At 64.1% G+C, this 42,408-nt stretch carries 45 protein-coding genes, 3 tRNA genes and 1 pseudogene; 24 read left to right on the forward strand and 25 right to left on the reverse strand.

Annotated elements, in window-relative coordinates; all coding sequences use genetic code 11:
- Positions 1-134: 134 nt before the first annotated feature.
- From V7Z98_RS17085 to gltX, 3 genes are all read right to left on the reverse strand, one after another.
- A tRNA-Glu gene (locus tag V7Z98_RS17085) sits at positions 135-210 on the reverse strand.
- Between the two features lie 14 nt (positions 211-224).
- Positions 225-300: transfer RNA gene (locus V7Z98_RS17090), tRNA-Ala, on the reverse strand.
- Between the two features lie 86 nt (positions 301-386).
- Positions 387-1,781, reverse strand: coding sequence for a glutamate--tRNA ligase (gene gltX / locus V7Z98_RS17095; RefSeq protein WP_334159277.1), 1,395 nt, complete (start codon positions 1,779-1,781; stop codon positions 387-389).
- 137 nt (positions 1,782-1,918) lie between these two features.
- Between gltX and V7Z98_RS17100 the strand changes: the two genes are divergently transcribed.
- The 6 genes from V7Z98_RS17100 to V7Z98_RS17920 all read left to right on the forward strand — a co-directional run bounded on the left by V7Z98_RS17100 (position 1,919) and on the right by V7Z98_RS17920 (position 7,166).
- Positions 1,919-1,995, forward strand: a tRNA-Val gene (locus V7Z98_RS17100).
- A 365-nt stretch (positions 1,996-2,360) separates the two neighbouring features.
- On the forward strand, positions 2,361-2,711 hold the full coding sequence (locus tag V7Z98_RS17105; RefSeq protein ID WP_334159278.1) for a hypothetical protein: 351 nt from the start codon (positions 2,361-2,363) through the stop codon (positions 2,709-2,711).
- Positions 2,712-2,812: 101 nt separating this feature from the next.
- Complete coding sequence (locus V7Z98_RS17915) at positions 2,813-3,166, forward strand: helix-turn-helix domain-containing protein (RefSeq protein ID WP_442951856.1); 354 nt, start codon at positions 2,813-2,815, stop codon at positions 3,164-3,166.
- 67 nt (positions 3,167-3,233) lie between these two features.
- Positions 3,234-4,034, forward strand: coding sequence for a hypothetical protein (locus V7Z98_RS17110; protein ID WP_334159279.1), 801 nt, complete (start codon positions 3,234-3,236; stop codon positions 4,032-4,034).
- A 296-nt stretch (positions 4,035-4,330) separates the two neighbouring features.
- Positions 4,331-6,805: a DotA/TraY family protein gene (locus V7Z98_RS17115; protein ID WP_334159280.1), complete on the forward strand. Its 2,475-nt coding sequence runs from the start codon at positions 4,331-4,333 to the stop codon at positions 6,803-6,805.
- A gap of 202 nt (positions 6,806-7,007) precedes the next feature.
- On the forward strand, positions 7,008-7,166 hold the full coding sequence (locus V7Z98_RS17920; RefSeq protein WP_442951857.1) for a hypothetical protein: 159 nt from the start codon (positions 7,008-7,010) through the stop codon (positions 7,164-7,166).
- A 443-nt stretch (positions 7,167-7,609) separates the two neighbouring features.
- Here V7Z98_RS17920 and V7Z98_RS17120 read toward each other — a convergent pair whose 3' ends face one another.
- Together V7Z98_RS17120 and V7Z98_RS17125 are read right to left on the reverse strand one after the other, a co-directional pair.
- Positions 7,610-8,125 (reverse strand): ImmA/IrrE family metallo-endopeptidase, encoded by a 516-nt coding sequence (locus V7Z98_RS17120; protein WP_334159281.1) that lies wholly within the window; start codon positions 8,123-8,125, stop codon positions 7,610-7,612.
- Positions 8,122-8,484, reverse strand: a complete 363-nt coding sequence (locus tag V7Z98_RS17125; RefSeq protein WP_334159282.1) for a helix-turn-helix domain-containing protein — start codon at positions 8,482-8,484, stop codon at positions 8,122-8,124. The genes V7Z98_RS17120 and V7Z98_RS17125 overlap by 4 nt, the downstream gene beginning before the upstream one ends.
- Positions 8,485-8,761: 277 nt before the next feature.
- On the opposite strand from V7Z98_RS17125, the gene V7Z98_RS17130 reads away from it, so the two are divergent.
- From V7Z98_RS17130 to V7Z98_RS17145, 4 genes are read left to right on the forward strand one after another with little or no spacing between them, the layout of a single operon-like run.
- Positions 8,762-9,235 carry a transposase gene (locus V7Z98_RS17130; RefSeq protein WP_334159284.1) on the forward strand — a complete coding sequence of 158 codons (474 nt, stop codon included), beginning with the start codon at positions 8,762-8,764 and terminating at the stop codon, positions 9,233-9,235.
- Entirely contained in the window at positions 9,232-9,471 is a 240-nt protein-coding gene (locus V7Z98_RS17135; protein WP_334159285.1) for a hypothetical protein, read from the forward strand. Before V7Z98_RS17130 ends, V7Z98_RS17135 begins: the two co-directional genes overlap by 4 nt.
- Positions 9,443-9,649 carry a hypothetical protein gene (locus V7Z98_RS17140; RefSeq protein WP_334159287.1) on the forward strand — a complete coding sequence of 69 codons (207 nt, stop codon included), beginning with the start codon at positions 9,443-9,445 and terminating at the stop codon, positions 9,647-9,649. Before V7Z98_RS17135 ends, V7Z98_RS17140 begins: the two co-directional genes overlap by 29 nt.
- Before the next feature lie 60 nt (positions 9,650-9,709).
- Positions 9,710-9,847: an integrase core domain-containing protein gene (locus V7Z98_RS17145; RefSeq protein WP_334159288.1), complete on the forward strand. Its 138-nt coding sequence runs from the start codon at positions 9,710-9,712 to the stop codon at positions 9,845-9,847.
- Positions 9,848-9,944: 97 nt separating this feature from the next.
- Here V7Z98_RS17145 and V7Z98_RS17150 read toward each other — a convergent pair whose 3' ends face one another.
- The 3 genes from V7Z98_RS17150 to traD all read right to left on the reverse strand — a co-directional run bounded on the left by V7Z98_RS17150 (position 9,945) and on the right by traD (position 11,407).
- Positions 9,945-10,418 (reverse strand): RES family NAD+ phosphorylase, encoded by a 474-nt coding sequence (locus V7Z98_RS17150; protein ID WP_334159289.1) that lies wholly within the window; start codon positions 10,416-10,418, stop codon positions 9,945-9,947.
- A complete protein-coding gene (parS, locus tag V7Z98_RS17155; RefSeq protein WP_334159290.1) occupies positions 10,415-10,993 on the reverse strand; it encodes a type II RES/Xre toxin-antitoxin system antitoxin in 579 nt (192 codons plus the stop codon). Before parS ends, V7Z98_RS17150 begins: the two co-directional genes overlap by 4 nt.
- Positions 10,994-11,059: 66 nt before the next feature.
- Positions 11,060-11,407 (reverse strand): conjugal transfer protein TraD, encoded by a 348-nt coding sequence (traD, locus tag V7Z98_RS17160; RefSeq protein ID WP_334159292.1) that lies wholly within the window; start codon positions 11,405-11,407, stop codon positions 11,060-11,062.
- 132 nt (positions 11,408-11,539) lie between these two features.
- Here traD and mobQ point away from each other — a divergent pair, with 132 nt between their 5' ends.
- From mobQ to V7Z98_RS17175, 3 genes are all read left to right on the forward strand, one after another.
- On the forward strand, positions 11,540-13,438 hold the full coding sequence (gene mobQ / locus V7Z98_RS17165) for a MobQ family relaxase (RefSeq protein ID WP_334159294.1): 1,899 nt from the start codon (positions 11,540-11,542) through the stop codon (positions 13,436-13,438).
- A gap of 638 nt (positions 13,439-14,076) precedes the next feature.
- Positions 14,077-14,313 (forward strand): hypothetical protein, encoded by a 237-nt coding sequence (locus tag V7Z98_RS17170; protein WP_334159295.1) that lies wholly within the window; start codon positions 14,077-14,079, stop codon positions 14,311-14,313.
- Between the two features lie 11 nt (positions 14,314-14,324).
- Positions 14,325-14,633: a hypothetical protein gene (locus tag V7Z98_RS17175; protein ID WP_334159297.1), complete on the forward strand. Its 309-nt coding sequence runs from the start codon at positions 14,325-14,327 to the stop codon at positions 14,631-14,633.
- Positions 14,634-14,735: 102 nt separating this feature from the next.
- Here V7Z98_RS17175 and V7Z98_RS17180 read toward each other — a convergent pair whose 3' ends face one another.
- The 6 genes from V7Z98_RS17180 to V7Z98_RS17205 form a co-directional block, all read right to left on the reverse strand.
- Positions 14,736-15,089, reverse strand: coding sequence for a hypothetical protein (locus tag V7Z98_RS17180; protein WP_334159299.1), 354 nt, complete (start codon positions 15,087-15,089; stop codon positions 14,736-14,738).
- Between the two features lie 51 nt (positions 15,090-15,140).
- Positions 15,141-15,731 (reverse strand): hypothetical protein, encoded by a 591-nt coding sequence (locus V7Z98_RS17185; RefSeq protein WP_334159301.1) that lies wholly within the window; start codon positions 15,729-15,731, stop codon positions 15,141-15,143.
- 227 nt (positions 15,732-15,958) lie between these two features.
- A complete protein-coding gene (locus V7Z98_RS17190) occupies positions 15,959-17,029 on the reverse strand; it encodes a site-specific integrase (RefSeq protein WP_334159303.1) in 1,071 nt (356 codons plus the stop codon).
- Positions 17,030-17,175: 146 nt separating this feature from the next.
- Positions 17,176-17,901: a DNA polymerase III subunit epsilon gene (gene dnaQ, locus V7Z98_RS17195; RefSeq protein WP_334159304.1), complete on the reverse strand. Its 726-nt coding sequence runs from the start codon at positions 17,899-17,901 to the stop codon at positions 17,176-17,178.
- A gap of 3 nt (positions 17,902-17,904) precedes the next feature.
- Positions 17,905-18,366, reverse strand: a complete 462-nt coding sequence (gene rnhA / locus V7Z98_RS17200) for a ribonuclease HI (protein ID WP_334159305.1) — start codon at positions 18,364-18,366, stop codon at positions 17,905-17,907.
- On the reverse strand, positions 18,356-19,093 hold the full coding sequence (locus V7Z98_RS17205) for a class I SAM-dependent methyltransferase (protein ID WP_293264784.1): 738 nt from the start codon (positions 19,091-19,093) through the stop codon (positions 18,356-18,358). Before V7Z98_RS17205 ends, rnhA begins: the two co-directional genes overlap by 11 nt.
- 118 nt (positions 19,094-19,211) lie before the next feature.
- Between V7Z98_RS17205 and gloB the strand changes: the two genes are divergently transcribed.
- The gene (gloB, locus tag V7Z98_RS17210) at positions 19,212-20,045 is read left to right on the forward strand and encodes a hydroxyacylglutathione hydrolase (RefSeq protein ID WP_334159306.1); all 834 of its coding nucleotides are present in this window, start codon (positions 19,212-19,214) and stop codon (positions 20,043-20,045) included.
- 10 nt (positions 20,046-20,055) lie between these two features.
- Here the strand turns inward: gloB and V7Z98_RS17215 are convergent, their stop codons facing one another.
- The 3 genes from V7Z98_RS17215 to V7Z98_RS17225 form a co-directional block, all read right to left on the reverse strand.
- Complete coding sequence (locus V7Z98_RS17215; protein WP_293264780.1) at positions 20,056-20,472, reverse strand: response regulator; 417 nt, start codon at positions 20,470-20,472, stop codon at positions 20,056-20,058.
- A 190-nt stretch (positions 20,473-20,662) separates the two neighbouring features.
- On the reverse strand, positions 20,663-21,082 hold the full coding sequence (locus V7Z98_RS17220; protein ID WP_334159307.1) for a response regulator transcription factor: 420 nt from the start codon (positions 21,080-21,082) through the stop codon (positions 20,663-20,665).
- Between the two features lie 56 nt (positions 21,083-21,138).
- Positions 21,139-22,098 carry a diguanylate cyclase gene (locus V7Z98_RS17225; RefSeq protein WP_293264776.1) on the reverse strand — a complete coding sequence of 320 codons (960 nt, stop codon included), beginning with the start codon at positions 22,096-22,098 and terminating at the stop codon, positions 21,139-21,141.
- A 242-nt stretch (positions 22,099-22,340) separates the two neighbouring features.
- Here V7Z98_RS17225 and V7Z98_RS17230 point away from each other — a divergent pair, with 242 nt between their 5' ends.
- Positions 22,341-26,153 carry a DUF748 domain-containing protein gene (locus V7Z98_RS17230; protein WP_334159309.1) on the forward strand — a complete coding sequence of 1,271 codons (3,813 nt, stop codon included), beginning with the start codon at positions 22,341-22,343 and terminating at the stop codon, positions 26,151-26,153.
- A gap of 193 nt (positions 26,154-26,346) precedes the next feature.
- On the opposite strand, the gene V7Z98_RS17235 is transcribed toward V7Z98_RS17230, so the two are convergent.
- Complete coding sequence (locus V7Z98_RS17235) at positions 26,347-26,778, reverse strand: hypothetical protein (RefSeq protein WP_293264772.1); 432 nt, start codon at positions 26,776-26,778, stop codon at positions 26,347-26,349.
- 127 nt (positions 26,779-26,905) lie between these two features.
- Here V7Z98_RS17235 and rmuC point away from each other — a divergent pair, with 127 nt between their 5' ends.
- On the forward strand, positions 26,906-28,420 hold the full coding sequence (gene rmuC / locus V7Z98_RS17240) for a DNA recombination protein RmuC (RefSeq protein ID WP_334159311.1): 1,515 nt from the start codon (positions 26,906-26,908) through the stop codon (positions 28,418-28,420).
- Positions 28,421-28,619: 199 nt separating this feature from the next.
- The gene (locus tag V7Z98_RS17245) at positions 28,620-29,009 is read left to right on the forward strand and encodes a DUF3293 domain-containing protein (protein ID WP_334159312.1); all 390 of its coding nucleotides are present in this window, start codon (positions 28,620-28,622) and stop codon (positions 29,007-29,009) included.
- A gap of 114 nt (positions 29,010-29,123) precedes the next feature.
- Here V7Z98_RS17245 and V7Z98_RS17250 read toward each other — a convergent pair whose 3' ends face one another.
- Entirely contained in the window at positions 29,124-29,549 is a 426-nt protein-coding gene (locus V7Z98_RS17250) for a cupin domain-containing protein (RefSeq protein ID WP_334159314.1), read from the reverse strand.
- Positions 29,550-29,560: 11 nt separating this feature from the next.
- Positions 29,561-30,808, reverse strand: a complete 1,248-nt coding sequence (locus tag V7Z98_RS17255; RefSeq protein ID WP_293264764.1) for a polyhydroxyalkanoate depolymerase — start codon at positions 30,806-30,808, stop codon at positions 29,561-29,563.
- A gap of 298 nt (positions 30,809-31,106) precedes the next feature.
- On the opposite strand from V7Z98_RS17255, the gene V7Z98_RS17260 reads away from it, so the two are divergent.
- The 3 genes and pseudogenes from V7Z98_RS17260 (at position 31,107) to V7Z98_RS17930 (ending at position 34,808) form a co-directional block, all read left to right on the forward strand.
- Entirely contained in the window at positions 31,107-33,506 is a 2,400-nt protein-coding gene (locus V7Z98_RS17260) for a protein kinase domain-containing protein (protein ID WP_334159316.1), read from the forward strand.
- 615 nt (positions 33,507-34,121) lie between these two features.
- Positions 34,122-34,388: pseudogene (locus V7Z98_RS17925) on the forward strand (methyl-accepting chemotaxis protein); the annotation flags it as partial.
- Between the two features lie 93 nt (positions 34,389-34,481).
- A complete protein-coding gene (locus tag V7Z98_RS17930; protein ID WP_442951858.1) occupies positions 34,482-34,808 on the forward strand; it encodes a CZB domain-containing protein in 327 nt (108 codons plus the stop codon).
- Positions 34,809-34,843: 35 nt separating this feature from the next.
- Here the strand turns inward: V7Z98_RS17930 and V7Z98_RS17270 are convergent, their stop codons facing one another.
- Entirely contained in the window at positions 34,844-35,740 is an 897-nt protein-coding gene (locus tag V7Z98_RS17270) for a LysR family transcriptional regulator (protein ID WP_293264756.1), read from the reverse strand.
- Between the two features lie 184 nt (positions 35,741-35,924).
- Between V7Z98_RS17270 and V7Z98_RS17275 the strand changes: the two genes are divergently transcribed.
- Positions 35,925-36,896 (forward strand): DMT family transporter, encoded by a 972-nt coding sequence (locus tag V7Z98_RS17275; protein ID WP_334159320.1) that lies wholly within the window; start codon positions 35,925-35,927, stop codon positions 36,894-36,896.
- Between the two features lie 52 nt (positions 36,897-36,948).
- On the forward strand, positions 36,949-37,152 hold the full coding sequence (locus V7Z98_RS17280; RefSeq protein WP_293264752.1) for a tautomerase family protein: 204 nt from the start codon (positions 36,949-36,951) through the stop codon (positions 37,150-37,152).
- Positions 37,153-37,385: 233 nt separating this feature from the next.
- On the opposite strand, the gene mdtD is transcribed toward V7Z98_RS17280, so the two are convergent.
- Positions 37,386-38,828 (reverse strand): multidrug transporter subunit MdtD, encoded by a 1,443-nt coding sequence (gene mdtD / locus V7Z98_RS17285; protein ID WP_334159322.1) that lies wholly within the window; start codon positions 38,826-38,828, stop codon positions 37,386-37,388.
- A gap of 222 nt (positions 38,829-39,050) precedes the next feature.
- On the opposite strand from mdtD, the gene V7Z98_RS17290 reads away from it, so the two are divergent.
- Positions 39,051-39,560: a winged helix-turn-helix transcriptional regulator gene (locus V7Z98_RS17290; RefSeq protein ID WP_334159324.1), complete on the forward strand. Its 510-nt coding sequence runs from the start codon at positions 39,051-39,053 to the stop codon at positions 39,558-39,560.
- A gap of 127 nt (positions 39,561-39,687) precedes the next feature.
- Positions 39,688-41,001 (forward strand): beta-ketoacyl-ACP synthase II, encoded by a 1,314-nt coding sequence (fabF, locus tag V7Z98_RS17295; RefSeq protein ID WP_334159326.1) that lies wholly within the window; start codon positions 39,688-39,690, stop codon positions 40,999-41,001.
- Between the two features lie 196 nt (positions 41,002-41,197).
- On the opposite strand, the gene V7Z98_RS17300 is transcribed toward fabF, so the two are convergent.
- The 3 genes from V7Z98_RS17300 to V7Z98_RS17310 form a co-directional block, all read right to left on the reverse strand.
- Positions 41,198-41,521, reverse strand: a complete 324-nt coding sequence (locus V7Z98_RS17300; RefSeq protein ID WP_334159329.1) for a DUF1353 domain-containing protein — start codon at positions 41,519-41,521, stop codon at positions 41,198-41,200.
- A gap of 34 nt (positions 41,522-41,555) precedes the next feature.
- Positions 41,556-42,212 (reverse strand): hypothetical protein, encoded by a 657-nt coding sequence (locus V7Z98_RS17305; RefSeq protein WP_334159327.1) that lies wholly within the window; start codon positions 42,210-42,212, stop codon positions 41,556-41,558.
- An 8-nt stretch (positions 42,213-42,220) separates the two neighbouring features.
- Positions 42,221-42,408, reverse strand: a 188-nt coding sequence (locus V7Z98_RS17310; protein ID WP_334159328.1) for a hypothetical protein, incomplete at its 5' end; no start/stop codon positions are given.

Here is a 42,408-nt window from a genome sequence, read left to right on the forward strand (position 1 = left end):
ACCCCCGGCGTGACAGGCCGGTATTCTAACCAACTGAACTACCGCTCCGCGCGGTGACTGCTTTTTACCGAGAGCGGTGTTGCGTGTGCTCCAGGCAAAATTTAGGGGTTGTCATCGACAACCCCTGGTGTAGGTGGCGTCCCCACGGGGATTCGAACCCCGGTTATCGCCGTGAAAGGGCGGTGTCCTAGGCCTCTAGACGATGGGGACCCGTTCTTCAGTTTTGGTGGAGGTACGCGGGATCGAACCGCGGACCTCTTGCATGCCATGCAAGCGCTCTCCCAGCTGAGCTATACCCCCGACCGAAGAAGCGCGCATTCTAGGGACCGTTCGGGGGGCTGTCAACACCCCGTCACGATTTTCTTGCAGCGCGCTTCGTTACGGGCTCAGGCGCCCAGCAGGCGATCGATGCGGGCCACCACCATGTCCCGGTCGAACAGGGCCACCAAGGCGTCCACCGACGGGGTCTGGGTCTGGCCGACCAGGGCCAGGCGCAGGGGCATGGCCAGCTTGGGCATTTTGGCGCCGTGGGTGGCGACCACTTCCTTGATTAGGGCGCCGATGGCGGCGGCCGTCCATTCCACGTCGGCGCAGCGACCGCGGAAGTCGGTCATGATCGGCCGGGTCTCGTCGGTGAGGTGCTGGGCCTTCAGCTCTTCGCTGGGCAGTGGGGCCAGGTAGAGGGATTCGCAGGCGTCGGTGAGCTCCACCACGGTCTGCACCCGCTCCTTATAGAGGGCGATGATGGCCTCCAAGGCCGGCGTGGCCGCCGGTGCCACGCCCCGGGCGGTCAGGCGCGGGGCGACCAGGGCGGCCAGGCGGGCGTTGTCGGCCTGCTTGAGGTAGTGGGCATTCAGCCACAGCAGCTTCTGGGTGTTGAACTGGGCGGCGGAGGGGGTGATGTGGTCCAGGTCGAACCATTCCACCAGCTGTTCCCGGCTGAATACCTCGTCGTCACCGTGGGACCAGCCCAGGCGTGCCAGGTAGTTGATCACCGCCTCGGGCAGGAAGCCGTCCTCGGCGTACTGCATCACCGACACCGCGCCGTGGCGCTTGGACAGCTTCTGGCCGTCGTCGCCAAGGATCATCGACAGGTGGGCGTATTCCGGCACCGGGGCGCCTAGGGCCTGGAGGATGTTGATCTGGCGCGGGGTGTTGTTGACGTGGTCGTCGCCGCGGATGACGTGGGTGATGCGCATGTCCCAGTCGTCCACCACCACGCAGAAGTTATAGGTGGGGGTGCCGTCGCCCCGGGCGATGATCAGGTCGTCCAGCTCGTCGTTGGCGAACTCGATGCGGCCCTTGACCAGATCGTTCCAGGCCACGGCGCCGTCCTTCGGGTTCTTGAAGCGCACCACCGGAGTCACGCCGGCGGGCGGCGCGGGCAGCTCCTTGCCCGCCTCGGGGCGCCAGCGGCCGTCGTAGCGCGGCTTCTCGCCCCGGGCGCGTTGCTCGTCGCGCAGGCGGTCCAGTTCCTCGGGCGTGGTGTAGCAATAGTAGGCGGTGCCGGCGGCCAGCATCTGCTGGATCACTTCCTTGTACCGGTCCATGCGCTGCATCTGATAGAAGGGGCCTTCATCGTGACCCAGGTCCAGCCAGGCCATACCGTCGAGGATCGCCTGCACCGCCTCCGGGGTGGAGCGGGCCACATCGGTGTCCTCGATGCGCAGCACGAACTGGCCGCCGTGGCGGCGGGCGAAGGCCCAGGAGAACAAGGCCGTGCGGGCGCCGCCAATATGCAGGAAACCGGTGGGCGAAGGGGCAAAGCGGGTGCGGATCATGGAATTCGGAGAAGTGGGGGAAAAGCCCAACATTGTACTGGATGCAGAAAGTGTTTGACCGCCACAGAACCTTGTGGTCAAATGCGCGCCTCACAACGACGCAGCAAGCAACAACGCAGCGCCGAAGTGGAACGGTTGGGTGGTTAGCTCAGTTGGTATGAGCGTTGCCTTCACACGGCAAAGGTCACAGGTTCGAGCCCTGTACCACCCACCAGAGAAATTCTTCAGAAAGCCCCGTGAAACCTAGGTTTCACGGGGCTTTTTGTTTTTCTCGAATCTATCTCTGACACACGCCAACACACTGTGTTTTGTTCTGTCGGTGTGCCAAATTTGTGCCAAGGCGTTACTGCAACAGAAATCACGAGCACTGCATGTGCGCTACACGGCGTTACACCAGCGCTACACCTGCGTAACAGTATTGACGCGGGTGTATGGGGTGGTTACTGTTTGGGTGCGGACTCACTTTGACCAATTCTGTCTTTCTATATGACGGCTTTGTCTCACCCACTACGCCAGCTCTCCTTGAGCACTGCACAGCGTTACCAGCGTATGGGCAGGCTTTGGCTTGTAGTGAGGGAGATGGCTAATCGTCTGAAGACTAGCAAACTACCAAATGTCATTAAATGTGATTGGGAGTCGGGCGAAATCACTGAAAAAATGGCTAGTCTGGGGAAGGTGATGGACCGGCTGTATGAAGTGAGAGAGTCTTTACCACTTTTCCTGGTTGAGAAAAAAGTATTGGGTGAGTTGCAGCGTGGCGCGTTGTTGGTTGGGTCTGACGACACGCAACTCCCAGCTTCTGCCGAAGCTGATATCAGTGGCGGTGCTGTTGTCGATTTCTTGATCGATACTCCTCTCCTGCCACCTTGTGCTAGCAGCATCCGCCAGAGCCCTCGTCGGCCTGGCGCTCCGACCCCCCTGGCCGCTTAGGCCAGGTCCTCCCTCTCCCGCGCAGGGCCTTTCTGCCCCCTGGCCAGCGGTTTCTGCAGATCTATCTATTTAGCGCGGCAACTCCATCTTTGGAGTGGCCAATGTCTGCTTTTCCCCTTGGTGGGCAGGTTCACCTGCCGTCCTCCCTCAAAACCATCAGTTCTGATGATCTGGCAGGGATTTTGGGGGTGTCGGTCGACACCCTTTATAACCGCGCGACGCGGACGCCCCACCTCCTTCCACCCAGCTTGAAAATTGGTGGGAAGCGGAGGTACAGGGTTGTTGATGTTGAAGCTTGGCTGCTGAAGCAGCTGCAGGTGCCACAGGTGCCTGGTGCGCCTGCACCATCAAGTTCCACCTCCCCAGCTACCACAACCATAAAGCGCCGTGGCCGGCCTCCCAAGCCTGCGGTGGTAAAGCGGCCGGCGATGGGGCAGGGGGTGGGAAATGGTTGAGTCACGCCTTGTCCCTTCCAACTTGATGGCCTGGCCAAGGATCCGTGACCTTCTCCCAGACCAAAAGTTGATTGTCTACCACCTGTGGGCGACCTGCCCGTCCGCCGCTGGGTGTTTCTTGGTGGACCTTGGTGGATTTGAGGGGCAGCTTTCTATCACTACTGCTGCACTTCAGGGAACGCTGGGTGAGTTTCAGCGGCGGGGCTTGGTGCTGCTTGATGAGGAGACTGGGGAGGCCTTCATCCTCGACTGGTTCCGTTTCCACAAATTCGATACCGCGCCGCGCCGGCGCTTGCTGGAGGACGCCGTTTCGCGCATCCAGTCCCCAAAACTGCGGAAATTGGTTCTTGAAAAAATAGAGATTTGCTTAAAAACAAAGGGTTGCGATCTAAGGGAAGGGAAGGTAAGGGAAGGTAATAACCACCACTCACAAAGTGGAGTTGGTGGTGGTGTTTTCCAAACCTTCCTCAATGCTGCTGGTGCCCCTGATGTGCTGGCAGACCCAGGGCTGGGGAAGCGACTTGGAAAACTCATAGAGGGGGCCAGCCAGGAACAGTCAAAGTGGGCCGGCTTGGCCTGGGCTGACCAAGTGGCCAAGGGAAAAATTGCCGACCCGGTTGCCCTGGCCATCACCTTGACTAAGACAGCTGCAAGGGGAGAAGTGACACGCCCTGCACCAGTCCTACAACAAGAGGCGGCCTCGGCGACCAATGAGGCAATTAAGAGACAAGAGCGAGATCGCAAAGAGTGGGCGGCGCGTCAAGAAGAAGCGATTCAGAAGCAAGTGGCCGCTGCTGGCTTTTCCACTAGCACTAAGCTCCGAGATCGTCCTTATTTTCGCAAATCCTCCCACCTCACTAACACTTAAAGACCGCCGCCGGCCACGGCGGTGGCCGGCTCCCCATTGAAAGGGAGCGTCATGAAAAAACGAAATGTCCCCGTTTCTGTGCAAGTCATTTTTCAGCTTTTTCTCTTCCTACTTTTCTATTCAACTGCATCCATTTTATTTTTTTGTGTCCCGCTAGCTTGGATCGCGTGGGCCGCCTTAGTGGGGAAAATTGAGGGAGGTCAGGTTAATACCTATGTCCTAATAACTTTCGCGCTGGGCTCCTTTTTGTTGATGGCCTGCTTCTACCTGATGCTTCACAAGCTGGAGAAGCGGAAATGAGCCGGCGCATCCATCAAATTCTGGTCACCCTGCTGATCATAGGGTCCGTGCTACAGCCCCTGGTGGCCCTCGCACAGGCCGGTGTCATCACTCCTTCCGGTAACCAGCAGCAGGCAGTCAGCATCGAGAGTTACCAAGCAAAGTCCGGTGATGCCAGCCTGGGAATGCTCCACGACATCTTTGGGGACGCGAATGGCATTTTTTCGGGGGGAAAGGACGCCTCGACGCGGGACGCGATCAACGCGGCCTTCCTGGCATTCAACACTGCCGTAATTTCTGCCGCGGCGGCATTCTTCACCTTTAACATGCTGGCGGCAGTCGCCCAGGGCAGCTTCGATGGCGAGTTTCTTGGGAAGCGCTACCACTCCATGTGGATGCCCCTGCGCACCACGACCGGCGTGATCTACTTGCTGCCGGTTTGGAAAGGGTGGTCCACCGGCCAGCTGCTGATGGCCTTCGCGGCATCAGTAGGAATCGGGATCGGCAACAGCGTCACCAGCGCCATTGGCACCGGTGCCTTCCCGTCCATGGTCGCCGCGCCGGAAATCCCCAGCATCCAGACCATTACCAGCCAGATGGTGGACCGGGAGTTGTGCCTGGTGGATCAGAAGCAGGAACAGATCCGCTGGAAGAAGGCGCGAGTCGACACTTCGGAACCCAGCCTGGCGATCAACTGGGACATGAAGGTGTTCAACCTGGCCGACCCGGACAAGATCGTGGTGAGCTATGGCGCCTTCCCCGACAGCGACGGGAAACACGGAGCCTCCTGCGGCCAGGTCCTGATTGATCTGCCACGGCTGCCGGAATACGCCTCGGCCGAGGCCAAGCAAATCCGCGACACCTCGACCTCAGTGCTGCGCGCTGAAATTGCACGTCTGGCAGAGGACGTGCACCAGTTGTACACCCAGTCCTATTTCAGCGGGACACCCATCGTGGTTCCCGGCGATACGCCGCTGACGGTGGGCATGGGCGCTGATCCCGAGGACCCGGCCGCTCAGGACAAGGCCTCCACCGACGTGCGCAAGCAGTTGCCCACCCTGGTGGCCAAGGCGATCGAGAAAATCAACACCCGGGTGAACGCCGCGCTGCAGGTGGCCAATGCCGGCGCGGAGCAACGCATCAAGGATCTGATCAATCAGTGGGGCTGGGTCGCCTACGGCGCAGCCCCCGCGGCCAATGCGGCGAACGCGTTGGCCATGGTCACCGGGGCCGCCAAGATTGGCTCAGGGAGCACGCCGGAGCACAACTCTCCGGCCAGTGCCAACGCCCAGAAAGCCGGGTTCTCACCGGGCAACCGCCTGACAGCTGCCCAGGAGAAGCAACTCTCGGCGATGGAAAGCTCAATGAAGAACAACGGCGCCAACTCCCAGATCGTTGCCAACCAGCTGGCCACCCAGCGGGCGGCCATGCTGGCGGAAAATGCCCGGGGGCAGGCCATGCAGCAGCAAAACAAGGTGCTGGATCAAGCCTCGGGAAAGCCCCGAGCAGGCGGGTGTGATTTGTCCATGGACATGTTCAACCGCTGCATCATGGACCCCATCACCCAGTCCGTCCAAACCAACGGGATTGGCAGTGTCGTGGTTGCAGGCTCCAATCCCCTGGTGTCCATGCCGCTCCTGGGCGCCAAGATCCTGAACCTGGTTGGGGATGTGGTGGGTTTGTTCCTGGCCGCCACGGCCAGCCTGGCGGTGGGCCTTGGAATTGCAAGCCTCGCTGGACTGGCGACCCTGGCTGGGTGGCTGATAGTTGCTCAGATCATTGGATGGGTTGGCCTTGTTTTGCTGGGTTTCTTGTTGCCCCTGGCGGTCTTGGGCCTGCAGTTGGTCGTTTTCCTCCCCATGGCGATCCCCCTGGCTTGGCTATTCGCCGTCGGCGCCTGGCTCGTCATTGTCGCGGAGTCCCTGATGGGCGCCCAACTCTGGGGCTTGGCCCACTTGGACCCGGAAGGGGAGGGGATGGGCCAACGCACCGCGCACGGCTACATCTTCCTGCTGAACCTGCTGTTCCGGCCGGCCATCCTGGTCATCGCCTGCTGGTTCGCCTACAAGTTCTGCGGCGTCCTGGGCGGGTTCGCCAACGCCATGTTGACCGATGCCGTTACGGCGCTGCTGCACGGATCCACGGGCAGCCTGATCGTGTACCTGCTGGTACTGACTGGCGGCGTATGGCTAACCCTGGTGACCAACATCCAGGTCATCCATGTGTCCGCCTCACTGCTCAACATCATCCCGAACCAGATCTTCGCTTGGGTTGGCGGTCACTTCGGTTCCGATGTGGGTAGCGGCATTTCGCACAACACGGAAGGAAGCTTCAAGGGGGGAATGAGTGGCGCAGGGGCAGTAGTGCAGAAAACCGCGAACCAGCTAGCGCGGCCGCTCAAGAACGAAAAAGGGGGTAAGGACCGGCAGAAGCAGAGTGAGGCGGGCAAACTGGCCGCCGGAAGTGGAGGTGAGATGATTGCGGAAGAGTGACGAAAAGGAGAATCAAAAATGGGCCTGATAGACAAAGTTGGTATCCTTCTGATATGGGCCATCATTCCACTCGATCTCTCGTAGTAGACAACCCCGAAATCTTGTAAACGAGACCTTGCGATGGGCGAGATTCGTACTGTGTGGGACGTGGTTGGCGAGGAGACTATGGGAGCCTTGCAGGCTCGGATGGCGTTGAAGCGAGATTGAGGCGGGTAAGCCCCTCCTGGCCTGCCCGCTCTGCTCCGTGCCTGTCCATGTGGTGTCCCTATCAAAGGAAAGGCGGTTCTACCTTCGGCACGAGACTTGTAACCGAGCGCGGTTTTTGGCACAAATTTGCGCAGGAATTGGCACCAGAAGATAGTGGTCTATTGCGCTTGGTTTGGCACTAGCTGACCGGCACACCGTTCTTGCAGCTTCGCAATATAATGAAAAAGCCCTCCCATGAAGGGAGGGCGGGCTACGGCGACTACGTCAAGTTCCACTTACTTCTTGGAGATGTAGATTTTGAACGGTTTTGCTTTCGCACGGATCAGCTGACCATTTACACGGCGTGTCCATCGCAGGATGAAGGTCCCGCGTTCGTCTTCGTAAGTCATATGATGACCTCAAGGCAACAGGTTGCCATCGCTTGACTTAAGTGGACAATGCTCTGTCTTGTGTGTATAATACTTGTGCTTTTTGCATCACAAAAACAAAGCATTGCTGACTGCGGATGGAGAACAGTCACGATGGCCTTAGCTTTGGCGAGCAAGGGCCATCCCTCGACGGGCTTGTCATGTTGGCGCATGGCAAGTCCGAATTGTTTTAAAACAACTCCAACTGGGAAGGCACTTGCTTAGGCATGAGCATTCTCAGTGCCGACTCCGCAAATACATCAGCCTGCCACTCTGCATCTTCTTCCTTAACCGGCGCCGTATCCCGTCTGTAGTGAAGTACGGGGGTGTGGCCAAGGAAGATATGTCCAAGCTCATGAAATAGTATCAACAGAGCCTCTGGGTCATTGTTCGCAACACGGATGTAAAGAGAGTTTGGCATCAAGATGCTTAAGGAACGAGGGTCACATAGCGCCTCGGCTATCCCGTACAGTTCCCACTCGTCATCATCAATTGCGTCCAGGTTAAGAGGGATGCCATGTGACACCCGCAAGCCTTCAATGGCCTGCACAATAGGCTGTTTCACCCCTCTACTGCTTAGGCCCAGCGCTCGACAAAAAGATCGCGCGCGTCTCTCGATTTCAGATTTTGACAGCCGCATGACACGCTCACCTCGCATACTGTAAGTTGAGCTGTGATCGCTCGATTCGCTTTGATCGGTCATCATCCCCTCTTCTTCGTATGCAGCTGTTGGAAAAACTCACCGATTGAACAAAGCTCCTCCTTTGTAAAATCAGACTTAGCAAAACCAGAAACAAGCAGTTGATGCTGGAGTGGAAGACCACTGATCGATACGCTATCGTTCGCAGCATCTGCCAACATTTCCAAGTTATTGATAGGAAAACCAAGCTCTCTGAAGTAGCTATCAATTTTAACTACCCACTGAGCAGGGACCTTGTTTCTGCCTGTCTCAAGTGCACTGAGAAAGGCTGGGGAAGTTCCTAAATCATTCGCCATTGCCATCAGGGTTTTGCCAACATGTCCCCTCGCTTGGCGAACAGCTTGTCCAAACTCGGTTAGCTTCATATCTGTGCTCCACATTGAACTTTAAGAACCACGTCAGAAGGGATGAATCACCACCTGTTGTGGCTTGGAGAGATGCTACAGCACCTACACCAAACCCAAGACATACGAAATCTGCGCAGTTGACTTGACCTATGAAAGCCATTCTAACCGGGTGACTTCTACATTTCAAGTTTTTTAGTAGAAAAGTGTTCTACTGAAAAAACCATGCCCGACGTCCCCCCAGGTTTGAGTAGCACACAGCTTTAGAGTCCAATCCCTTCAATCAAGGAGACTGGACGTGAAGAAACGCTTTTCCGAAGATATCATCGGTTTCCTGCGCGAAGCCGAAGTAGGGCTGCCGATCAAGGAGCTGTGCCGCCGGCATGGCTTCTCCGAAGCCAGCTACTACCTGTGGCGCAGCAAGTTTGGCGGCATGAGCCAAACGCCTCAAGGAACTCGAGGCCGAGAACGCCCGGCTCAAGCGCATGCTGGCCAACGCCATGCTCGAGAACGAGATCACCAAGGAAGCGCTGCAAAAAAAGTGGTGATCGCACCGGCTCGATGCGAGCTGGTGCGGTTCCTCGCCGGGCGCGGGCTGAGCGAGCGCTGGGCGCTGCGCATCGCCCGGATGAGTCCGAGTGCTTTGCGTTATCAGCCCCAAGCGGATCGAAACGGGGTGCTGCGGCAACGCATTATCGAATTGGCGCAGCGTCATCGCCGCTACGGTGCCGGGGTGATCTATCTGAAGCTGCGCCGAGCGGCTGGGCGGTGAACCACAAGCGGGTCGAACGGCTGTATGTACTGGCCGGGCTGCAGGTGCGGCGACGCAAGCGCAAGAAGGTGCCGCTGACTGAACGACAGCCGCTGGTTGCCAACACGGTTTGGTCGATGGATTTCGTGTTTGACCGTTCCGCCGAAGGCCGGGTGATCAAATGCCTGACCATCCATCGTCGACGACGCTACGCACGGAGCCATTGCGGTGATCTCGGAGCGAGCCATCAGCGGTGAAGTGCTGACGTGGCAACTGGATCGACTGGGCTTCTCACGGGGTTTGCCGCAAGTGATTCGGACCGATAACGGTAAGGAATTTTGTGGCCGGGCGATGCTGACTTGGGCGCATCGGCGCGGCATTACGCTGCGGCAGATCGAACCGGGCAAACCGAATCAGAACGCCGACATCGAGTAATTCAATGGCCCGCTGCGGGACGAATGCCTGAACGAGCACTGGTTTACCAGCCTGGCGCATGTGCGGGTGCTGATCGAGGCCTGGCGGCGGGAATACAACGAGGAGCGGCCGAAGAAGGCATTGGGCGGACTGACGCCTTCGGCCTATGCCCGACAGTTGGCGATGAAGAAACCGGCAATATCGGGGGCTGGACTCTAAAGCGAAGTGCCATTCAAGACGGGGGGGCGATAGGGCCGAGTTTTTTTACTCTTCGATGAGTGCCAGGTTAGCCGCGGCCGAGAATCTGGTGGTCTGGTTAAGGCTTTATCCGGGCATCGTATACCCACTTCCGGACCTTGACGGCTGTGATCTTCGCTGCGTCGGGGTGGGCCGGATTAATGAGGATGTTTGCTTCTTCAGGAACAATGGCCGAAGGCACTTCCAAGAGGCAGGAAGTGCCACTGCTGACCCATTTATCACCAAAATCAAGGCTAACCATGCCAGCAGGCATGGCATCCCAGCCGACCAGTGCGGCCCTGTCCACCATGTCCCGTTTTGTCCAGACATCATCTGGAATATCGACTTGCACCAGATAGCGATTAAGCGGCAAGCCTCCCGAACTCAAATGCACAACGGTTTCCAGACAGGACAGTGCCCGGGAACTAGAGGTATACACTAGTGCAGTCCCCTGACGGTTCCAGCGGCCCCCGGTTGTCTTAGCCCCGATCCCCCCCATGTCCTCCGCAGTGTAGGTTGGCGTATCTGTACCAATCCGCCAAAACGTGATCATGCGTAGGCCCCTGATTGCATCATGGCCAGGAGCGAGGACACCAGTTCCTGCCCTTCAATCGTGTCCATGTAATCCGCTGGCTTGGCATTGTTCAGGGCGGCAACTGGTTGCTCCAACCAGTTAGCTACCCAGTGTGCGGCATTGAAATTGGTGGGATCACCGGATTCAGCCACCATGGTTTCCACTTGCCCAATCAGCTTCTGCAAACCGATGATTCGTTCTGAATACTCAGTTGGTAGGGCTTCGTTTGACTTGAGGCGTCGATTAACGGTGGCGCGGGGGAAATGGAGGATGGAGAGCACCTTTTCCTTGGGGACACCCATTTCCTTACCGGTTTGGATAACTAGCGCTGCGGGTACTCCCTGGCGAATCAAGTTGATCCGTTCCAAGGGCGAGGCTCGATACATCTTGGTAAAGATGTTTGTCTGCAGAATTACCTTGCGGTCGCCCAGGTCCTTGCCCAGTCCCTGCACATCGCCTGGCTTGACGCTCTTCGCGGCCTTAGCAGGAGGGCGGGACTTGGTGGTGCTGCTAGTTTGCATTGCAATCTCCTTTGAGCCGATGGTTGGGCTCATGTGAGCAATGTACGTCACCACTGGGTTGCTGTCGAGGGGAACAGGTTTGTCCGAGCATGCCGGTACTCAGACTTTGCCGAATGTTCCTTTTCTCTGTGCAGCACGCTCCTGAAGCAGCGAATCGCCGCGACTCTTCCAGACCAGCGCCCGCTCTGGGTGAGCCTCGAGCGCTTTACTGAGTTCCAGTAGTCCGCCTAGTACCAGCCCCGGGTCTTCGCCCAATAGACCTGCGATGTGCAGCAGGCCCCCGCCCTCGATCTTGCGGCGGGTCTCCTCTTTCCTCCGCTTCACTGTATCCCGCGCCCGCAGCTTGGCTGCCAGGGCGGCCTTTTGCCGCGCAATTGCATCTGCCTTTTTGCGCGCCTCCTCAAGCCTCCTATCCAGCGCCTCCAGCTGCTGTACCCCACTGGCCATGGTGCCCTCCTTGTCATTTGCATGCGGATGGAAAGCAGGCTACCATCGCCCAAGCTCAACTGCAAATGCGCACTTAGGAGTTGGCTACGCCAACTCTGTGCGGTCTGCGACGCGAAATTACCTGATCCCGCCGTGCCCATTTATCACCTCTCCGTCAAATCGCTTTCCCGCTCCTCTGGTCGCTCTGCGACGGCGGCGGCGGCCTATCGGGCTGGAGAATTGATCCATGATCAGCGCACGGGGGAGGTCTTCGACTACACCCGTCGACGGGGTGTTGCCACGGCCGGGATCGTTCTGCCGGCTGGAACTGACTGGCAGCCTAGCCGAGCCGAATTGTGGAATGCGGCTGAGGCCGCCGAGCGTCGGAAGGATGCCTGTGTGGCTCGAGAGCATGAGGTGGCGCTCCCGGCCGAACTGACGGAGGAACAGCGCTTGCACCTGGTGCAGGGCTACGCCCAGGCACTGGCCAATCAGCACGGTTGTGCCGTGGACTTTGCTATTCACGCGCCAAGCCGGCACGGCGATCAGCGGAACTGGCACGCCCATCTCCTCATGACCACCCGAAAGGTGGAAGGGCTGGGCCTGGGCCCGAAGTGCGAGCGGGAAAAAGCTGGCCGGAACCGGAAAGCGGACCTGACCAGTGAGCGGGCTGCCTGGGAACGCGCGGCAAACTCAGCGCTGCAGAGCGCCGGGAGTGCAGAGCGAATCGACCATCGCAGTCTCGCTGACCAGGGAATCACGCGTATCCCGGGTAAGCACCTGGGGGCTGGCGCCTGCGCTTTCGAGCGCAGGACTGGGGAAGCCTCCCGGCGTCGCCTGGATCTGGCGCGGGAGCGGCGCGAGGAATGGAAGGAACGGCGCCGCCTGCGTCGCGAGACCCTGGGTTCGCGCAACCTGGCCATGGCGCTGAATGTCGAGGTCAGGACGGATCGGAAGATCCACCGCTGGGGTGGGAAAGGCCCAAGCGCTGGCTACGCGGCCGTGGTGCAGCGTGGGGCGGTCCTGACGGCGGCGGGCCGGTACACCCAGAAAAAGATTGAGGCGATGGCCTACGTGGCCAAGCAAGCCGGTTGGTCGCGCATGCGACTGAATGGGACGGCAGAGTTCAAGGCCATGGCGGCACGCGAGTTGCTGCGGCGTGGCGTCGAGGTGACGAACCCTGAGCTGCGGCCTCTCCTGGAGCGGATCCGGGCGGAGTTGAAGCAGCAGGCAGCTCCTCAGCAGGGCAAGCGGAGTGAGGGCAGGGCTGCGGACGTCGCAACGCCGCAAGTGAGTCCCTGGGGAAAGATCCGTGACTTCTTCTTTGCACCTCAGCCACAACTGACTCCCCCGAAAAAGCCGGTGCCCGCCAAGCCTGCTCCTAAGCCGCAGCAACGTCCGCTGCAACCGACTATTCCTGTTCCAGTAACACCACCACCACAGCCCGCCCCGCGGGCTGTGAAAAAGGAGATGCGTCATGACCGAGACCGTCACCCCAGCCGCGACCAAGAGCCTGCCACCCTCGCTTCGCTGCGCGACGTGTGGGGAGTCGACAACGTTCACGACCTCGGTCGATCTGAAGACGTACTGCAACCGCATGCACCTCATCACCTACGACGCGGTGTTGAAACCGCACCAGATCATTCAAACCTGCACCAGTTGGATACCGGTTCAGCGCGTAGCTTGAGCAGCGCAGGGGATGCCAAGGCGGCGCTGCCGAGGGCTGCGCGGTTGAGTGACCAGGAGTTCGCCGATCAAATCCTGGCGTCCTTCGAAGGTGACCGCCTGGCCGCCATCCGGGCTGTTGCCCAGGGTGGGGTCATGGTCCGGGCCCTGGGGCCGCTTGCAGGTACTGAAAACGAAAATGCTCTTAAGGCGCTGATTGCCTTTGAGGGGGACGTGGCGCGGGCGCGGGAGCGGGCCGAGACGCTGCGGTCCTGGGCGGATGCGGTTCCGGATCTGCGGCGGATTGAGCGTGAGTTGCAGGAAGCGGAACAGGCCAAGGCGTTGCAAGCCGTGGTGAAGAAGACGGATCCGGGCCTGGGTATGTAGCTCGATGGGGGAGGGAGGGGGAGTGCAAAGGGGCTTTTTTTGCGCAGCAAAAAACTGGGATTCCCTTCCAGGCGCGGGCCTCCGCCCTTGGTCCCCATGGGACTGGCCGGTGGCCACCTTCCAGGCAACCCTAGCCGTTGCGCCCTCCCGGCGCGGTAACTGGGCTGCGCCCAGCGCCTGGCCGTTGGCCAGGAAGTTAGACGGCCGCGGGCGGCCTTTTTGGTTTGCTCCAGACCGATTCTCCGGTGCGCCTCCTGGTTGCCGATCCGTCTTAAACGCATGCAGTGCCCGAAAACGCCGACGTGTAACACAGGGGGCGTTCCAAGCAAGGGCCGCTGCGCTTTCCGGGAAGGCCCGTGTCCTCGCTGCGCTGCGGGCCGCGCCAGCCTTCCCTCCACCCTTGCTCTCCACTCAAGCCCCTGTGTTCCTCGACGGCACGGGCACTGCAAGCAAGACGGATCACCAACCAGGAGGGCAGGGTATGCACCAGGTAAATCCACCGCAAACCAACCCCAAAACCATGGGACGGGATGCAGCAATCCAGATCAGGTGGGCCTGTTGCGCGGGTGTAACGCTTTTGTAGCGCCATGCAGCGATGCATAGCGCAGGTGTAGCACGTTTATAACGGGAGTGATGCCATGGAAAACGTAGTGACAACGCCGTATCGCGATTTTGTTATGACCATTCCGGATACCCCGGAGGGCCAGCTGTGGCTGATGGAGCTGGACTTTGTGGACATTCTGGAGGGGGACATCGACCAGTTGGCGGACCTGGCCGATCGGGCGCCGGCGCCGGAGTGCAAGGGGTGGCTGGAGGGGCTGATTTTCCACCGTCGGGCGCTGCAAGGTCTGCACCCGAGTTTTCAACCTGCTTGAGGGGAAGAGGGATGAAACGACTGTGGATAGCGACTTTTGCGCTCTTGGTGGCCGCTTGCGGCAAGCCGACCTTGGATGGGGTTTATTCTGGGGCCCTGGTGTCCAAGGTGATGCACTCAACCATCAAGACCGAGGTCAGCTTCACGTTTAAACCGACCGGGAAGGTGTCGCAAATGATCCTGGGCACCGAGCATGAAGTGGACTATGTGATCGAGGGCGACAAAATCCGGATCAAAACCGTAGGGGCGGATACGATTTTTACCCTGCTGGAGGATGGGACGATTCGTGGGCCGATGGGGGTTGTTTTGAAGAAGGAATGATTGGGGTGAATGATATTGAGCGTACCGCTCAATAGATACCCGAGAAGTATAGTTTCTCGGGTATTCGTCCCTTTGGGATCACTTTGTTGTGATAGAGCCTATTTAATCGAATATGTTGCAAACAGGGCATTCAAATTCCATGTTATCTGGTCGATCAGGGTGAATATCATTCTGTAGCTTTTCAGCTCCACCAAAATCGTGAAAGTTCGTACATTCCTTATTAAATGCTGCCTCGGGTGAAGTGGCATAGCTGTATTTGAACTTTGGGTGCTTATCAATATGTTGTTTTAGGCGAGCGTTCAAGTCACTGTCTGATCTGCCCACATAGGATACGTAGAATGCGCCGTCACTTTTGACTGTGCCAAGCGCATAATTTCCAGCAGAGACCCTGGTGACTTTATTGTCAATTTCTTCATTGGTGAGATCAAACGGGCCTTGCATATTGAGTGAAACCATGATTTCTCCTGTGTGAAAGCTAATGCTTGAATTTTTGGGTGATGCATGACTTTATTGCGTAGCATCCGTTTGGACCATAATGTCATGTGTAATGGTTCTTTCTATTTTTTCATGGCGATACACGACTATCTGCGTTTCTTCAAGGAATGCGCAGTGACTGCTGCTACATAGGAGGGTATATGCTTTGATCGGCTGATCTTGTCCGGAAAGAAAAACCTCTACAGAGCGGGCTCTCCCTTCTTTTACTTTCTTCAGGAAATTATTCGCGGTCACTTCACCGCTCTTGCCTGAAAAAAATCCGGCCAGTAGTATCCCAATAATTACGAATAGAATGATGGCGGAAAATTCAAAAACCTGGACAGAAAAGGTAGCAAATTCAGAGACCTCTTTAGGTGGCTCTGGTGATTCATGTTTATTTTCTCGAGGTGATTTCTTCGTAAACCACGCATCGACTACCTTACGAACTCTTGCTGAGGTGCTGAGAAAAACGATAGCAAATGCAACCAACGCAATGGTTTCTGATGCTAGGACAAAATATACAATCTGTGCAGCACTCAAGTCGAGTAAGGCGAAGAAGCCATGGAAGAGAGTACGATCTACCGTAAGGGGAAATTGAGTTTCCTCCAGTCCGACAGTCCGCATAAACCCTTGGTAAAAGCAGACACCGAGAACGTAGAGGGATGCTGTTGCTACGGGTAGCCCAGTAAGGATAGTTTGTATTGTTGATCTTTCGCGCACGTCACTAGTAAAAGTTGTGATAAGTATTGGGTGAGTACATTAGCATAAAACCATCCTTGGATGTCTGTGATGAAAAAAGCAACCAAGTTCTGTTCTTGGCCAAGTTCAGGCAGCGGTTTGTTTTGTAAGGCTTAGCCTAGTTTCTTGGCTAAATCCTCGGCTTTGGGGTGGTAGTAGCGCTTGAGCATCCTAAGATCCTTGTGTCCCGTAACACTGGCCAGTTCAAGGACATTGCTCAGGCGCTCGGCAAGTAGGCTTGTCGCCTCATGGCGCAGGTCGTGGAAATGTAGGTCCTCAAGAAAGCCCTTGCTTGGGGCTGTGCCGCTTGCGGTGCATTCCTCAAGGTAGCGCTCTTGTGCTCGTGCTACCGCCCGCCGAAAAGCCAGTTTCACCGCGTTATCGGTGATGGGGAACACATGCCCTTCCAACGAACGGGGCAACTCTTTCAGAACAGCGACAGCGCGGCTGGACAAAGGGACGTCACGCGAACTGCCGTTTTTTGTGTCCGGTAGCTTTGCTGTCTGGCGACGAAGATCCACGTTCTCCCAACGAAGCGAGAGGACCTCTCCCAAGCGCATGGCCGTCTCCAGTGCGAAGAGCACCACAGGACGTATCCATGGGTTCCTGGTGCGGTCCGTGAGCTTGCCGTCCTGGCCACGGTCACGGGGGGTGAGTTCGTCGATCAGCCAGGTGCGCTCCTCATCTGAAAGGCGCCGCTCACGGGCTTTCGGGGAGGGGGGGCGCCGGATTGCAGCCACTGGGTTCTCGATGTAGATCCCCCACTCCTTGCGGGCTACGTTGATGGCGGCGCTGAGCAGATTCAGCTCCCGGTTGACTGTCGAGGAGGCGACAACCTCCAAGCGGCTATCTCGCCACTCAGCCAGGACGCTTCCTGAGAGGGCGCTCATCTTGTAGCTGGCGATTGGAGCCTTCATCAACGCTCGGCACCGGCTGGCTTCTACCAGGCCGCCTTTGTGACTGGGGCAGATTTCCTTCGCGTAGCGATCAAGCACCGTGTGGAGGGTAGTTTTGTCGGCCTCTCGCCGATCCACGATAACCCCGCGATCGATCTCCGCCTCGATCTGCCGTGCCCAGGCTTCAGCATCCGCCCGGGTTTCGAAGGTCCGCGTCTGGGTAGGGTAGCCTTTGCGGCGGATCTGGCAGTGGTATTGGTATGCCCCTTTTTTACGGATCGTCGCCATGCTGGGTTTTCCTTTTACTGTGCCAAGATTGTGCCAATAAATAGTAAATTACCCGTAAATCCGCATGAATACTAGTTGTGTTTTGTCCTTCACACGGCAAAGGTCACAGGTTCGAGCCCTGTACCACTAGTCAAATGCCTCAATAATCAAGCATCTCCTTCGACCGGAGCCTTGGGCAGCCACAGGCACTTGCCCTTGCTTTCCTTGTCGATGGCGGCGAGCGTCGCGGTGTGGGCCTCGATTTCGCTGTCGGCGGCTTTGATCACCTTCAGGGGGGGGCGGGGGCCGCGGCGGATTTCGACTACGTCGGTCTTTTCTTCCTGGGGGGGGGCATCCAGCTCCATCACCAGGCTTTCCTGGCCCCGGGTCATGGCCAGGTAGACGTCGGCCAGGATTTCCGCGTCGAGCAAGGCGCCGTGCAGGGTGCGGTTGGAGTTGTCGACGCCGTAGCGCTCGCACAGAGCGTCCAGATTGTTGCGCTTGCCCGGGTGGAGGCTCTTGGCCATGCGCAGGGTGTCGAGGATGCCGCCGGCGACCTGGGTCACCGGGGGCAGCCCGACCAGGGCGAACTCGTTGTTGAGGAAGCCTACGTCGAAGGGCGCGTTGTGGATGATCAACTCGGCGCCGGCGAGAAAATCCGCCAGTTCATGGGCGATCTCGCGGAATTTCGGCTTGTCGGCGAGAAAGTCCAAGGTGATGCCGTGGACCGCCATGGCGCCGGCATCGATGTCGCGCTCCGGGTGGACGTAGCGGTGCAGATGGCGGCCGGTGAGGCGGCGGTTGACCATCTCCACCCCGGCGACTTCGATCAGACGGTGGCCCTGGCGGACTTCCAGGCCGGTAGTTTCGGTATCGAGAATGATCTGGCGCATGGCTTAGCTCTTCCGCGCGGCGGCGTGCAGTTCGTCGATGCCCCGGTTGGCCAAGGCGTCGGCCTTTTCGTTGCCGACGTTGCCGGCGTGGCCTTTCACCCACAGCCATTCCACCTGATGCTGGGCGGCCAGTTGGTCGAGGCGCTGCCACAGGTCGGCGTTCTTCACCGGCTTCTTGTCGGCAGTCTTCCAGCCGTTGCGCTTCCAACCGTGAATCCAGCTGGAAATGCCCTGCTGGACGTATTTGGAGTCGGTGTGCACCCGGACGGCTACCGGCCGCTTCAGGGCGGTGAGGGCCTCGATGACAGCGGTCAGCTCCATGCGGTTGTTGGTGGTTTCCGGTTCGCCGCCCCAGAGTTCCTTCTGGTGGCTGCCGGAAATCAGCCAGGCGCCCCAGCCTCCGGGGCCCGGGTTGCCGCGGCAGGCGCCGTCGGCGTAAATCTCGACGATGGTTTCAGTGCTCATTACGGTGGGTCAATAAACGACGGTTTTTCTGGGCGATGGGGGCCAGGGATTTGGCCCGCCGGCGGCTGTTGTGCCAGGCCGGCTGGATCAGGCGCATACCGGCTACCCGCTTCACGGCGCGCACCATGTAGACCCCGCCGGCAAACCCCCACCAGCGGTCGCCGGCCAGCTCCATGAAGCGGAAGCGGGAAAAGGCGCGTTCCTGGCGGAGCGGCGGGGCATAACAGCCGAAGCTGCCCCGGTTCACTTCGAACCCGAGCAGTTGCAGCCAGTCCTTGAGGCGCTGCACAGACAGGTAGCGGCCATTCCAAGGGAAGCAGTTGCGCCGCCGGGCCAGGCCGCGGCGCAGGCCCCACAGGGACAGGGGATTGAAGCCGATCACCACCACCTGCCCCTCGGGGATCAGGATGCGTTCCACCTCCCGCAGCACCTGGTGCGGGTCTTCGGCGAATTCCAGCACGTGGGGAAGGACCACCAGATCGACGCTGCCGGTGGCGAAAGGCAATTCACGGAAGTCGCAGGCCACGGCGATGGGGCCTGCATCGCCGGCGCACAAGCGCAGGGGAATGCGGCTGGCGGCGAGGAAATCGCATTCCGGCAGCCCCAACTGGACGGCGTGGAAACCGAAAATGTCCCCCACCGCCTGCTCCACCTTGGCCTGTTCCCAGCCCAGGACGTACTGCCCCTGGGGGGTGGAAAGCCAGTCCTGAAGACCCGGGATCGACATGCTGTTGTCTGGTGCTGTGGATGGATTTGACAGAAGGGGCGCGGGATGGGGAAATCGCGGCATGGAGGACGACACCATGACCACAGCCGCAGCCCCTCGCCGGCGGGATTTACCAGGGTTGCCCGATTTACCCGGCACCCCCTCGGCCACCTGGACCCAGGACGGGTTCGCCCTGGGCCGCATCCCGGCCTTTCGCGACAACTACATCTGGCTGATCGGCCAGGCCGGCGGCAGCCGGACCGTGGCTGTGGACCCGGGCGAGGCGGAACCGCTGGAGCGGCTGCTGGATGCCCGGGGCCTGAGCCTTGCGGCCATCCTGCTCACCCACCACCATGCCGACCACGTGGGCGGGGTGGCGCGCCTGCTCGAACGTTTTCCGGGAATCCCGGTGTTCGGGCCTGCGCTGGAGTCTATCACAGGGGTCACCCGGCCGTTGGCCGGTGACGAGACCCTGGATGTGCCGGGCCTGCCAGTGCCGCTGCGGGTTCTGGCGGTGCCGGGACATACCCGGGGACACCTGGCCTACTACCTGGAGCCCGGGCCGGGCGCAGCACCGGGCCTGCTGTTCTGCGGCGACACCCTGTTCGGCCTGGGCTGCGGGCGCCTGTTCGAGGGCTCGCCCGGGCAGATGCATGCATCCCTGGTCAGCCTGGCCGCCCTGCCGGAGAACACCCTGGTGTTCTGCGCCCACGAATACACCCTGCTCAACCTGCCCTTTGCCGAAGCCGTGGACCCGTACAACGCCGTCCTGGCCCAGCGCGGTGAGGAAATCCGCCGGTTGCGCGCCCGCGGCGAGGCCACGGTGCCGATGCCGCTTGCCTTGGAGCGGGCCACCAATCCGTTCTTGCGCTGTGCCGAACCGGCGCTGGCCGCCGCCGTGGCCGACATGGCCCCCGATGGCGATCCGGTGGCCGTGTTCGCCGCCCTGCGGGAGTGGCGCAACCGCTGGTAGCGCCGCACGCTCAGGATTGCGGTTGTACCTGGATAGGGGGAGAGGACACGAGCCGCGCCAGGCTTTCCACCACCTGGGCCGGCTTGAAAGGCTTGACCACGACGCCTGCCGCACCCGCGTCGAGAACGGCGCGGATGTTTTCTGCGCTGGTGTGGGCGGTGACCACGATCACTGCTGTGGCGGGGTAGCTGGCGCGTATTTCCCGCAGCACCTCAAAGCCATCCATCTCGGGCATTACCAGGTCGAGCAGCACGATGGTGGGCGCAAGCCGCTTCATTGCTTCGAGGGCGGCGGCGCCGTTCAGAGCCTCTCCGACGATGTCGTATTGCTCTGTGCGCACGATGGTCCGGAGCAGCTCCCGGGTCACGTCGTTGTCGTCGACGATAAGTACTTTTCCCCGGACGGTGCCATAGCGTGATTTCTTCATGGTTCTCCGTTCGTCTGGCGCAGAGGGGCGGGCCCTGGGAAAAGGCAGGCGTTACGGATACCCGCATCGCAATCAGGGTCTTGAACTCTTGGAAAGAGCGCGCCAAGAAGGCAAAGTTCCCCGGACAGCACGGGGCCGAAGACGGATTTACTTCCGCATCGGGAGCGTGAAAGCTCGCGGGGACAGAAGGTCAGCGGGCGAAGCGGGGCAGGGTGCGGCGTACCCGGGTCAGGGCATCCACTACCTTGGCGGCGTTGAACGGTTTGACCACGAAGCCGGCGGCGCCGGCCTTGAGGGCTTCCTGGACGTTCTCGGCGCTGGCGTTGCCGGTGACCATGACTACCGCCGTGTCCGGATAGTCGCGGCGGGTGGTGCGCAGCACCTCGATGCCGTCGATCTCCGGCATCACCACGTCGAGCAGCATGATGTCGGGAGTCAGGCGTTCCACCGCCTCCAGGGCCGAGGCGCCATCCCGGGCTTCGCCCACCACTTCGTAGGGCTCGCTGCGCAGAATGGCCCTGAGCAGCGAGCGCATGATCTCGTTGTCGTCCACGATCAGGACGGTGGGCAACTCGGAGAGGGGAGTGGGGGGGGCTTCGGCGGCGGTCATGGCGGGGCGGACGGCTGAATCGGGGCGAGTCGGTATTTATGGGCAGCGTGGCGGGGCTAGGGGGTCGGTTCGAGCAGCAGGCCCTCGATCCGGGCGACCCGGTTGCGGCCGGTGGCCTTGGCGTCGTAAAGGGCCCGGTCGGCGGCGGCGATCAGGTCCGCCGGTGTGCTCTCGGGCCCCGGTACGCAGGCTGCCACGCCGCAGGACAGGGTGACGTGGCCCACGGGCGAATCCGGATGGGTCAGCTTCAACTGCTCGACGCTGTAGCGCATCCGCTCGGCCACGAAGGCGGCGCCGCCCAGGGTGGTTTCGGGCAGGATCATGGCGAATTCCTCGCCGCCGTAGCGGGCCAGCAGGTCCCCGGCCCGCTCCATGGCGCGGCCCATGGTGGCGGCCACCTGGCGCAGGCAGTCGTCGCCGGCCTGATGGCCCAGAGCATCGTTGTACTTCTTGAAGAAATCCACGTCGCAGATGACCAGGGCGAGCACCCGGTGGTAGCGCTGGGCGCGCCGCCATTCGGCCTCCAGAGCCGTGTCGAAGCGGCGGCGGTTGGCCACGCCGGTCAGGCCGTCGATGCTGGAGAGACGCTCCAGTTCCTGGTTGGCGGCGTCAAGCTTGCGGGTCAGCACCACCAGGGAGCGGCGCATCTGGACGATGCGCTGCATGGCGCGCAGCTTGGCGCGCAATACCACTTCGGTGACGGGCTTGCCGAGAAAGTCGTCGCCCCCGGCGGCGATGCCCTTTTCCAGGTGGTCGTCGCTGTAGCTGGCGGTGAGGAAGATGATCGGGGTCCATTCCCCGGGGCCTTCGAGCTGGCGCAGGCGGCGGGCCACTTCGAAACCGTCGATGCCGGGCAGGATGAGATCGAGGAGCACCAGATCGGGACGTTCCTGCTGGAACATTGCCACCGCTTCCAGGCCGTCGCCGGCGGGCAGGGGCTGCATGCCCATGCGTTCGAGCTGGCTGCACACCACCACGCGGGCGGTGCGGGTGTCTTCGACGACGAGAACTTTCATGGGTGAAGAAGGCGTCTTTCCAAGGACGCGTCCAGCCTCCCGCAGACAAGTGTTGTTGGTATTTTCTGGCGTTGCGCTGCTTATGACGCAATTGTAACCGAAAGGCCGGGTTCTCGCCCGACGCGGCGGATTTGGCCCAGACCGGCACGCCGGATCGCCGCCCGTCGTGACGGTGCAACTCCCGCCGCGTACACTGTCATACCTTTACCCCGTTTTTCGCCGCCCACGCCATGCCGCAACAGATGCCGCCTTCCCCGCCGACGCCCCCGAATCCGCAGGACCGCGCACCCGACCTTTCCTGGGCCTCCCTCAAGGCCCGGGCTGCCGACCTGGCCAGGCGCCGGGGCGTGCGGCGCGGCGCCTGGATCGTGGGGATCGCCTGGCTGGTGTGGCTGGCGGTGGGCTTTGCCTCGGGCCCCCTGTTCAAGGACACGGTGGCCCACCTGCTGTCGGAAAAGCTGCTCCGGCCGGTGAGCATCGCCCGGCTGGCGATCAATCCCTTCACCCTCCAGGTGGATGTGGAAGGCTTTCGCATCGATTCCCTACCTGACCAGGGCGACAAGCCGATCCTGGCCTTCGACCGCCTGATGGTGGACCTGTCGGCTTCCACCTTCGTGCGTTTCAAGCCGGTCATTGCCGACTTCGACCTGGAGCGCCCCGAGGTCAATCTGGTGCGCTTCTCCGAAAATCGCACCAACATCTCCGACATCATCGAAGCCCTGCGCTCGCCGCCCGACCAGGAGAAGACCCCGCCGCCCAAGTTCGAACTGCGGGATTTCCACCTGCGCGGCGGCCGCATCACCCTGGACGACCGGGTGGCCGGCACCACCACGACCCTGGCCGACCTGGACCTGCTCCTGCCCCGCCTGGCCAACCTGGGGCGGGGCGAGGACGCCACCCAGCCGGTGCTCAAGGGCGTGCTCGACGGTGCCCCCTTCGAACTCAAGGCCGAGGCCGTGCCCTTTGCCGCCGTGCCCGAGGCCACGGTGCGCTTCGCCTTCACGGGCCTGGACCCGTTGCCCCTGTTGAACTACGCCGCCTTGCCGCTCAAGGTGGAAAAGGCCCGCGTCGACCTTGACGTCAACGCCCGCCTACGCCTGGAAAAGGACCAGCCGATCGGCCTGGCCCTGTCGGGCGAGGTGGCCCTGCGCGACTTCGACGTGCACCAGAAGGGCGGCGCCCCCCTGGTGGCCGGCGAGCGCCTGGCGGTGACCCTGGACAAGGTGGAGCCCCTGGAACGCTCGGCGCGCATCGCCGGTGTGCGTCTGGAAAAGACCGAGCTCCACGTCAGCCGTGACAGCCAGGGCAAGATCAACTGGCTGGCCCTGGCGAGCCCCCCGGCCGCCAAGCCCAAGGCCGCCGCAACGGACAAAACGGTGGCCGCCCCGGCCCCTGCGGTGCCTGCCCCGGTGGCGCCGGCCAAGTCCGACAAGCCTGCCGCGACCGGAGACGACGAATTCAAGTGGTCGGTGGCCAAGATCGAGTTGAGCGGCGTTTCCGTGGTGGTGGACGACAGCTTCCAGGGGCCGCCCCGGCGCCTGACGGTGAGCGACCTCCAGGTCAGCCTGCGGGACGTGGCCGCCGGCTTCGCCAAGCCGGTGCGCTTCGACCTGTCCGCCGCGCTCCAGGCCGGCGATTGGGCCCAACTGGGCACCCTCACCGTGAGCGGCGGCGAGGCCGACCTGGCCAAGCAGGGCATCGCCATCGACAAGGTGGCCCTGGACGGGACCAAGGTGTCCCTGGTGCGGGAAAAGGATGGCCGGCTGGTGACGCCCCTGCCTTTCGTCGCGGATGCGGGCGCCGACGGCACCCCCGCCGAATCCCACGGCAAGGCGTCTGCCCATGCCGGGCCGGCCAAAGCGGCAAAGGCAACGACCAAGGCCGCAGCCGGCGGCGCAGCGCCCCCTGCCTGGCACGTCCAGGTGGCCCAGGTGGCGGTCAACGGCGCAGCTGTGGACGTGGAAGACCGCAGCGCGCCGCTGCCGGCCAAGCTCAAGCTCAACGACTTGAGCGTGGCACTGGCCGGTGTGGATACGGCGCCGGGCAAGGCCATGACGGTCAAGGTGGGCACCGCGGTGATCCCCGGCGAGGTGGCCGCGGCGGCGCCGGGCAAGCAGAAGGGGCGCAGCCTGGCCCGGGGCAAGGGAGCCTCCCTGGCCAAGGCCGCGCCGGACGATGCCGCGGCGCAAGCCGACCAGGGCAGCGCCAAGGCCGCGGCTCCCGCCACCGGTGCGGAGAAGGCGGCCAAGCAAGGCAAGACGAAAAAAGGCGGCAAGGCGGCCAAGGGCAAGCCGGCGGGTGCGGGTAAGGCCGGGGCCGGCGACAATTCGGACATGGCGCCGGGCCGCCTGGAGGCGGAAGGCACCGTCGCCCTGGCGCCCCTGGACGTGGTGCTGACCGTGCGGGCGCGCCAGATCGGCCTTCAGCCGGTCCAGGCCTACTTGGCCGACAAGGTCGGTTTCCGCCTGGCCAAGGGCCAGTTCACCGGATCGTTCAAGGTGGCCCTGGCCGAGCCCAAGGGCAAGGTGGGGGGCGCCCTGGCCGGCCGCATCGGCGGCGACATGACCCTGGGCGACCTGTCGGCGGTGGAAGCGGTCAGCGGCGACGAATTCCTCAACTGGAAGTCCCTCTACTTCGGCGGTATCGACGTCAAGCTGCCGGTCACCGACGTGGCGGTGCGGGAAGTGGCCCTGTCGGATTTCGCCGCCCGGGTCGAGGTGTCGCCCAAGGGCGAGCTGAACCTCAAGCAGCTGATGAAGCCCATCGCCCCGGCCAAGGACGGTGGCCAGGGGAGCGGCCAGGCCACACCGGCCAAGGAAGGCGGCAAGGCCGCCGGCAAACCTGCCGAGGACGGCGCCAAGAAGGCCGGGGCCGCGCCGGCGGCGGAGGGCCCCCGGATCAGCGTGGGCAAGGTCACCCTGCAAGGCGGACGGGTGTTCGTCAACGACCAGTTCGTCCAGCCCAACTACTCGGCCCGGCTGGTGGATCTGGGCGGGCGCATCGGCAGCCTGTCGTCGGACCCGGCGGTGCGCGCCGACTTCGACATCCGCGGCCGGCTGGGCATCGGCACCCCCATTGTCATCTCCGGCAAGGTGAACCCCCTGGCCAAGGACCCGTTCCTGGACCTGAAGATGGAGGCCAAGGGCATCGAGATGACCACCTTCACCCCCTACTCGGGCAAGTACCTGGGCTACACCATCGAAAAGGGCAAGCTGCTGGTGGATGTGTCCTACCTGGTGGAAAACCGCCAGCTCAAGGCCGAGAACCACATCTTCCTCGACCAGTTCACCCTGGGCGAGCCGGTGGAAAGCCCGGACGCGATCAAACTGCCGGTGCGCCTGGCGATCTCGCTGCTGACCAACAACCGGGGCGAGATCGACCTGCGTCTGCCGGTGTCCGGCTCCTTGGACGATCCCCAGTTCTCGGTGGGCGGGGTGATCTGGCAGATCGTCAAGAACCTCATCACCAAGGCGGTCACTGCGCCCTTCAGCCTGCTCGCCAAGGCCTTCGGCGGCGGCGAGGACCTGGAGCAGCTGGCGTTCGCCCCCGGCCGCTCCAGCCTGGACGATGCCCTGCGCGGCAAGCTCGATACCCTGCTCAAGGTGCTGAACGACCGCAAGAGCCTCAACGTGGAAATCACCGGTATCGCCGTGAGCGACAAGGAGGCCGACGACTACCGGCGCGCTCAGCTCGAACGCAAGGTCAAGCTGCGCAAGCGCAGTTCCGCCGACCCGGACGCCGACGACGTGGCCGTGTCCCCGGCCGAATACCCGGCCCTGCTGGAAAAGGTCTACAAAGACGCCAGCTTCCCCAAGCCGCGCAACCTGATCGGCCTGACCAAGACCCTGCCGGTGCCGGAAATGGAGCGCCTGCTGCTGGCCAACACCCCGGCTGGCGAGCCCGAGTTGCGCAAGCTCGCCGAGCGCCGCGCCAAGGCCGTGCAGGATTACCTGGTGGAAAAGGGCATTGCCTCGGAACGGCTGTTCCTGGTCACGCCCAAGCTGGAAGCGGGCAGCGACGCCGGCCAGCCCCGGGTGGCCCTGTCCCTGCGCTGAGGCAGAGGGCGCCTACTGAAGCCGTGGGCGATGGATTCCCCACGGCTCCGGGCAGGTGCCGGGGGTAGGTGCGGCCGTCTCGCCGCGATTGCCTGCGTGGCGGCTGGCCGGCTGGCGCGGTGGAGTAGGAGGGTAGGGGCGGCGTAGCGGCCCGACCCTCCCCGCCGGTCAGGCGGTTACGGGCAGTTTTCGATCAGCCGCAGAACTGGGCGAGGAACCACACCAGGCCGCCCCCCACCACCAGGGCCAGCAGGCCCAGCAGCAGGGTGGCCCGGCCCGGGTTGCCGGCGCGCTGGCCGCGCCGCCGGGTATCCACGTAGTTGGCGTATTCGCCAAAGGCCAGGAAGGCCGCCAGGGCGAAGACGATGGCGCCGTAGAAAATGCCCACCGCCTGCCAGTTGCCCACGTCGCTGCACGAGAACGACGCCATCTGGCGCAGCTTGAGGGTGAAGTCCACCTTCAGGCCGTAGTACAGCCCCAGGCCGAGCATCAGGCCGAACAGCAGGAGCATGCCGATCAGGCCCCAGGTCTCGGCGCGGCGCAGTTCACGGCCCAGGGCCGCCATGTCCTCGGCGATCCAGAAGAACGGGGCAAACAGGCGGCGGAACAGGCTGGGGCGGGACATGATCGGGGCGTCGGGTAGAAGGGCAGATGGCGTCGGTGCTCTACAATGGCGGCCATTCTACGCATTCTATGTTGCCCTCCCGCTGCCGGGCTTTCCCCCGGTGGCGCCATCTGCGACTTATTTCTCCATGAGCGATCTTTTCTTGCTGCTTTCCGTACTATCCGCCCTGCTTGCCGGCGCCGCCCTGGCGGTGGGCCTGCGCGTGCTGGGCCGCCTCAACCGCCTCGCCGACGAGCGGGACGGCGCCGCCCAGGCCGCCCTGGTTCTGCAACAACGCCTCGACGCCCTCGACAAGGGCCTGCGCGACGCCCTGGGCCGGCTCGAAGGCGATCTGCGCGGGGAACTGCGCGAGGAATTCGCCCGCAGCCGCCAGGAAGCCCAGACCGCCGCCTTGCAGCAGCGCGACGAGCAGAATCGGGGCGCCGCCACCCTGGCCCAGACCCTGTCCGGCCAGGTCGGCAGCTTCGGCCAGACCCTGGGACAGAGCCTGACCCAGAGCGTGCAGACCCTCAACCAGACCCTGAGCCAGACCCTCACCACCCAGATCGGCCAGCTCACCGAGACCCAGACCCGCAGCCTGGACGCCTTCGCCCAGCAGCTGAAGGCCGTTTCCGACGGCCTGGACGGCCGTTTCGAGCAGCTTCGCCAGGCGGTGGAAACCCGGCTGGCCGCGTTGCAGCAGGAAAACGGCGTCAAGCTCGACGAGATGCGCAAGACCGTGGACGAAAAGCTCCACGCCACCCTGGAACAGCGCCTGGGCGAATCCTTCAAGCTCGTCTCCGAGCGCCTGGAGCAGGTCCATCGCGGCCTGGGCGAGATGCAGACCCTGGCCGCCGGCGTGGGCGACCTGAAGCGGGTGCTGACCAACGTCAAGACCCGGGGCACCTGGGGCGAGGTGCAGCTGGCGGCGCTGCTCGAACAGATCCTCACCCCTGCCCAGTACGCCACCAACGTGGCTACCGTGCCCGGCTCCGGCGAGCGGGTCGAATTCGCCATCCGCCTGCCCGGCAAGGACGACAACGGCTTTGGCGAGACCAGCCCGGTGTGGCTGCCCATCGACGCCAAATTCCCGGTGGAGGACTACCAGCGCCTGGTGGACGCCCAGGACCGGGCCGACCCGGTGGCGGTGGAAGCCGCCGCCAAGGCCCTGGAGGCTCGCCTCAAGGACGAGGCCAAGACCATCCGCGCCAAGTATGTGGCGCCGCCTCACACCACCGACTTCGCCGTGCTCTATCTGCCCACCGAGGGCCTCTACGCCGAGGCCCTGCGCCGCCCGGGCCTGACCGAGGCGTTGCAGCGCGACTACCGGGTCACCCTGGCCGGGCCCACCACTCTGGCGGCCATGCTCAACAGCCTGCAAATGGGCTTCAAGACCCTGGCCATCGAAAAGCGCTCGTCGGAAGTCTGGGCCGTGCTCGGCGCGGTCAAGACCGAGTTCGGCAAATTCGGCGACGCCCTGGCCCACACCAAGAAGAAGCTCCAGGAAGCCACCAACTCCATCGACAAGGCCGAGGTGCGCACCCGGGCGGTGAGCCGCAAGCTCAAATCGGTGGAAGCCCTGCCCAGTGGCGAGGCCACGGCCCTGCTCGGTGAGGAGGGCGGTGAGGCCGGCGATGGCGACGTGGAAGAAGAGCTGGTCTAAGTCCCACGCCGGGCCGGCCAAAAAGCGCCGGCCCAAACCCCGCGCCAGTAGGGCGTTTCCAAAGGGTGGCCGCTGGAAGGCGCGCCAGCGCTCGCGCTTGGGGCAGGCCTACCGGAGAACGGCTTACCGCCTGGGGTTTGGCGGGGTGGGGGAGGGCGGCGCATCGGATGTCGCCTCGCGCGGGATTTCGCCCTCGGCCTTGCTCCTACCCTTTGTGAACATCGTTCCCGGCCGGCCCAGCCCGGCCCTGGCCGTTTGGCTCAAGCGCGCCGGCGCGCGCCGCTACGCGGTAATCACCGCCTGCAATCCCGGATCGGTGCAACGCGATGAAGCGGAAAATGCCGCCCGCCAGGCCCGCCTCGCGGCGCGGCTGGCGGCCCACGGGCTACGGGTCCTGCCGGCGGTGAACGGCCCGGATGCCCCCGATTGGCCGGCGGAACCGTCCTGCCTGGTTCTCGACCCGCCTCTGGCCCTGTTGCGCCGGTTGGGCCGGGCCTTCGGCCAGAACGCCCTGGTGGCGGGGCGGCGGGACGGCCGACCCCGGGTGGTGTGGCTGGGGCGTAAGGAACGGGGCGGGTGCGGCAAGTAAGGCACTCCGACTGGCGCCCGGTGGCAAGCAAGCCTTGGTGCCAGGTGGTGCAATCGGGCGTCGGTGTTTCCCGCCGAATTCCGGCCGAAAATCGTTTCCCGCCGGGCGGCTGTTTCAGCCTGCCGCCGCAGGGCCTTCCGTCGTTCTGTCCCCTTCCAGGACCTCGGTGTCGTCGTGGGCATAGGCCGGGGCGCAGCAGCACAAGAGGCGCAGTGGCACGGCCCCGGTGTTCTCGATGCAGTGGGCGGTGCCTGGCGGAATCAGCACCGTATCCCCCGGGGCCACCGCGAAGCGCTCGTCGCCCAGGGTCATGCGGCCGCTGCCGGCGGTGATGTGGTACAGCTCCTCGGTGGCGTCGTGACGGTGCAGCAGGGTGCGCTGGCCGGGGAAGACGGTGGCCTCGGCCAGGCTCTGGGCCCGGGCGCCGGGATGCACCGCCGGGTGCATCAGCTCCCGGATCTCCGAGCCGTCCTTGGTCACGTAGGCGGGCACCGCGTCCCGCTGCGTGACCAGGGGCTTGCACTGTCCAGGGGAGCTCATCACCTTGCTGCTCAGTCCTGGACGGTAGCAGGCCGCTCGAAGCGGCGGATGAAGCCGGCCACCTCGGGGCAGATCACCTCACGCCAGCGCCGGCCGCTGAAGATGCCGTAGTGGCCGACCTGAGGGCAGAGGAAGTGGCGGCGCTGGCCGGCTTCCAGGCTGGCGCACAGGCCGTGGGCGGCCTCGGTCTGGCCCGGGGCGGAGATGTCGTCCAGCTCGCCTTCCACGGTCATCAGGGCGGTCTTGCGGATGGCGGCGGGATCGACCCGGCGGCCACCCACCATCAGTTTGCCCTGGGGCAGGTGGTAGTCGAGGAAGACCCGTTCGATGGTCTCCAGGTAGAACTCCGCCGGCAGGTCCATCACCGCGTTGTACTCGTCGTAGAAGCGGCGGTGAGCCTCGGCCGACTCCCCGTCGCCCTTCACCAGGTGGTGGTAGAAGTCCACGTGGGCATCGATGTGCCGGTCCGGGTTCATGGCGACGAAGCCGGCGTGCTGCATGAAGCCCGGATACACCCGGCGCAGGGCGCCCGGGTACTTGGCCGGCACCCGGGTCACCACCCGGGTTTCGAACCAGGCCAGGGAATGGGCCTGGGCGTAGTCGTTGACCGCGGTGGGATTGACCCGGGTGTCGATCGGGCCGCCCATCAGCACCATCGAGCGGGGCTGGGCCGGATCGTCGTCGGCGGCCATCAGGGAAATGGCAGCCAGCACCGGTACAGTGGGCTGGCACACCGAGACGACGTGCACGTCGGGGCCGAGCCGGGCGATGAAGTCCCGGGCATAGGCCACGTAGTCGTCAAAGCCGAAGCCGCCCTGGGAATGGGGCACCAGCCGGGCATCGACCCAGTCGGTGATGTACACCTCGTGGGCCGGCAGCAGCGCCCGCACCGTGTCGCGCAGCAGGGTGGCGTAGTGGCCGGAAAGAGGGGCGAAGACCAGCACCTTGGGGTCGGCGGCACGGCCGGCGGGCAGGTCGCGCTTGAAGTGGAGCAGGCGGCAGAAGGGCAGCTCGGCCGCGTATTCCTCGGCGACCGCGACGGTGCGGCCGTCCACCGTGGTGGTGTCCAGGCCGAAGGCGGGTTTTTCGTAGCGCCGCACCAGGCGGGCGAACAGTTCGGAGCCGGCGGCCACCTTGGGGGCGGCGGGCAGGTAGGAGAAAGCGGAGAAGGGGTTGCCGAACAACTGGCTGGTGGCTTCGGCCCACAGGCGGAAGGGCGCAACCAGGCTGTGCTGGAACTCGTGCAGATCGTAGAGCATCGAAACTCGGGAGTGAAACGGAACCGGCGGATTCTAAAGAACTTTTTACCCCCGTCAATTGAAAAATAACGGGGCCTTCCGTCTCTATTCCGAGCGGTTTTCCGTCTCGTTATCGAGAGGGATTCGCTTCCGGCGGGCGGCACCGTCCGCGGGGTGTCGATCCGGGTGTGAATTCCTGCCGGCGCGACCCCTGGCCGGCGGCTACAATGACCGCGCTTGGCGCCCCCGGCGGCGTCATGGGCACCATCAGGCATTACCTAGGCACCACCTGGCACCATCGGCGATTAAGCCCTACATCATGACAACAGAAAAAATCGGTCGCTTCCAGATCAAGCGGGAACTGGGGAGAGGAGCCCAGAGCGTCGTCTACCTGGCGTGGGATCCCCACCTGGAACGGGACATCGCCATCAAGACCCTGCACTTTTCCACGCCGGACCCGGAGCAGAACCGCCGGCTGCTGGAAGAGGCCCGCTCCGTGGGGCGGCTGCGCCATCCCAACCTGGTGCCGGTGTTCGAGGCGGGGGAAGAAGGCGGCGACATCTTCCTGGTGTTCGAATACGTGCCGGGCACCACCCTGACCCGCCTGCTGGCGGAAAAGGGAGCCATGGCCGCCCCGAAGGCCGCCGCTCTGGTGCGGGCCGTGCTCGACGCCCTGGCCCACGCCCACGAGGCCGGGGTGATCCACCGGGACTTGAAACCGTCCAACATCCTGATCGACGAACACGACGGCAAAGGCACGCCCCGGGTCATGGACTTCGGCATCGCCATGCGCGCCGACGCGGCCCGGGACGGCGGCCTGAGCGGCACCCCGGCCTATATGGCGCCGGAGTACATCGCTCACCGCACCGTGTCTCCAGGTGTGGACGTGTTCGCCGCCGGCCTGGTGCTGTTCGAGCTGCTCACCGGCTTCCGCGCCTTCCAGGGCGTGGACGTGAACCGGGTGATGGAGCGCATCTGCAACGACGACTTGCGCCTGCCCGACGGGCTGGCGGTGGACGAGCGCCTGGCGGACATCCTCTACCGGGCCACCGCCCGGGACCCGCTGGACCGCTTCGAGTCGGCGGCCGCCTTTCGCCAGGCCCTGGACGCTTACCTGTCCCCCGAGTCCGAGGCCAGCGCCGCGGCGGACGCCAAGCAAAGCACCCTGGATTTCCTGCTGCGCCGGATGCGCCACAAGAGCGACTTCCCGGCCCTGTCCGAATCGGTGTCGGCGATCAACAAGATCGCCGATTCGGAGCGGGAGAGCGTCGCCAAGCTGTCCTCCACCATCCTCAAGGACTTCTCCCTCACCAACAAGATCCTGCGCCTGGTGAACTCGGCGGCCTACCGCACCTCGGGCGGCGGCAACATCAGCACCGTGTCCCGGGCGGTGATCGTCCTGGGCTTCGACGCGGTGCGCAACATCGCCGTCACCGTGCTGCTCTTCGAGCACCTGCAAAACAAGGCCAACGCCCAGCAGCTCAAGGAAGAGTTCCTGCGCGCCAACCTGGCGGCCATCATCGCCCGGGACATCGCCCACCACCGCCCCGAAGTGGCGGGCCACCGGGAGGTGGAGCAGGCGTTCATCTGCGCCATGTTCCACAACCTGGGGCGGCTGCTCACCCAGTACTACTTCCCCGAGGAAAGCGACGAGATCAAGAAGGCCATGCAGCAGCAGGCTATCTCGGAGGAGGCCGCCTCGATCAGGGTGCTGGGCCTGTCCTACGAGGAACTGGGCATTGGCGTGGCGCGCACCTGGGGCTTTCCCACCCTGATCGTCGGCAGCATGCGCTCCCTGCCGCCGGGCAGCGTGCGCCGGCCCAATTCCGCTGAGGACCGGCTGCGGCTGCTGTCGGCCTATTCCAACGAAATCTGCAACGTGATCGCCGCCACGCCGCCGGAACGGCGCCAGAGCGAGCTACGCAAGGTGGCGGCCCGCTTCGCCGCCGGCATCGACCTGGACGACAAGGCAGTGCGGGAGACCCTGGAACGCTCCTTCGTCCAGGTGGCCGAATTTGCCACCATCATCCGCCTCAACCTGCAACAGACCGTGTTCGGCCGCCAGATCCGCGCCTGGAGCGGCGGCACCGTCGGCAGCAGCGAAACGGTCACCGAACTGGGCACCCTGCCCGGGGCGGTGCTGGCCGACAACGCGGTGCTGCCCGACGGGGACGGGAGCGACGGCGAGGCCTACAACGCGGCCAATGCCCAGGCCATCCTCACCGCCGGCATCCAGGATATTTCCAACACCCTGGTGGAAGACTTCAAGCTCAACGACGTGCTGCGCATCATCCTGGAGACCATGTACCGGGCCATGGGCTTCAAGCGCGTCATCCTGTCGATCAAGGATGCCCGCACCGGCATGATGCAGGGACGCTACGGCTTCGGCCCGGACGCCACCGAAGTGGCCAAGGCCTTCCGCTTCCCGGTGGGCAAGCACCAGGACATCTTCCAGGCGGCCCTGACCAACGGCGTGGACATCCTCATCACCGACACCGAGGACCCGAAGATCGCCCCGCGTATTCCGGAATGGTTCCACAAGGCTGTCTCGGCCCGCTCCTTCGTCATCTTCCCCCTCAACATCCGCCACAACCCGGTGGCCCTGATCTACGCCGACAAGGACCGGGCCGGCGACATCGTCATCCCGGACAAGGAACTGTCCCTGCTGCGCACCTTGCGCAACCAGGCGGTGCTGGCGATCAAGCAGTCGGTGGGCTGAGGGGCACGGGAACCGTCCTCCCGTCCTGCGGGCGCGCCTTGGCGCGCCCGTTGCATTTCCAGTGGCACTTTCTGGTGATGCTTTCTGGCGTCACGTTCCGGAGTCACGTTTCGACTCGCTCCCGCCCATGCTTCGGCATAATGGCCTGCAAAAATATCTTCGACATAGTCGGGTGGAATTGCCACGGAGCATAACTTCATGTTCGGAGCATCAAAGCGCCTGCTGCGGGAACAACAAACCATCGCCACTCTGGAAGCCCGCCTCGACGAACGGGAGCGGGAAGCGGCGGCTCTGCGCCAGGAGCTGGCGGAGAGCCAGGCCCAGCTGGCCAGCATCCAGCGTTCCGCCCGGCATTCGGACGGAATGCACCAGAATCTGAGCACCTTCGCCGATTCTCTCAAGTTGGTGCAGCAGTCCCTGGCCGGCCTGGCCGCGTCGATGAAGGAGGAGCGGACCGTTTCCCAGGAGGCGACGGCCTCGGTCGATCGCAGCGTGGACGCCGTCAACCGCCTCGACGGCAGCCTCAAGCTGCTGGTGGACAAGAGCCAGCTGACCAGCAGCGCCGTGGTCAGCCTGAGTGCGCGCACCACGGAAATCGGCGGCTTTCTCCAGCTCATCCGGGAGATTGCCGAGCAGACCAATCTGCTGGCCCTCAATGCCGCCATCGAGGCGGCCCGGGCCGGGGAGGCGGGCCGGGGCTTCGCCGTGGTCGCCGACGAGGTGCGCAAACTGGCCGAACGCACCAGCCAGGCCACCGCCCAGATTTCCCGGCTGGTGGAAGGCGTCCATCAGGGGACCGAGCAGGTGGAATCCCACCTCGACATCACGGCGGAGCAGCGCCAGGGCTTTTCCCAGGACAGCCAGGAAGCCCTGGCCAACATCGACACCCTGCAACACATTTCCCAGGCCCTGAGCTGGGCGGTGTCCACGGTGGCCCTGAGCAGCTTCGCGGAAACCGCCAAGGTGGACCATCTGGTGTTCAAGATGGAAATCTACAAGGTCCTGATGGGGCTCAGCGACAAGGACGACACCGACTTCGCCAGCCACCACCACTGCCGCCTCGGCAAGTGGTACTACGAGGGCGACGGCGCGGCCTGTTTTTCCCACCTGCCCGGCTACCGGGAGGTGGAACCCTTCCACGCGGCGGTGCACAGCAACGGGGTGGAGGCGGTGCGCTCCCACCTGGGCGGCAGCCCGGAGGCGTCCAATCAGGCCCTGGCGGCCATGGAGGCGGCCAGCCTCAAGGTCATCGAGTGCCTGGAGACGATGGCGCGGGCCGCTTCCGCATCGTCCGGCGCCTGACGGCCGGCGCGGGCCAGGGGGGCTGAAAGCCCCCCTCAGGCCACGGCGGCGAGGCGGGGCGCCGGCGGCGGGGCCAGCAGGGCCTCGGCCATGGCGTCCACCGCCGGGTGGGGGATGCCGTTGCGCCGGATCAGCACGGTGGTGGTGCGCCCCAGGTGGGGCGGCAAGGGGTGGGCGGACACGCTGTTGCCGCTGGGCAGGCTGGCCAGCAGGCTGCGCGGGGCCAGAGCGATACCCATGCCCGAGGCGACGCAGCCGAGCATGGCGTGGTAGGACGATAGTTCCACCACCCGCTCCGGCACCACCGGGGCCGGGCCCGAGGCGGCCAGCCACTGTTCCAGCCGTTGCCGGTAGGCGCAGCTCGCCTCGAAGGTGAGCAGGGTGCGGGTGCGCACGTCCCGGGCGTCGACGATCGGCGGGTGGCAGGCGGCGGCCACGATCACCAGTTCTTCCTCGAACACCGGCACCGCGTTGAGGCGCAGGTCGTCCACCGGGCCGCTCACCAGGGCGCAATCCAGAGTGCCGTCGAGCACCTCGGCGATCAGTCGGCCGGTGGGGCCGGTGCGCAGTTCGAGCTGGACGCCGGGATGGCGGCCGTGGAAGTCGGCCAGCCGGGGCGGCAGGCGGGTGGCGGCGGTGCTTTCCATGGACCCCAGGCGCAGCCGGCCCCGGGGCGTGCGGTCGCTCACTGCGGCCCGGGCCTCGTCGGCCAGGTTGAGCAGCCGCTCGGCATAATCCACCAGCACCTGGCCGGCGGGGGACGGACTCATGCGCCGGCCTTCGCGCACGAACAAATCCACGCCCAGCCGTTCTTCCAGTTGCTGAATGCGGGTGGTGACGTTGGATTGCACCCGGTGCAGTTGGGCCGCCGCCCGGGTGACGCCGCCTTCGCGGACCACGGTGAGGAAGATGTTCAGGTCGTCCAGGTCCATGGGTTAATCTCAAAATAGGATTGGTTCGTTCATATTAATTCATTTTACGTGAACGACAATCCCACCTAGGCTACGAACCTGACAAGACCGTTAAGCCGCCGTCAAGACCACTGTTCCCCGACCCCAACCCTGGTGCCCCGACCCCAACCCCGGCGCGGCATCGAGCACCGACGAGAGCCCGACCATGGCCCAACCTTCCGCAATCCCCGCCGCCGGCGCCTACACCCACGCCGGGGCGTCCCATCGCGCCGGCTACCTGGCGGCCATCGGCACCGTGGCGATCTGGACCGGCTTCATCCTGATCTCGCGCCTGGGCGGCAAGAGCGCCCTGACCGGCTTCGACATCCTGGCCCTGCGCCTGGGTACGGCGGCGCTGCTGCTGTTCCTGTTCGCCGCCCGGCTGCCGGCCCAGGCTTGGGGCAACAAGCGCCTGTGGATTCTGGCCGCCATCGGCGGCGTGGGCTTCGGCGTGCTGGCCTATTCCGGCTTCAAGAGCGTGCCGGCGGCCCACGGGGCGATCCTCATCCCGGGCTTGCAGCCGTTTCTGGCGGCGGTGCTGTCCTGGTGGCTGGCCGGCGAAAAGCCCTCGGCGCCGCGCATGGCGGGCTACGCCTGTATCGCCGCCGGGGTGAGCCTGGTGGCGGTGCCGATCCTCTCGGGCAACTGGTCCCCGGCCATGCTCGCCGGCGACGGGCTGGTGTTCGCCGCGTCCCTGACCTGGGCGGTGTTCGGCATGCTGGCCAAGCGCTGGGGCTTCGAGCCCTGGCTGCTGACCCGCTTCATCGCCATCGGCTCGGCCATCTTTTACCTGCCGGTGTACGTGCTGTTCCTGCCCAAGGCCCTCGACGCGGTGCCCTGGTCTACCCTGGTGCTCCAGGCCCTCTACCAGGGCATCGGCCCGGCCATCCTGGCCATGGTGCTGTACCTGCGGGCGGTGTCGATCCTCGGTCCGTCCCGGGTGGCGGCCTTGATCGCCCTGGTGCCGGTGCTGGCCGGCCTGCTGGCGGTGCCCCTGCTCGACGAGCCGCTTACCGTGTGGCTGGCCGCCGGCCTCCTGTCCGTGTCCCTGGGCGCCTTCCTGGCCTCCCGGCCGCTGCCGGTGGCCTCTGCCCCGGCCGCCGGGTCGGTGCCGCTCCAGTCTCGGGCCCGGGCCTGACGGACAGCACCCAATCCCAGTCCTTCTTTTTCACCACCCCGCGAGAACGACCATGCCCTACGTCAACATCAAGATCACCAACGAGAACGTCACCCCGGAAAAGAAGGCGGCCCTGATTGCCGGCGCCACCAAGCTGCTCCAGGAGGTGATGGGCAAGAACCCGGCCACCACGGTGGTGGTGATCGACGAGGTGAATACCGACAACTGGGGCATCGCTGGAGAAACCGTGACGGTGCGCCGGCAGAAGGGGCAATGAGCCGTTCTCGACTGCCGATGCCGTGACGGCCGGTCCATGACCGCGTTGCGGGCATAGCCCATTCGACGCCCCGCCATGCGGGGCGTCGGCGTTTGTGGAATCGCTGAATGCCTAGGCTGAAAAGCCGCGCCAGTGCTCGATCCTGGTAGTGCTGCCGCGAAGATCAAGCACTGGCGCGGCTTTCCGCGTAGGCAGGCTGAAACCCGGCTACTGGCGCGGGGTTTGGTCCCGGGTCATTCCAGATCGGCCGCCGCGCTGCGATCCCCGGGGCGGTGCGGGGTGGCGGGGGCCAGTTGCCAGAAGATGGCCGCCGACAGGGTGGTCATCAGCCCCATGGTGGCGAAGGTGGCCTGGAAGGCCGGCTGGGCGGTGCCGGGGCCGCCCGCGGCGAGCAGGTCGGAAAAAATGTCCAGGATCGCCCCGGCGCAGGCCACGCCCATGCTCATGGACAGCATCATCACCATCGACAACAGGCTGTTGCCGCCGCTCGCCAGGGTCGAATCCAGGTCCTTCAGGGTCACTGTGTTCATGGCGGTGAACTGGGCCGAATTGACCATGCCGAAGAACACCAGCTGCAAGAAACGCAGCCAGGTCGGCTCCCCCGGAGCGATCCAGGCGAAGCTGGCCATGGCCAGGCCGAGCAGGAAGGTGTTGCCCACCAGGATGCGGCGGTAGCCGTAATACTGGATCAACGGGGTGATCAGGCGTTTGGTGAAGATGCCGGCCGCCGCCACCGGGATCATCATCAAGCCCGATTCGCTGGGGGAAAAGCCCAGGTTCACCTGGAGCAGCAGGGGAATCAGGTAGGGCATGCTGCCGCTGCCCAGGCGGGCAAACAGGTTGCCGAGCAGGCCGACGCTGAAGGTGGGCACGTGGAACAGCCGGGGCGGAAAGAGGGGCTGGGGATGGCGCGCCGCCCGCAGCCAGTAGGCGGCCAGGGCGGCGAAGCCCGCCACCAGCATCACCAGCACCGTGGCGCGGCGCAGTCCCAGTTCGGACACCCCGTCCAGGGCCAGGGAGATCAGTACCATGCCCAGGGCCAGCAGCAGATAGCCGGCCAGGTCGAAGCGGTCCGGCGAGCGGCCGCGGATGTCGGGCATCACCGCCAAGGTGGCGAAGAAGCCCACCAGGCCCACCGGCACGTTGATGAGGAAAATCCAGTGCCACGACACCGCCTCCGACAGCCAGCCGCCCAGGGGCGGGCCGAGCAGGGGGCCGATCAGCCCGGGGATGGTGACGAAGCTCATGGCCGGCAGGAATTTTTCCCCGGGAAAGGTGCGCAGCACCGCCAGCCGGCCCACCGGCAGGAGCAGCGCCCCGCCCAGCCCCTGCACCACCCGGGCCGCCACCAGCAGGCTCAGGTTGGGGGAGAGGGCGCATAGCACCGATCCGACGACGAACAGGGCGATGGCGCCGATGAAGGTCGGCCGGGTGCCGAAGCGGTCCGCCAGCCAGCCCGAGGCCGGGATCAGCATGGCCATGGTCAGAGCGTAGGCGATCACCACCGACTGCATGCGCAGGGGGCTTTCCCCCAGGCTTTCCGCCATGGCCGGCAGGGCCGTGTTGACGATGGTGGCGTCCAGGGTCTGCATGAAGAAGCCGATGGCCACCAGCCACAGCAGCAGGCGTGGGGAGTGGGGCGGGGTAGCGGGAGCGGAGGCGTTGGGGGGTGTCATGGTGCGTTGTTGTTGTATTGCGGGGCGGCATGCCTGGTGGGACAGGCGCCCGGGGCGCGGGTTCGCCCCCTGCCGTGAAGGCGGCCGGCGGGGCTGCGGCTGCCGCCTATCCATTATCCCGCGCCCCCGCCAGGACGTCGCCTGGTGGCGGGGGCGCGGGCCAGGATGAGCCGTTCGGATGTTTACTTGCATATTTGAAGTGACTTGATTAGGCTCCGCCCCATGCGCACCACCAGCTTCGATTCCATGGAGTGCCCCACCGCCCGCGCCCTGAGCTGCATCGGCGAATCCTGGAGCCTCCTCATCCTGCGGGACGCCTTCCAGGGCTGCCGGCGCTTCGACGAGTTCCAGCAAAGCCTGGGCATTCCCACCAACACCCTGACCCGCCGCCTCAAGCATCTGGTGGAGCGGGGGCTGCTGGAGCGGCGCAATTACAGCGACCGACCGCCCCGCTGCGAATACCTGCTGACCCCTATGGGGGCCGACCTCTTTCCCGTGCTGGTGGTGCTGTTCGACTGGGGCAACAAGTACCTGACCCTGGACGGGCTGGCCGTGCAGCAGGTGACGCCGGGGGACGGCCACGTCATCGAATCCCAGGTGGTGGACCGGCGCACCGGCCAGCCGATCACCGTGGACCGGGTGCGCCTGCGGCCCGGCCCGGCGGCCACCGCCCGGGTCGAGGCCCGGGCGGCCCAGGTGCGGGCCCTGTGGGAAGGTGGGGCGGGCGACTGACCTGGCTCCCTTTGCCTGCCTCCCGCCATCTTTCCGGCTGCCACTGCCTTCCCAGCGTTCTCCGCTGCTTCCGCCCGGGCGCCCTATGCCGGCGCGGCCTACCCACCTTTCTTTGCGAGACTCCTGCATGAGCCAATCTGCCCACGTTCTGCCCCATCCCCTCGGCCTGCGCCGCGTCGTCGTCACCGGCCTGGGCCTGGCGACCCCGCTGGGGGTGGGGGTCACGCCCACCTGGACCAACCTGCTGGCTGGCAAGAGCGGCGTGCGTCGGGTCGAGCGCTTCGACACGGCCAACCTCAACAGCAAGATCGCCGGCCAGCTGCCCGAAGGCAAGCGCGCCGACGGGGGCTTCGATCCCACCGAATGGGCCGACGCCAAGGAATTGAAGAAGATGGATGCCTTCATCCTCTACGCCCTGGCGGCGGCCCATGAGGCCATCGAGGACGCGGCCTGGCGGCCCGACGACGTGGAGTCGCGCAACCGCACCGGGGTCATGGTCGGCGCCGGCATCGGCGGCCTGCCGGCCATCGAGGCGGCGGCCCGTACCCTGGAGCGTTCGTCGGCGCGGCGCATCTCGCCCTTCTTCATACCCTCCAGCCTGATCAACCTGGCGGCGGGGCACATTGCCATTAACCATGGCTTTCGTGGCCCGACCCACGCCGCGGTCACGGCCTGCGCCTCCGGCGCCCACGCCATCGGCGATGCGGCGCGCATGATCGCCCTGGACGATGCCGACGTGATGGTGGCCGGCGGCACCGAAGGGGCCATCTGCGAACTGGGCATGGCCGGCTTCGCCGCCGCCCGGGCCCTGTCCACCGCCTTCAACGACGACCCGGAGCGGGCCTCGCGCCCCTGGGACGTGGCCCGGGACGGCTTCGTCATGGGCGAGGGCAGCGGCATCGTGGTGCTGGAGGACTACGACCACGCCCGCCGGCGCGGCGCTCACATCTACGCCGAAGTGGTGGGCTACGGCATTTCCGGCGATGCCTACCACATCGTCTCGCCCCCGGAAGACGGCGACGGGGCGGCCCGGGCCATGGCGGCGGCCCTGCGCCGCGCCGGCATCGCCCCGGCGGCGGTGGATTACCTCAACGCTCATTCCACCTCGACCCACGCCGGCGACCTGGCGGAGATCGCCGCCATCCTGCGGGTGTTCGGCGACCATGCCCGGAGCGGTGGCCTGTCGATCTCCTCGACCAAGTCGTCCATGGGCCACCTGCTCGGTGCGGCGGGCAGCGTGGAGGCGATCCTGTCGGTTCTCGCCCTGCGCGACCAGATCGTGCCTCCCACCCGCAACCTGGAAACCCCGTCGCCCGAGTGCGCCGGCCTGGACCTGGTGCCGGGCGAGGCCAAGCGCCGCCGGGTGGACTATGCCCTGTCCAATTCCTTCGGTTTCGGCGGCACCAACGCCTGCCTGATCTTCAAACGTCTGGCGGCGTGACGGCAAGTGGTGCGGGCCGCCGGACGCCTGATGAGCGCGGCGGCATGGCACAAAAAAATCCCCCCGGTTCAGTAAAGCGGCTTTGATTTCTGGATGAAAAGCGTTTGAAAAGCGGATGGATGATATTTGAAGAAATCCGGTGATTTTAGGACAGCGAATAACCGCCCCGATTGAGGGCGGTTTTCTTTTCCTGGGGTCAGTAGTTCCCCCGACCGAACAGCCGGACAGCCCAGTACATCACCGTCCGGGTGAAACGCGACACTCCCAGCACCTCCATGGCCTCCAGGAACGTCCTGTCGGCGTATGCCTTGCTGCCTATGGCCTGGTCGTAGAGGTAGTCATGGACGATGGCCGCCTTGGCATAGCGGCCATGGGGCGGGAACAGCGCCCACAGCACTCGGGGAACCGTGGCCAGGTCGGTAACCGCCCCCACCGGGACGCGGATGACCGACTCGCTGGGGTAGCTGCCCACGTGGTACTCAAAGGTGGCCAGCACTTCCCAGCGGTAGTCGTCGAGCATCCGCAAGTCAGCGGGGGTGGTGAAGGTGCTCATATCAGGCCGTCCGCGCCTGGCAATAGGCCCGGTACTCATCCGCTACCGTCTGCACCTGTTCAAAGGTACAGGCCGGGATGAAGGAATACACCAGGCGCACATACTCGGCCTCGATCTCCCGCGCATTCACTGCGGCGGCGGTGTTCTCGGCGAGGATGTATTCGGCGAATGCCGGTACCGGGATTCCCATGCCCGCTGCCATGTGGCCCAGGAAGGCTTCAGCCGTCGAGCCGTCGCGCATTGTCACCGTTCCACCATTGCCTGCCTGCACCGCCTGGGCCGCCTTGAGGTTCTCGGCATACACCTCGCCGATACCGGAGGACTTGGGGAAGCTGTCCAGGGCTACCTGGCGCTGTTGCTTCACCTGATCGGCGGCGACCTTGCGCAGGTCATCCAGGCCCTTAGGAGCGGCGTCCCAGGTGTTATCCGGCCGAAGGCCATTTACCCAGTAGAAACGGTCATCCGGGCGGGGCGGGGGCGCTTCTTCGGTAATGCCCAATTCGGCCCGGCCCGCCTCGGTGAAGAGGGGGCCGGTGCCGGCGGGGTAGTTGATGCCTTCCACCCCTTCCGGCATTCCGCTGGGGTAGACCTGGCCATCGTCACCTACGCCGTAGCCGGCGGCGGGAATTGTGAAGGGGATACCGTATTGTTTGAGCATGAGGGTTCCTAGCGGGCGTTGGCGTAGCGAAACGGGAAGGCAGAAATAGACAGGTAGATGTGCGTTCCCCCTGCTCCCGTGAAGTTGATCGAGTCGGAAGTGGAGACAGCCGAACGGACCTTGTATCCATTCGAGACCAGATCAATGTCGGCGCGACTTGCCTCTGCTGCCGTCGAGTTGGCCCGTAGGGAGTTAG

This window comes from Oryzomicrobium sp. (assembly GCF_036820405.1).
GTDB lineage: Bacteria > Pseudomonadota > Gammaproteobacteria > Burkholderiales > Rhodocyclaceae > Oryzomicrobium.

Coding starts and splice junctions, on each gene's coding strand:
- V7Z98_RS17150 (WP_334159289.1), bottom strand. CDS start 10,418: ATGATCACGTTTTGGCGGATTGGTACAGATACGCCAACCTACACTGCG.
- V7Z98_RS17115 (WP_334159280.1), top strand. CDS start 4,331: ATGAGCCGGCGCATCCATCAAATTCTGGTCACCCTGCTGATCATAGGG.
- V7Z98_RS17220 (WP_334159307.1), bottom strand. CDS start 21,082: ATGACCGCCGCCGAAGCCCCCCCCACTCCCCTCTCCGAGTTGCCCACC.
- V7Z98_RS17125 (WP_334159282.1), bottom strand. CDS start 8,484: ATGAAGCTAACCGAGTTTGGACAAGCTGTTCGCCAAGCGAGGGGACAT.
- gltX (WP_334159277.1), bottom strand. CDS start 1,781: ATGATCCGCACCCGCTTTGCCCCTTCGCCCACCGGTTTCCTGCATATT.
- V7Z98_RS17290 (WP_334159324.1), top strand. CDS start 39,051: ATGCGCACCACCAGCTTCGATTCCATGGAGTGCCCCACCGCCCGCGCC.
- V7Z98_RS17205 (WP_293264784.1), bottom strand. CDS start 19,093: ATGTCGATCCCGGGTCTTCAGGACTGGCTTTCCACCCCCCAGGGGCAG.
- V7Z98_RS17185 (WP_334159301.1), bottom strand. CDS start 15,731: ATGCGGACTGTCGGACTGGAGGAAACTCAATTTCCCCTTACGGTAGAT.
- traD (WP_334159292.1), bottom strand. CDS start 11,407: ATGGCCAGTGGGGTACAGCAGCTGGAGGCGCTGGATAGGAGGCTTGAG.
- V7Z98_RS17270 (WP_293264756.1), bottom strand. CDS start 35,740: ATGGACCTGGACGACCTGAACATCTTCCTCACCGTGGTCCGCGAAGGC.
- V7Z98_RS17170 (WP_334159295.1), top strand. CDS start 14,077: ATGGAAAACGTAGTGACAACGCCGTATCGCGATTTTGTTATGACCATT.
- V7Z98_RS17230 (WP_334159309.1), top strand. CDS start 22,341: ATGCCGCCTTCCCCGCCGACGCCCCCGAATCCGCAGGACCGCGCACCC.
- dnaQ (WP_334159304.1), bottom strand. CDS start 17,901: ATGCGCCAGATCATTCTCGATACCGAAACTACCGGCCTGGAAGTCCGC.
- V7Z98_RS17105 (WP_334159278.1), top strand. CDS start 2,361: ATGGCTAATCGTCTGAAGACTAGCAAACTACCAAATGTCATTAAATGT.
- V7Z98_RS17260 (WP_334159316.1), top strand. CDS start 31,107: ATGACAACAGAAAAAATCGGTCGCTTCCAGATCAAGCGGGAACTGGGG.
- rnhA (WP_334159305.1), bottom strand. CDS start 18,366: ATGAGCACTGAAACCATCGTCGAGATTTACGCCGACGGCGCCTGCCGC.
- V7Z98_RS17300 (WP_334159329.1), bottom strand. CDS start 41,521: ATGCTCGACGACTACCGCTGGGAAGTGCTGGCCACCTTTGAGTACCAC.
- V7Z98_RS17280 (WP_293264752.1), top strand. CDS start 36,949: ATGCCCTACGTCAACATCAAGATCACCAACGAGAACGTCACCCCGGAA.
- fabF (WP_334159326.1), top strand. CDS start 39,688: ATGAGCCAATCTGCCCACGTTCTGCCCCATCCCCTCGGCCTGCGCCGC.
- V7Z98_RS17190 (WP_334159303.1), bottom strand. CDS start 17,029: ATGGCGACGATCCGTAAAAAAGGGGCATACCAATACCACTGCCAGATC.
- V7Z98_RS17225 (WP_293264776.1), bottom strand. CDS start 22,098: ATGAAAGTTCTCGTCGTCGAAGACACCCGCACCGCCCGCGTGGTGGTG.
- V7Z98_RS17275 (WP_334159320.1), top strand. CDS start 35,925: ATGGCCCAACCTTCCGCAATCCCCGCCGCCGGCGCCTACACCCACGCC.
- V7Z98_RS17255 (WP_293264764.1), bottom strand. CDS start 30,808: ATGCTCTACGATCTGCACGAGTTCCAGCACAGCCTGGTTGCGCCCTTC.
- V7Z98_RS17215 (WP_293264780.1), bottom strand. CDS start 20,472: ATGAAGAAATCACGCTATGGCACCGTCCGGGGAAAAGTACTTATCGTC.
- V7Z98_RS17175 (WP_334159297.1), top strand. CDS start 14,325: ATGAAACGACTGTGGATAGCGACTTTTGCGCTCTTGGTGGCCGCTTGC.
- parS (WP_334159290.1), bottom strand. CDS start 10,993: ATGAGCCCAACCATCGGCTCAAAGGAGATTGCAATGCAAACTAGCAGC.
- mdtD (WP_334159322.1), bottom strand. CDS start 38,828: ATGACACCCCCCAACGCCTCCGCTCCCGCTACCCCGCCCCACTCCCCA.
- V7Z98_RS17120 (WP_334159281.1), bottom strand. CDS start 8,125: ATGATGACCGATCAAAGCGAATCGAGCGATCACAGCTCAACTTACAGT.
- V7Z98_RS17235 (WP_293264772.1), bottom strand. CDS start 26,778: ATGTCCCGCCCCAGCCTGTTCCGCCGCCTGTTTGCCCCGTTCTTCTGG.
- V7Z98_RS17250 (WP_334159314.1), bottom strand. CDS start 29,549: ATGAGCTCCCCTGGACAGTGCAAGCCCCTGGTCACGCAGCGGGACGCG.
- rmuC (WP_334159311.1), top strand. CDS start 26,906: ATGAGCGATCTTTTCTTGCTGCTTTCCGTACTATCCGCCCTGCTTGCC.
- V7Z98_RS17915 (WP_442951856.1), top strand. CDS start 2,813: ATGTCTGCTTTTCCCCTTGGTGGGCAGGTTCACCTGCCGTCCTCCCTC.
- V7Z98_RS17305 (WP_334159327.1), bottom strand. CDS start 42,212: ATGCTCAAACAATACGGTATCCCCTTCACAATTCCCGCCGCCGGCTAC.
- V7Z98_RS17180 (WP_334159299.1), bottom strand. CDS start 15,089: ATGGTTTCACTCAATATGCAAGGCCCGTTTGATCTCACCAATGAAGAA.